Origin of the sequence: Terrabacter lapilli, from assembly GCF_039531305.1 — a bacterium.
Classification (GTDB): domain Bacteria; phylum Actinomycetota; class Actinomycetes; order Actinomycetales; family Dermatophilaceae; genus Terrabacter; species Terrabacter lapilli.
In genome coordinates this window covers 587,084-642,853 of record NZ_BAAAPU010000003.1, presented here as the reverse complement: position 1 = coordinate 642,853, position 55,770 = coordinate 587,084, and the positions used below count along the sequence as shown (strand labels likewise).

General features: G+C 72.0%; 55 protein-coding genes and 1 tRNA gene (2 of these 56 only partly in view). 23 read left to right on the top strand and 33 right to left on the bottom strand.

Annotated features, from left to right (window positions below):
- The 5 genes from ABD241_RS04360 to ABD241_RS04340 all read left to right on the top strand — a co-directional run.
- Window positions 1-1,265: the 3' portion of a M23 family metallopeptidase gene (locus ABD241_RS04360; RefSeq protein WP_344058785.1), read on the top strand. Its footprint begins 31 nt before the window's first position; 1,265 of the gene's 1,296 nt are visible here — the last part of the coding sequence; its start codon lies off the left edge, out of view; it ends in the stop codon at window positions 1,263-1,265.
- A 229-nt stretch (window positions 1,266-1,494) separates the two neighbouring features.
- The gene (locus ABD241_RS04355) at window positions 1,495-2,223 is read left to right on the top strand and encodes an amino acid ABC transporter ATP-binding protein (RefSeq protein ID WP_344059526.1); all 729 of its coding nucleotides are present in this window, start codon (window positions 1,495-1,497) and stop codon (window positions 2,221-2,223) included.
- Window positions 2,224-2,322: 99 nt separating this feature from the next.
- The gene (locus tag ABD241_RS04350) at window positions 2,323-3,156 is read left to right on the top strand and encodes a transporter substrate-binding domain-containing protein (RefSeq protein WP_142183869.1); all 834 of its coding nucleotides are present in this window, start codon (window positions 2,323-2,325) and stop codon (window positions 3,154-3,156) included.
- Window positions 3,157-3,225: 69 nt separating this feature from the next.
- Window positions 3,226-3,891 carry an amino acid ABC transporter permease gene (locus ABD241_RS04345; RefSeq protein WP_344058781.1) on the top strand — a complete coding sequence of 222 codons (666 nt, stop codon included), beginning with the start codon at window positions 3,226-3,228 and terminating at the stop codon, window positions 3,889-3,891.
- Window positions 3,888-4,790, top strand: a complete 903-nt coding sequence (locus ABD241_RS04340) for an amino acid ABC transporter permease (protein ID WP_344058779.1) — start codon at window positions 3,888-3,890, stop codon at window positions 4,788-4,790. The genes ABD241_RS04345 and ABD241_RS04340 overlap by 4 nt, the downstream gene beginning before the upstream one ends.
- Window positions 4,791-4,976: 186 nt before the next feature.
- On the opposite strand, the gene ABD241_RS04335 is transcribed toward ABD241_RS04340, so the two are convergent.
- The 4 genes from ABD241_RS04335 to ABD241_RS04320 form a co-directional block, all read right to left on the bottom strand.
- Window positions 4,977-5,049: transfer RNA gene (locus ABD241_RS04335), tRNA-Asn, on the bottom strand.
- Window positions 5,050-5,143: 94 nt separating this feature from the next.
- Complete coding sequence (locus ABD241_RS04330) at window positions 5,144-5,605, bottom strand: hypothetical protein (RefSeq protein ID WP_344058778.1); 462 nt, start codon at window positions 5,603-5,605, stop codon at window positions 5,144-5,146.
- Window positions 5,606-5,661: 56 nt separating this feature from the next.
- Window positions 5,662-7,617, bottom strand: a complete 1,956-nt coding sequence (gene dnaG / locus ABD241_RS04325) for a DNA primase (RefSeq protein ID WP_344058777.1) — start codon at window positions 7,615-7,617, stop codon at window positions 5,662-5,664.
- 51 nt (window positions 7,618-7,668) lie between these two features.
- A complete protein-coding gene (locus tag ABD241_RS04320; RefSeq protein ID WP_344058775.1) occupies window positions 7,669-8,898 on the bottom strand; it encodes a deoxyguanosinetriphosphate triphosphohydrolase in 1,230 nt (409 codons plus the stop codon).
- A gap of 115 nt (window positions 8,899-9,013) precedes the next feature.
- Here ABD241_RS04320 and ABD241_RS04315 point away from each other — a divergent pair, with 115 nt between their 5' ends.
- The gene (locus ABD241_RS04315) at window positions 9,014-9,145 is read left to right on the top strand and encodes a hypothetical protein (RefSeq protein ID WP_344058773.1); all 132 of its coding nucleotides are present in this window, start codon (window positions 9,014-9,016) and stop codon (window positions 9,143-9,145) included.
- 10 nt (window positions 9,146-9,155) lie between these two features.
- Here ABD241_RS04315 and ABD241_RS04310 read toward each other — a convergent pair whose 3' ends face one another.
- Window positions 9,156-9,794: a YdeI/OmpD-associated family protein gene (locus ABD241_RS04310; protein ID WP_344058771.1), complete on the bottom strand. Its 639-nt coding sequence runs from the start codon at window positions 9,792-9,794 to the stop codon at window positions 9,156-9,158.
- Between the two features lie 58 nt (window positions 9,795-9,852).
- Here ABD241_RS04310 and ABD241_RS04305 point away from each other — a divergent pair, with 58 nt between their 5' ends.
- Window positions 9,853-10,557: a hypothetical protein gene (locus ABD241_RS04305; RefSeq protein ID WP_344058769.1), complete on the top strand. Its 705-nt coding sequence runs from the start codon at window positions 9,853-9,855 to the stop codon at window positions 10,555-10,557.
- Between the two features lie 3 nt (window positions 10,558-10,560).
- Here the strand turns inward: ABD241_RS04305 and dusB are convergent, their stop codons facing one another.
- Window positions 10,561-11,814, bottom strand: a complete 1,254-nt coding sequence (dusB, locus tag ABD241_RS04300) for a tRNA dihydrouridine synthase DusB (protein WP_425580704.1) — start codon at window positions 11,812-11,814, stop codon at window positions 10,561-10,563.
- Window positions 11,815-11,844: 30 nt separating this feature from the next.
- A complete protein-coding gene (locus ABD241_RS04295) occupies window positions 11,845-12,573 on the bottom strand; it encodes an alpha/beta fold hydrolase (protein WP_344058765.1) in 729 nt (242 codons plus the stop codon).
- A gap of 25 nt (window positions 12,574-12,598) precedes the next feature.
- Between ABD241_RS04295 and ABD241_RS04290 the strand changes: the two genes are divergently transcribed.
- A complete protein-coding gene (locus tag ABD241_RS04290; protein WP_344058763.1) occupies window positions 12,599-13,438 on the top strand; it encodes a sulfurtransferase in 840 nt (279 codons plus the stop codon).
- Window positions 13,439-13,512: 74 nt separating this feature from the next.
- Here the strand turns inward: ABD241_RS04290 and ABD241_RS04285 are convergent, their stop codons facing one another.
- A complete protein-coding gene (locus ABD241_RS04285; protein WP_344058761.1) occupies window positions 13,513-14,907 on the bottom strand; it encodes a glycine--tRNA ligase in 1,395 nt (464 codons plus the stop codon).
- Between the two features lie 78 nt (window positions 14,908-14,985).
- On the opposite strand from ABD241_RS04285, the gene ABD241_RS04280 reads away from it, so the two are divergent.
- From ABD241_RS04280 to ABD241_RS04250, 7 genes are all read left to right on the top strand, one after another.
- Window positions 14,986-15,276 (top strand): DUF6703 family protein, encoded by a 291-nt coding sequence (locus ABD241_RS04280; RefSeq protein WP_344058759.1) that lies wholly within the window; start codon window positions 14,986-14,988, stop codon window positions 15,274-15,276.
- Between the two features lie 64 nt (window positions 15,277-15,340).
- Window positions 15,341-16,324, top strand: coding sequence for a metal ABC transporter substrate-binding protein (locus tag ABD241_RS04275; protein WP_344058757.1), 984 nt, complete (start codon window positions 15,341-15,343; stop codon window positions 16,322-16,324).
- Entirely contained in the window at window positions 16,321-17,175 is an 855-nt protein-coding gene (locus tag ABD241_RS04270; protein ID WP_344058755.1) for a metal ABC transporter ATP-binding protein, read from the top strand. Before ABD241_RS04275 ends, ABD241_RS04270 begins: the two co-directional genes overlap by 4 nt.
- On the top strand, window positions 17,172-18,230 hold the full coding sequence (locus tag ABD241_RS04265; RefSeq protein WP_344058753.1) for a metal ABC transporter permease: 1,059 nt from the start codon (window positions 17,172-17,174) through the stop codon (window positions 18,228-18,230). The genes ABD241_RS04270 and ABD241_RS04265 overlap by 4 nt, the downstream gene beginning before the upstream one ends.
- Window positions 18,227-18,646 carry a Fur family transcriptional regulator gene (locus ABD241_RS04260; RefSeq protein ID WP_344058751.1) on the top strand — a complete coding sequence of 140 codons (420 nt, stop codon included), beginning with the start codon at window positions 18,227-18,229 and terminating at the stop codon, window positions 18,644-18,646. Before ABD241_RS04265 ends, ABD241_RS04260 begins: the two co-directional genes overlap by 4 nt.
- A 137-nt stretch (window positions 18,647-18,783) precedes the next feature.
- Window positions 18,784-19,110, top strand: a complete 327-nt coding sequence (locus tag ABD241_RS04255) for a hypothetical protein (RefSeq protein ID WP_344058749.1) — start codon at window positions 18,784-18,786, stop codon at window positions 19,108-19,110.
- 267 nt (window positions 19,111-19,377) lie between these two features.
- Entirely contained in the window at window positions 19,378-19,713 is a 336-nt protein-coding gene (locus tag ABD241_RS04250) for a hypothetical protein (RefSeq protein ID WP_344058747.1), read from the top strand.
- 22 nt (window positions 19,714-19,735) lie between these two features.
- On the opposite strand, the gene ABD241_RS04245 is transcribed toward ABD241_RS04250, so the two are convergent.
- Window positions 19,736-20,512 carry an isoprenyl transferase gene (locus tag ABD241_RS04245; RefSeq protein ID WP_344058745.1) on the bottom strand — a complete coding sequence of 259 codons (777 nt, stop codon included), beginning with the start codon at window positions 20,510-20,512 and terminating at the stop codon, window positions 19,736-19,738.
- A 63-nt stretch (window positions 20,513-20,575) separates the two neighbouring features.
- The gene (gene recO / locus ABD241_RS04240) at window positions 20,576-21,304 is read right to left on the bottom strand and encodes a DNA repair protein RecO (protein WP_344058743.1); all 729 of its coding nucleotides are present in this window, start codon (window positions 21,302-21,304) and stop codon (window positions 20,576-20,578) included.
- 120 nt (window positions 21,305-21,424) lie between these two features.
- Here recO and ABD241_RS04235 point away from each other — a divergent pair, with 120 nt between their 5' ends.
- Complete coding sequence (locus tag ABD241_RS04235) at window positions 21,425-22,075, top strand: alpha-ketoglutarate-dependent dioxygenase AlkB (protein ID WP_344058741.1); 651 nt, start codon at window positions 21,425-21,427, stop codon at window positions 22,073-22,075.
- Window positions 22,076-22,088: 13 nt separating this feature from the next.
- A complete protein-coding gene (locus ABD241_RS04230) occupies window positions 22,089-22,904 on the top strand; it encodes a maleylpyruvate isomerase family mycothiol-dependent enzyme (protein WP_344058739.1) in 816 nt (271 codons plus the stop codon).
- Here ABD241_RS04230 and ABD241_RS04225 read toward each other — a convergent pair.
- From ABD241_RS04225 to ABD241_RS04185, 9 genes are all read right to left on the bottom strand, one after another.
- Complete coding sequence (locus ABD241_RS04225; protein WP_344058737.1) at window positions 22,832-24,457, bottom strand: glycosyltransferase family protein; 1,626 nt, start codon at window positions 24,455-24,457, stop codon at window positions 22,832-22,834. The two genes, ABD241_RS04230 and ABD241_RS04225, sit on opposite strands and share 73 nt — an antisense overlap.
- 36 nt (window positions 24,458-24,493) lie before the next feature.
- Complete coding sequence (gene leuA, locus ABD241_RS04220; protein ID WP_344058735.1) at window positions 24,494-26,239, bottom strand: 2-isopropylmalate synthase; 1,746 nt, start codon at window positions 26,237-26,239, stop codon at window positions 24,494-24,496.
- A 208-nt stretch (window positions 26,240-26,447) separates the two neighbouring features.
- On the bottom strand, window positions 26,448-26,813 hold the full coding sequence (locus ABD241_RS04215) for a VOC family protein (RefSeq protein ID WP_344058733.1): 366 nt from the start codon (window positions 26,811-26,813) through the stop codon (window positions 26,448-26,450).
- 136 nt (window positions 26,814-26,949) lie between these two features.
- Window positions 26,950-27,924: a GTPase Era gene (gene era, locus ABD241_RS04210; RefSeq protein ID WP_344058731.1), complete on the bottom strand. Its 975-nt coding sequence runs from the start codon at window positions 27,922-27,924 to the stop codon at window positions 26,950-26,952.
- Window positions 27,905-29,230 (bottom strand): hemolysin family protein, encoded by a 1,326-nt coding sequence (locus ABD241_RS04205; protein WP_344058729.1) that lies wholly within the window; start codon window positions 29,228-29,230, stop codon window positions 27,905-27,907. The genes era and ABD241_RS04205 overlap by 20 nt, the downstream gene beginning before the upstream one ends.
- Before the next feature lie 27 nt (window positions 29,231-29,257).
- Window positions 29,258-29,725, bottom strand: coding sequence for an rRNA maturation RNase YbeY (gene ybeY / locus ABD241_RS04200; RefSeq protein ID WP_142183918.1), 468 nt, complete (start codon window positions 29,723-29,725; stop codon window positions 29,258-29,260).
- Complete coding sequence (locus tag ABD241_RS04195; RefSeq protein WP_344059524.1) at window positions 29,722-30,759, bottom strand: PhoH family protein; 1,038 nt, start codon at window positions 30,757-30,759, stop codon at window positions 29,722-29,724. The genes ybeY and ABD241_RS04195 overlap by 4 nt, the downstream gene beginning before the upstream one ends.
- 172 nt (window positions 30,760-30,931) lie before the next feature.
- Complete coding sequence (locus ABD241_RS04190; protein WP_425580674.1) at window positions 30,932-32,464, bottom strand: S10 family peptidase; 1,533 nt, start codon at window positions 32,462-32,464, stop codon at window positions 30,932-30,934.
- Complete coding sequence (locus tag ABD241_RS04185) at window positions 32,461-32,820, bottom strand: histidine triad nucleotide-binding protein (RefSeq protein ID WP_344058727.1); 360 nt, start codon at window positions 32,818-32,820, stop codon at window positions 32,461-32,463. The genes ABD241_RS04190 and ABD241_RS04185 overlap by 4 nt, the downstream gene beginning before the upstream one ends.
- A 78-nt stretch (window positions 32,821-32,898) precedes the next feature.
- On the opposite strand from ABD241_RS04185, the gene ABD241_RS04180 reads away from it, so the two are divergent.
- Window positions 32,899-33,498: an RNA polymerase sigma factor gene (locus ABD241_RS04180; RefSeq protein ID WP_344058725.1), complete on the top strand. Its 600-nt coding sequence runs from the start codon at window positions 32,899-32,901 to the stop codon at window positions 33,496-33,498.
- The gene (locus tag ABD241_RS04175; protein WP_344058723.1) at window positions 33,495-34,691 is read left to right on the top strand and encodes a Gmad2 immunoglobulin-like domain-containing protein; all 1,197 of its coding nucleotides are present in this window, start codon (window positions 33,495-33,497) and stop codon (window positions 34,689-34,691) included. Before ABD241_RS04180 ends, ABD241_RS04175 begins: the two co-directional genes overlap by 4 nt.
- 67 nt (window positions 34,692-34,758) lie before the next feature.
- On the opposite strand, the gene ABD241_RS04170 is transcribed toward ABD241_RS04175, so the two are convergent.
- From ABD241_RS04170 to hrcA, 3 genes are all read right to left on the bottom strand, one after another.
- On the bottom strand, window positions 34,759-35,502 hold the full coding sequence (locus ABD241_RS04170) for a 16S rRNA (uracil(1498)-N(3))-methyltransferase (protein WP_344058721.1): 744 nt from the start codon (window positions 35,500-35,502) through the stop codon (window positions 34,759-34,761).
- An 18-nt stretch (window positions 35,503-35,520) separates the two neighbouring features.
- Window positions 35,521-36,654 (bottom strand): molecular chaperone DnaJ, encoded by a 1,134-nt coding sequence (dnaJ, locus tag ABD241_RS04165; protein WP_344058719.1) that lies wholly within the window; start codon window positions 36,652-36,654, stop codon window positions 35,521-35,523.
- An 81-nt stretch (window positions 36,655-36,735) separates the two neighbouring features.
- Window positions 36,736-37,797, bottom strand: a complete 1,062-nt coding sequence (hrcA, locus tag ABD241_RS04160) for a heat-inducible transcriptional repressor HrcA (protein ID WP_344058717.1) — start codon at window positions 37,795-37,797, stop codon at window positions 36,736-36,738.
- A gap of 215 nt (window positions 37,798-38,012) precedes the next feature.
- Here hrcA and ABD241_RS04155 point away from each other — a divergent pair, with 215 nt between their 5' ends.
- Window positions 38,013-38,897, top strand: coding sequence for a DUF3097 domain-containing protein (locus ABD241_RS04155; RefSeq protein ID WP_344058715.1), 885 nt, complete (start codon window positions 38,013-38,015; stop codon window positions 38,895-38,897).
- A gap of 96 nt (window positions 38,898-38,993) precedes the next feature.
- Here the strand turns inward: ABD241_RS04155 and ABD241_RS04150 are convergent, their stop codons facing one another.
- From ABD241_RS04150 to ABD241_RS04135, 4 genes are all read right to left on the bottom strand, one after another.
- Window positions 38,994-40,679 carry a CHAP domain-containing protein gene (locus ABD241_RS04150; RefSeq protein WP_344058713.1) on the bottom strand — a complete coding sequence of 562 codons (1,686 nt, stop codon included), beginning with the start codon at window positions 40,677-40,679 and terminating at the stop codon, window positions 38,994-38,996.
- Window positions 40,680-40,821: 142 nt separating this feature from the next.
- Entirely contained in the window at window positions 40,822-42,300 is a 1,479-nt protein-coding gene (locus ABD241_RS04145) for an aldehyde dehydrogenase family protein (RefSeq protein WP_344058711.1), read from the bottom strand.
- 23 nt (window positions 42,301-42,323) lie between these two features.
- Window positions 42,324-43,559: a radical SAM family heme chaperone HemW gene (hemW, locus tag ABD241_RS04140; protein WP_344058709.1), complete on the bottom strand. Its 1,236-nt coding sequence runs from the start codon at window positions 43,557-43,559 to the stop codon at window positions 42,324-42,326.
- Window positions 43,560-43,618: 59 nt separating this feature from the next.
- Window positions 43,619-44,869, bottom strand: a complete 1,251-nt coding sequence (locus tag ABD241_RS04135; protein WP_344058707.1) for an MFS transporter — start codon at window positions 44,867-44,869, stop codon at window positions 43,619-43,621.
- A 97-nt stretch (window positions 44,870-44,966) separates the two neighbouring features.
- Here ABD241_RS04135 and ABD241_RS04130 point away from each other — a divergent pair, with 97 nt between their 5' ends.
- The gene (locus ABD241_RS04130; protein ID WP_344058705.1) at window positions 44,967-45,800 is read left to right on the top strand and encodes a tyrosine-protein phosphatase; all 834 of its coding nucleotides are present in this window, start codon (window positions 44,967-44,969) and stop codon (window positions 45,798-45,800) included.
- 19 nt (window positions 45,801-45,819) lie between these two features.
- Here ABD241_RS04130 and ABD241_RS04125 read toward each other — a convergent pair whose 3' ends face one another.
- From ABD241_RS04125 to lepA, 3 genes are all read right to left on the bottom strand, one after another.
- The gene (locus ABD241_RS04125; protein WP_344058703.1) at window positions 45,820-46,290 is read right to left on the bottom strand and encodes a VOC family protein; all 471 of its coding nucleotides are present in this window, start codon (window positions 46,288-46,290) and stop codon (window positions 45,820-45,822) included.
- 89 nt (window positions 46,291-46,379) lie between these two features.
- Window positions 46,380-47,207, bottom strand: coding sequence for a helix-turn-helix domain-containing protein (locus ABD241_RS04120; RefSeq protein ID WP_344058701.1), 828 nt, complete (start codon window positions 47,205-47,207; stop codon window positions 46,380-46,382).
- Between the two features lie 34 nt (window positions 47,208-47,241).
- A complete protein-coding gene (gene lepA, locus ABD241_RS04115) occupies window positions 47,242-49,086 on the bottom strand; it encodes a translation elongation factor 4 (RefSeq protein ID WP_344058699.1) in 1,845 nt (614 codons plus the stop codon).
- Window positions 49,087-49,327: 241 nt separating this feature from the next.
- Here lepA and ABD241_RS04110 point away from each other — a divergent pair, with 241 nt between their 5' ends.
- Window positions 49,328-50,401 (top strand): M48 family metallopeptidase, encoded by a 1,074-nt coding sequence (locus tag ABD241_RS04110; protein ID WP_344058697.1) that lies wholly within the window; start codon window positions 49,328-49,330, stop codon window positions 50,399-50,401.
- 8 nt (window positions 50,402-50,409) lie between these two features.
- On the opposite strand, the gene ABD241_RS04105 is transcribed toward ABD241_RS04110, so the two are convergent.
- Window positions 50,410-51,648: an MFS transporter gene (locus ABD241_RS04105; protein WP_344058695.1), complete on the bottom strand. Its 1,239-nt coding sequence runs from the start codon at window positions 51,646-51,648 to the stop codon at window positions 50,410-50,412.
- A gap of 172 nt (window positions 51,649-51,820) precedes the next feature.
- Between ABD241_RS04105 and ABD241_RS04100 the strand changes: the two genes are divergently transcribed.
- The gene (locus tag ABD241_RS04100; RefSeq protein WP_344058693.1) at window positions 51,821-52,333 is read left to right on the top strand and encodes a type II toxin-antitoxin system PemK/MazF family toxin; all 513 of its coding nucleotides are present in this window, start codon (window positions 51,821-51,823) and stop codon (window positions 52,331-52,333) included.
- Between the two features lie 55 nt (window positions 52,334-52,388).
- On the opposite strand, the gene rpsT is transcribed toward ABD241_RS04100, so the two are convergent.
- The 3 genes from rpsT to ABD241_RS04085 all read right to left on the bottom strand — a co-directional run.
- On the bottom strand, window positions 52,389-52,649 hold the full coding sequence (rpsT, locus tag ABD241_RS04095; RefSeq protein WP_142183953.1) for a 30S ribosomal protein S20: 261 nt from the start codon (window positions 52,647-52,649) through the stop codon (window positions 52,389-52,391).
- Between the two features lie 203 nt (window positions 52,650-52,852).
- On the bottom strand, window positions 52,853-53,812 hold the full coding sequence (gene holA, locus ABD241_RS04090; RefSeq protein WP_344058689.1) for a DNA polymerase III subunit delta: 960 nt from the start codon (window positions 53,810-53,812) through the stop codon (window positions 52,853-52,855).
- A 79-nt stretch (window positions 53,813-53,891) separates the two neighbouring features.
- On the bottom strand, window positions 53,892-55,770 hold the 3' portion of the coding sequence (locus tag ABD241_RS04085) for an ATP-dependent DNA helicase (protein ID WP_344058687.1). Its footprint extends 362 nt past the window's final position; the window shows 1,879 of its 2,241 coding nt (coding positions 363-2,241); its start codon lies beyond the right edge, outside the window; its stop codon occupies window positions 53,892-53,894.

Sequence of the window (55,770 nt, the reverse complement as noted above, 5' to 3'; positions counted from 1 at the left end):
CTCTGCTGCTCTTTGCCATGCTGCCGTTCCTCGGCGGCGGCCCGACCAGGCCGCCGACCGAGTCGGTGGTCCTGGCCGCCGGGTCGCCCGCCGCCGTCCAGGACGCGGTCCAGGCGGTCGGCGAGGCCCGGGACCAGCTGGCGGGGCTCGACGGTGCGGCACCGGGTTCCACCGCACCCGCCGGGTCCGTCCTGGCATCCGCCATCGGCGGCGGGCTCTTCCTGTTCCCCGCCGTCAACCTGGCACCCGTGACTGCCGGCGCGTTGGTGTCCCCGCTGACGGGGGTGCCGCTCTTCATCCATCCCGTGCCCGGCGACGAGGTCTCACCGTTCGGCCCACGCATCCACCCGCTGCTGGGACGACCCATGTTCCACACGGGCATCGACCTCGCGGCGCCCTGTGGCACGCCCATCCACGCCGCCGCCGACGGCACCGTGGTCTACGCCCGTGTCTCTGCCTCGTGGGGCGGGCGCACGATCATCGAGCACACCCCCACGGTCAAGACGGCCTACGGCCACCAGTCGCAGTTCCTCGTCACCGAGGGCGAGAAGGTCAAGCAGGGTCAGGTCATCGGCCTCAGCGGGACCACCGGCTGGTCCACCGGCTGCCACCTGCACTTCGACGTCATCATCAACGACCGTTACGTCGACCCGGCCCCGTACCTCGGCTTCGCGGCATCCGCGGCCGCATCGGTGCCGTATGCCGCCGTCCCCTCCCTCGTGCTCGACCGCGGCGGAAGCGTGATCCAGACCGTCGAGGACGGAGACGTGCCGCTGGCCGACGCGAGCGTGGTACCGATTTCTGCGGCGCCCGCCGTGGCAGCTGCCTCGAGCGCGCCAGCCGCGCCCAAGCCGCCTGTCGCGCCGAGCCCGACGGCCTCCACGGCGGTGCCGAGCGCGCCGACCACCACGCCGGCCAGCACGGTGGCGCCCAGCCCGGCGACCACGACGACGAGCGCCCCGTCGACCACGACGAGCGCCCCGTCGACCACGAGCAGCCCGCCCGCCACGACCACCAGCGCGCCGGCTCCGACCCCCGACGCACCGACCTCGACCTCCGCGGCGCCGACATCGACGGCCACCGCCACCGCCACGGTGACGGCGACGGCCACCCAGGTGCTGACCACCGCGACGGAGGTCGCCACGACCGCCGCGGCAGCGACCTGCTCACCCTCGACAACGGGCACGAGCAGTCCGGCCAGCCCGAGCGACCCCACCTGCGTCGACCCGAAGTCGTCGACCGCCACGGCCAGCAGCGGAGGCTGAGCCGACCGGACGCCACCGACCCGCTCTTCGTTCGGCCCCCGTGCACGCCCACGGGGGCCGAACGCATACGGCGGCGGACGCATACGCGATCGGACACGGCCTCACGATTCGGGCACGGTCGCCCCCGGGGGTACTTCGTCCCGCTCGAAACCGATAGGTTGCGCGGATGGACGACGTGAAACCCGACGCCGGGACACAAACGGACCGGCAGCTGGCGCCTCGAGACCCCATGGTCGTCATCGAGGGCGTCAACAAGCACTTCGGCGACCTGCACGTGCTGCGCGACATCAACCTGACCGTGGGCAAGGGTGAGGTCGTCGTCGTCCTCGGCCCCTCCGGCTCGGGCAAGTCGACGCTGTGCCGGGCCATCAACCGTCTCGAGACGATCGAGTCGGGCACCATCTCCATCGACGGGAAGCGGCTGCCCGAGGAGGGCAAGCCCCTGGCGGAGCTGCGCGCGGACGTCGGGATGGTGTTCCAGTCCTTCAACCTCTTCGCGCACAAGACGATCCGCGAGAACGTGACCCTGGGGCCGGTCAAGGTCCGCAAGAAGTCCAAGGCGGACGCCGACCGCCAGGCCAACGACCTGCTCAAGCGCGTCGGCGTGGAGGCGCAGGCCGACAAGTACCCCGCCCAGCTCTCCGGCGGCCAGCAGCAGCGTGTGGCGATCGCCCGCTCGCTGGCGATGGGCCCGAAGGTGATGCTCTTCGACGAGCCCACCTCGGCCCTCGACCCGGAGATGGTCAACGAGGTCCTCGACGTCATGGTCGAGCTGGCCCGGGAGGGTATGACCATGATCGTCGTCACCCACGAGATGGGCTTCGCCCGCAAGGCTGCCGACCGCGTCGTGTTCATGGCCGACGGCCAGATCGTCGAGGTCGGCCCCCCGCAGGAGTTCTTCACCAGCCCCCGCAGTGAGCGCGCCAAGGACTTCCTCGGCAAGATCCTCACCCACTGAGCACTCCAGCCACCAGATCCAGACGAGCCACCCTTTCCAACCGGCAGGGAGCGGCGCGCACACCGCGCGCACGCCGGACACCACCCAGGAGGAACCCACATGAAGGCACGACGACTCGGAGCCGTCGCAGCCGCTGCCACGCTCGCACTGACGCTGGCCGCCTGCGGCTCCGGCGACAAGGCGGGTAGCAGCTCGAGCGGAGGCAAGGGCCTCAAGATCGGCATCAAGTACGACCAGCCGGGTCTCGGCCTCAAGAAGGGCAGCGACTTCACCGGCATGGACGTCGACGTCGCGAAGTACGTCGCCAAGTCCCTCGGCACCAGCGAGGGCGACATCACCTGGGTGCAGGCGCCGAGCGCCCAGCGCGAGACGCTGATCTCCACCGGCCAGGTCGACATGGTCGTGGCGACGTACTCGATCACCGACAAGCGCAAGGAGAAGGTGAGCTTCGCCGGGCCCTACTTCATCGCCGGCCAGGACCTGCTCGTGCGCAGCGACGACAACTCCATCACCGGACCCGACACGCTAGCCGGCAAGAAGCTCTGCTCGGTCACCGGCTCGACCTCGGCTCAGAAGGTGAAGGAGAAGGTCCCCGGCGTCAACCTGCAGGAGTTCGGCACCTACTCCGAGTGCGTCGCGGCCCTCGCCTCGGGCGCCATCGACGCCCTCACCACCGACGACACGATCCTCGCCGGCTACGCCGCGCAGGACCAGTACAAGGGCAAGCTCAAGGTCGTCGGCAAGCCCTTCTCCACGGAGAAGTACGGCATCGGCATCAAGAAGGGCGACACGGCCCTGTGCCAGAAGATCACCGACGCCATCAAGAAGATGGTCTCGGACGGCTCGTGGCAGAAGGCGGTCGACAACAACCTCGGCCCGGCCGGCTACAAGCCGGGCACCGGCAACCCGCCCACGCCGGACGCCTGTTCCTGACCGACCGTCCCGGGGGGCGAGGGCCGCACGACGGCCCTCGCACCCCGGGTTCAGCATGAGAGGTGATGGATGGGCGACATCCTCAGCAACTACGACATCCTCGGCGCCTTCTGGGTGACGATCCAGCTGTCGGTCCTGTCGGCGATCGGCGCGCTCCTGATCGGGACGGTGGTCGCGATCCTCCGAGTGTCGCCCGTTCGCACGCTGCGTCTGCTGGGCACGAGCTACGTCAACATCTTCCGCAACACCCCGTTGACCCTGCTGATGGTCTTCAGCATCCTCGGCCTGTCGTTCATCCTCGGGATAACGCTCTCGTCGAACCTCTCGCGCAACGCCTACCTGTGGGCCGTCGTGGTGCTGGCCGTCTACCACGCGGCATTCGTCTGCGAGGCGCTGCGCAGCGGCGTCAACACCGTCCCCGCCGGCCAGGCCGAGGCGGCCCGGTCCATCGGGCTGACCTTCTCCCAGTCGATGCGCGAGGTGCTCCTGCCCCAGGCGTTCCGCGGGGCCATCGCCCCGCTCGGGTCGACGCTCATCGCCCTCGTCAAGAACACGACGGTCGCGGCCGTCATCCTCGGCACGGAGGAGTCCGCCGGCCTGCTCGCCAAGATCACCGAGAACGAGGGAGCGAGCCTGCCCACCTTCTTCCTCTTCGCCCTCGGCTTCGTCATCCTCACGCTGCCGATCGGCGTGCTGTTCACCCACCTCTCCCAGCGTCTGGCGGTGAAGCGATGAGCTCGCAGATCGTCCTGTTCGACGCGCCGGGGCCCAAGGCCCGGCGCCGCCACGCCATCCTCACCGTCGTGGGGATCGTGCTCGCCCTCGGGCTCCTGTGGCTGGTCATCCGCAAGATGGGCGAGGCGAACCAGCTCGAGGGCTACATGTGGTCGCCCTTCGTGACCGACCCCGACGTCTGGACGCAGTACCTCCTGCCGGGCCTCTGGGGCACGCTGAAGGCCGCCGCGCTGTCGGTGGTCTTCGCCGGCATCTTCGGCCTCGTCTTCGGCATGGCGCGGCTCTCGGCGAGCCGCTGGATCAACCTCCCGGCGGGCGTCATCGTGGAGTTCTTCCGCTCGGTGCCCGTGCTGATCATGATGGTCTTCTTCTACTTCGGCTACTTCGCCACGAGCGACCTCGTCTCCGCGCAGAACGCGCCGCTCGCCGCCGTCGTCCTGGCACTGACGCTCTACAACGGCTCGGTCATCGCCGAGCTCGTGCGCTCGGGCGTCTTCAGCCTGCCGAAGGGCCAGAGCGAGGCCGGGCTCTCGATCGGCCTCACGCCCGGGCAGGTGCTGCGCTCGATCCAGCTGCCCCAGGCCCTCACCGCCATGCTGCCGGCCCTCGTCGGCCAGCTCGTCGTGGTGCTCAAGGACAGCGCGCTCGGCTACGTCATCACCTACCCCGAGCTGCTCAACGCCGCCAAGACGCTGGGGTCGGCGTACGCCAACACCGTCCCGGCGTACCTCGTCGCGGCCGCCATCTTCATCGTCATCAACTACCTTTTGACCCGGCTGGCGGCCCTCGTGGAGCGCCGGCTGAAGCGTCGCGGCGGGTCGCGCCCGGTCGGCCTCGAGGACGCCGTGACGGAGGTCGGTCCCGGCGTCCCTGGCGGCGTCACCAGTCGCGACGCCTGACGCCCACCGGAACACCCGACGACACCCGCTGGCACTGCGCCCGCGGGTGTCGTCGTCCCCCGCCGAACCCCGCCGAAACGTGCGGTGAGCCAGCGCCTCCACCCGGCTGGCCCAGCGCCGACCGACCGCCGACGACACGAGGAAGGGCCCCGACACCAGTGGTGTCGGGGCCCTTCCTCGTCGGTGCTCCCCCGATTGGACTCGAACCAATAACCTGCCGGTTAACAGCCGGCTGCTCTGCCAATTGAGCTACAGGGGAATGCTGCTCGGAAACCATAGCAAAGGGACTGGCCCCACACTAAATCGGGGGTCGGCACCCACCGTGGCGCCCGGAGCCCCGCGTCACGCCCGGCTCACAGCCCCACCTCGGAGCGGAGGCGAGCCAGCCGCTGGGCCGCCTCGCGGGCGACGTCGGGGTCGGCGAGGTCGGCCCCCCTGCCCGGGATGGTCTGCTCCAGCAGGGCTCCCGTGGCGAGGTCCTGGCGGATGACGACGCGTACCTTCCGGCGGCCGGCGGTGCGGAACTCGTCGGCCAGCACGACGCTGGCCTGCAGACGCTCACGCAGCGCCTGCTGCAGCAGCGACGGCTCGGTGATGCGCCACCGAGAAGGCGTCGCGTGGTCCACCCAGGTGACGGTCAGCAGGGACGACTCGCCCTGCCACGTGGCGGCCTCGGCCTCGTGCCACGGTCGGCGCCAGCCCACGGAGCCGTCCGCCCCGACGAGGACCAGGTGGTGCGTCGTCGCGACGACGTGGGCGCGGCTGCTCTCGTCGAGGGCCCACGCCAGCACCTGCTCCCCCGTATGGAGGGGCACGGCGGATCGCACCTCTGCAGGGAGGGCCGGTCGGCGCCGGCGGTCGAAGAGTCCCATCAGCCCATTCCTGCCTTGATCGCGGCCAGCTCGCGCTGCAGCGTCTGCAGCTGCATGCCGAGCTCGCGCGTGCGCTCCGGGGACGGTGTCTCCCCGTGGTCGAGGCGGCGCATCTCGCTCATCGAGTCCGCGATGCGGCGGGTCAGGGCGATGGTGCGCACGCGGTCGAAGAGCTCACCGACGTAGCGCGACGTGGGCAGCCCGGTGTTGGGGTCCATCCGAGTGGGCAGCGTGTCGACGGCCAGCTCGCTGACGAGGCCGGCGACGGGTGAGGGCGCGTTCTCGGTCACGGCCGCGATCCAGGCGCCCGTGCTGCCCCTGTCGGCTCCGTGGTGGGCGATCCGGATGCCGTCGAAGACCGCCCGGTGCGCCGGCGCGGAGAAGGACTCGGGCGTGAGCAGGTCGATCGCGCCCGGCTTGAACACGGTGGGGAACTGCAGCAGCACCTGGAGGAGCTGGCGCTCGGCGAGGACCACGGGGTCACGGCGGTCGGGGACCGGGAAGACGCCGGCCTCCGGGGCGCCACCGTGCTCCTCGTAGGGGTCCCGGCCGGGACCGGCGCGGTGACCGTCCCGCCCGTCCGCCGCGCTGCGGGCGGCACGGCTGTCGTCGTCGACCTTGAGCTTCCCGGCGCGCGAGACCTCGCCGGCCACCTGCTCCACGTCGAGCCCCAGCATGCCGGCGACCTCCCGGGTGTACTCCGGCTGCAGGGACCGGTCGCGGATCGAGGCGACGATCGGGGCCACCGCGCGGACCGCCTGGATGCGGCCCTCGGCGGTCGCGAGGTCGAAGCGCTTGATCGTCGTGCGGGCGGCGAACTCGAACATCGGCACGGCGTCCTCGATGAGCGCCTGCACCGCCGGGTCTCCCCCGGCCTGCCGCAGCTCGCACGGGTCCTTGCCGGACTTCTCCACCGCCACGAAGGACTGCGAGGTCCACTTCTCGTCGTCGGCGAAGGCGCGCATGGCGGCCTTCTGCCCGGCGGCGTCGCCGTCGAAGGTGAAGATGACCTTGGCGGGGGCCAGGCCCGCCTCGTCGCGCATGAGGCGGCGCAGCGTCTTGATGTGGTCGGCGCCGAAGGCCGTGCCGCACGTGGCCACCGCGGTGTCCACACCGGCCAGGTGACACGCCATGACGTCGGTGTAGCCCTCGACGACGACGGCCTGGCGACCCTGGGAGATCTTCTTCTTCGCCAGGTCGAGGCCGTAGAGCACGGTCGACTTCTTGTAGATCGGCGTCTCGGAGGTGTTGAGGTACTTCGCCTCGATGCGGTCGTCGTCGAAGAGACGGCGGGCCCCGAAGCCGACCGTGTCACCGGTGATGTCGCGGATCGGCCAGACGAGCCGGCCCCGGAACCGGTCGTAGAGCCCGCGCGCACCACGGCCGGCCAGACCTGCGGTGACGAGCTCGTCGTCGGTGAACCCCTTGGCGCGCAGGTGGCGCACGAGGTCCTCACCGCCGCGCGGCGCGAAGCCGACGCCGAACTGCCGGACGTGCTCGCTGTTGAAGTCGCGCGCCCGGAGGAAGTCACGGCCCTGCCGAGCGGCCTGGCTGCCGAGCAGCAGCTCGGTGTAGTACTCCTCGGCCACGCGGTGCGCCTCGATGAGCCGGCTGCGCCGTCCGAGGCCCTCCTCGCGCGGCCGGTCGCCGTTCTCGTAGCGCAGCTCCATGCCGAGCTTCTGCGCGAGCCGCTCGACCGCCTCGGAGAAGCTCAGGTGGTCGACCTTCTGCACGAAGGAGATGACGTCGCCGCCCTCGCCGCAGCCGAAGCAGTGCCAGGCACCGACGGCGGGACGGATGTTGAACGACGGGGTCTTCTCGTCGTGGAAGGGGCACAGGCCCTTGAGCGATCCCGGGCCCGCGGAGCGGAGCGTCACGTGCTCGCGCACGACGTCCTCGATGGACGACCGCGCCTTGACCGCCGCGATGTCCTCGCTGTTGATCAGCCCCGCCATCTGCCTCCTGTCGCTGCCCGTGATCCTAGTTCGTCGGCGCGAGGGTGCTCGTCACCGGCACCACCGGCTGTGGAGGGCCAGGGCGCGCACGTCGGTCAGCGAGGCCACCTGGTCGACCACCACGCGCAGCCTCTCGCCGTCGTCGGCGGCCACGGCGTGGTCGGCGCGGAAGGCCACGTCCAGACGCTCCTCGGGGGCGGCGGCATACGCCTCCACGAGGTCGCGCACGACGTCACGCTGGGTCGACATGACGGCGAGCCGCTCCTCGGCGGTCATCACGAAGTGGTTGGCGACCGCCTTGAGCACCGAGCACTCGGCGCGCGTGGCGTCCGGCACGACGAGGTCGGCCTCGAACCGACAGAGCGGTCCGGGGCCGTGGCGCTCGCGGGTCGCCACCTCGACCGAGAGGACGAAGCGCCCGATGAGCCGGCTGGTCATGTCCTTGAGGCGCGCGAGGTCGCTGCGCGAGCCGTCGTACGCCGTGGGCACGGCCCCGGACTGCAGCAGCCGTTCCAGCGCCGCTGCGAGGACGTCGCTCGCCAGGTCGGGCGCATACGTGCGGCCGGCGATCTCCACCACGTCGGCGAGGTCGTCCGAGTGGAGCACGCGCGGGTCGATCCAGCCGGACGCGATGGCGTCCTCCACGTCGTGCACGGAGTAGGCGACGTCATCGGACCAGTCCATCACCTGCGCCTCGAAGCACGGCGCGCCGGGGACCGAGCCCTCCCGGATCCACTCGAACACCGGCAGGTCCGAGGCGTAGACGCCGAACTTGCCTGTGCCCGAGGGTCCCTCGCCTCGCTGCCACGGGTACTTGGTCGCGGCGTCGAGGCACGCACGGGTGAGGTTGAGCCCCGCCGAGGTCCCGTCGGCGTGGAAACGCTTGGCCTCCAGGCGGGTCAGCAGTCGCAGCGTCTGCGCGTTCCCCTCGAAGCCCCCTATCCCCGCGGCGATCTCGTCGAGCACCGTCTCGCCGTTGTGGCCGAAGGGCGGGTGACCGAGGTCGTGGGCGAGGCAGGCCGTGTCCACGACGTCGGCGTCGCAGCCCAGCGCCGCACCGAACTCCCGACCGATCTGCGCGACCTCGAGCGAATGGGTGAGCCGGTTGCGGACGAAGTCGTCGTGGCCGGGCGCGAGGACCTGGGTCTTGGCGGCCAGCCGGCGCAGCGAGGAGGAGTGCACGACCCGGGCCCGGTCCCGGGCGAAGTCGTCGCGGTCGGCCCGCTTCTGCGCGGGATCCTCCGCGACCCAGCGCTCACGGTCCCGACCCTCGTATCCCACACCGGAACTCTAGGCGGCCGGACCGGTGCCACCGGCTCGCCGCACCCGGGAGCCGCCGGGAAGGCGCATACTGCAGGGATGGAGCCGCTCAGGCTTCCAACCGGAGGAGCGCGCCATGGGCGACAAGTCACCGAGATCCCACATGTCCACCAAGGCCAAGTCGCTGAAGGAGAAGCGGGCCGACAAGCACGCCAAGGCGGCGGCCAAGGACCACATCGAGATCATCCCGCCGAAGGGCAAGCGCTAACCGGCGCCCTTCACCCGAGCTCGGACCGTAGGCGGCGCACCCACGCCGGCTCGGTGCCGTAGCGCTGGATCCTGATGAGCCGCAGCTCCGTGCAGTCGCGCACGAGCTCGGCCATCCGTCGGTCGCGGGTCGCCTCCTGCTTGGCCGTCAGGACCCAACTCGTGGCGACCTTGCGGTACGACGGCGTGGCGGCGTCCCAGAACGCCGAGGCCCGGGCGTCGGCCCGCAGCTGGGCCTCGTAGCTCTCGGGCAGGGCCAGGTCGCCGTTCTCGTACGAGTAGACGCCGGAACGGTCCTCGCGCCGCCTGTCGAACGCCGCGAGGCCGGCCGGTCGCATCCGCCCGGCCGCGGTCAGCTCCTCCACGGCCCGGATGTTGACGGTGCTCCAGGTGCTTCCCGGCTTGCGTGGCGTCCACCGCTGGCGCACGGTGTCCTCGTCGACGCGCTGGACCATCGAGTCGATCCAGCCGAAGCAGAGCGCCTCGCGCACGGCCTCGGCCCACTCGAGGCCGCGCTGCTCGACGTGCTTCTTCCGCAGTCCCATCCACAGCTCGGTGGCGCTCTCGTGGTGCACCTCGAGCCACGCGCGGAAGTCCTCGGCGTCGTCGAAGAAGACCGCCGGCCGTTCCTCGGTGCCGCCCTCGTGCATGGGGCGATCCTGCCACCGGGCGGCGACACGCGGCAGCGTCGCTGCGAGGATGGCCGGCGTGACCGACCGCATCGTCCTCGCCGCCCGCAACAACGCCCTCTGGTGCGACGCCGTCGCCCGGTCCCACGGGGTGACGACGACGCTCGACGACCTCGCCTGGTCCGCCGCGACACGCACCCCGCCCTACTACCCGGACGCCGTCACGCTCTCCGCCGACGTGGGCGAGTACGACCTCCTGGCCCGCATCGACGACTCGGACGGCTGCTCCGTCAAGGACTCGTGGTCCCGGCTCGACCTGACCCTCGAGGACTTCGCCCGGCTCGTCGTCGGCGAGTGGGTCTGGCTCGACCCGTCGGTCCCGACATCCGCCGGGCGCGCACGCTCGTGGCGCCGCCTCGGGACACCGGACGAGATGGCTGCGTGGGTCCGCGCCTGGGCGAGCGACCCGGACGCCGAGGCCATCCTGCGGCCGTCGCTGCTCGAGGTCCCGGGCGTGCACGTCCTCGCCGCCCACGCGTCCGAGGACCCGTCCTCACCCGTGGTCGCCGGAGCCGTCGTGCACGTCACGGGCGAGGTGGCCGGCATCGGCAACGTCTTCGCCCTCGACGGCGACGTCCCGGGGACGTGGCGCGAGGCCGCCGCGGCCGCGCGCGGGGTCGTCGGCGACATGCCCCTGGTCGGCTGGGAGGCGGGTGACTCCGTCGACGCAGCGGTCGCGGCCGGGTGCGAGCGGCTGGGGCCGCTCACCGTGTGGCTGAAGTGAGGCTCAGCCGCCGCTGACCGACAGCTCGGCCTCGGCGATCGTGCGACGGTGCTCCTCCGAGAGCTCGCGCGACTCGAGCCAACGGTCGGGCAGAGCCACGGTGCGCGGCGAGCCCGCACGGCCGCGCTGGCCCTCTGCCGCCTCGCCGGGCCAGGGCGCGTCGGGGTCGAGCGTCCCGAGCAGCGTCTCGAGCGAGGCCATCGAGTCGACGAGCGCCAGGGAGCTGCGGATCGTCGAACCGGCCGGGAAGCCCTTGAGGTACCAGGCGATGTGCTTGCGGATGTCGCGGCAGGCGCGCTCCTCGTCGCCGTAGAACTCACACAGGTATGCCGTGTGCTTCCGCAGCGTGGCGGCGACCTCCCCGAGGGTGGGCGTCACCCGCGCCGACGTGCCGGCGAAGGCCGCGGCGAGGTCGGTGAAGAGCCACGGGCGCCCGAGGCAGCCTCGGCCGACGACGACCCCGTCGCAACCGGTCTCGCGCACCATCCGGAGGGCGTCGTCGGCCGACCAGATGTCGCCGTTGCCGAGGACCGGGATGCTCGTGACGGCCTGCTTGAGCATCCGGATGGCGCTCCAGTCGGCGGTGCCGGAGTAGGACTGGGCAGCGGTGCGGCCGTGCAGCGCGACCGCCGCGACGCCCTCCGCCTCGGCGGCCAGGCCGGCGTCGAGGAAGGTGAGGTGCTCGTCGTCGATGCCCTTGCGCATCTTGACGGTCACGGGGATGTCGCGCCGGGCGCCCTCCTCGACGACCGCTCCGACGATGGCCTTGAACAGGTCCTTCTTCCACGGCAGCGCAGAGCCCCCGCCCTTGCGCGTGACCTTGGGGACCGGACAACCGAAGTTGAGGTCGATGTGGTCGGCGCGGTCCTCCTGCACGAGGATGCGGGCCGCAGCCCTGGCCGTGGCCGGGTCGACGCTGTAGAGCTGGATCGAGCGCGGGTTCTCGTCGGGGTCGTGCTCGATGAGGCGCATCGTCTCGGGGCTGCGCTCGACGAGCGCGCGCGTCGTGATCATCTCGCTGACGTAGAGGCTCGTGGCGCCGCTCGCGCCGTTGCTCGAGGCGAGCGCGGTGCCCTCGTTGCCGTACTCGCGGCACAGCCGCCGGAAGGCGCGGTTCGTGATGCCGGCCATCGGGGCCAGTACCACAGGGGACTCGATGACGTGGCGGCCGATCCGCAGGGGTGGCAGCACGGCGCCCGCCGCCGCTGCGGTGGGGTCGTCGGTGGCGGTCTCACCGGCCTGCGTCGGGGCTGTCATCACGTCGGTCACGGGCTCGATTGTCCCCGATCACGCGCGTGGCGCCGAATCGAGGACGTCTCGGGTGAAGCGCAGGAGGGCGTCGGCGAACGCCTCCGGCTGGTCGAGGTTCGACAGGTGGCCCGCCCGCCGGATCACCTCCTCGCGAGCGCTGGGACACGCGCGGAGGCAGGCCCGCACCCCGATCCGCAGCTGGTCGAACTGGCCGTTGAGCAGCAGGACGGGGCAGTGCACGTGCTCGAGCATCGTGGGCCGGCAGCGCGTCATGACCTCTCGCCAGGCGGTGGCGGTGGGCGCGAAGAAGTAGCCGCCCGCGATGACCGGCTCGATGCGCTCGGCCGGGTAGAGCCGGCGCAGGATCCGGTCGTTGAGCCGCGTCATGCGGTCGGGACCGAGCCGGTCGGTCAGCGCCGCGACCCCACGGTAGACGGCAGCACCCGGGCCGGTCGGAGTCGCGCTCGCCCCGGCCAGGACGAGCCCGTCGAGCGCGTCGGAGTGGTCTGCGGCATACGCCATCGCGGCGTAGCCGCCGAGCGAGTGTCCGACGAGGACGACCGGCGCATCGGGCGGGACGGCGCGGACCGCCTCGTCGATGACCTCGACGCACCGCTCCAGCGTGAAGGCCTCGGCGACGCGGGTGCCGTGTCCCGGCAGGTCCACGAGGGTGAGGTCGACGTGGTCCCGCAGCAGCGCGACCTGCGGCGCCCACTGGCTGCTCGCCAGGCGGGAGCCGTGGACGAGGACCAAGTGAGCACGCACAGCGCGAGGATGCCACGATGAGCCGGTGAGCCACCTGCTGAGCGCCGCCGACCTCGCCCACGAGATCGAGGGCGTCGTCGTCCTCGACGTCCGCTGGGCCCTCACGACCGCCACCACCAGCGCCGGCCGGGCCGACTACGACGCCGGCCACGTGCCGGGCGCGTTCTTCGTCGACCTCGACGGCGAGCTCGCCGGCCCGGCGGGTGAGGGCGGCCGTCACCCGCTCCCGGACCCCGCGGTGGTCGAGGCGCTGGCCCGCCGCGCCGGCATCACCGAGCGCAGCCGCGTCGTCGTCTACGACGCCAAGGAGTCGTATGCCGCCGCGCGGGCCTGGTGGGTGCTGCGCTGGGCCGGCGTCCCCGACGTCCGCGTGCTCGACGGTGGGTATGCCGCCTGGTTGGCCGCCGGGCTCCCGGTCTCGACGCAGGAGCCCGCCGACAGGAACGGCGACTTCGTGGTCCGTCCCGGACAGCTGCCGACCCTCGACGCGGCGGAGGCCGCACAGGTGGCCCGGAACGGGCTGCTGCTCGATGCGCGGGCGCCCGAGCGCTACGCCGGCGAGATCGAGCCCATCGACCCCGTCGCCGGCCACGTCCCGGGGGCGGTCAACAGCCCCACCTCGGCCTGGCTCGCCGAGGACGGCACCTTCCGCAAGGACCTCGCCGAGCACTGGCAGCGGGTGGCGGACGGTCGAGGAGACGGCACCGGGACCGTCGGCGTCTACTGCGGGTCGGGGGTGACTGCGGCCCACGAGATGCTCGCGCTCGCCGAGCTGGGCATCGACGCGGTGCTCTACCCGGGATCGTGGAGCGAGTGGATCCGCGACACCTCCCGCCCGGTCGCCACGGGCCCGCAGCCCGGCTGACCCGGCGCCCGCATGCGTATGCCGCCTGCCCGGGCGGGCAGACGGCCATACGTCAGCGTGGTGGAGCCGCGGCCTCAGCAGCCGACGAGGCGCTGGGCGAGGTAGCCCTCGACCTGGTCGAGCGCGATGCGCTCCTGCGCCATCGTGTCGCGCTCGCGGATCGTCACCGCGTGGTCCTCGAGGGTGTCGAAGTCGACCGTGATGCAGTACGGCGTGCCGATCTCGTCGTGGCGGCGGTAGCGCTTGCCGATGGCGCCGGCGTCGTCGAAGTCGACGTTCCAGTGGCGACGCAGCTGCGCGGCGAGGTCGCGTGCCTTCGGGGACAGGTCGGCGTTGCGCGACAGCGGCAGCACCGCGGCCTTGACCGGCGCCAGGCGCGGGTCGAGGCGCAGCACGACGCGCTTGTCGACACCGCCCTTGGTGTTGGGCGCCTCGTCCTCGGAGTACGCGTCGACGAGGAAGGTCATCAGCGAGCGCGACAGGCCGGCTGCCGGCTCGATGACGTACGGGGTGTACTTCTCACCGCTCTGCTGGTCGAAGTAGACGAGCTCGGTGCCCGAGTGCTCGCTGTGCGTCGACAGGTCGAAGTCGGTGCGGTTGGCGATGCCCTCGAGCTCGCCCCACTCGGAGCCGGCGAAGTTGAAGCGGTACTCGATGTCGACGGTGCGCGAGGAGTAGTGCGAGAGCTTCTCCTTGGCGTGCTCGTAGTGGCGCAGGTTGTCGGGGTTGATGCCGAGGTCGGTGTACCAGCGGGTGCGCTCGTCGATCCAGTACTGGTGCCACTCCTCGTCCTCGCCGGGCTTGACGAAGAACTCCATCTCCATCTGCTCGAACTCGCGGGTGCGGAAGATGAAGTTGCCGGGCGTGATCTCGTTGCGGAAGCTCTTGCCGGTCTGGGCGATGCCGAACGGCGGCTTCTTGCGCGAGGCCTGCATGACGTTGTTGAAGTTGACGAAGATGCCCTGAGCCGTCTCGGGGCGCAGGTAGTGCAGCCCTGACTCGTCCTCGATGACGCCGAGGTAGGTCTTGAGCATCATGTTGAACTCGCGCGGCTCGGTCCACCGGCCCTTGGTGCCGCAGTCGGGGCAGGTGATCTCGGTCATCGGGATCGAGTCGGGGTCCTCGATGCCCTTCTTCTCCGCGAGCGCCTCCTGCAGGTGGTCCTGGCGGCGGCGGCGGTGGCAGTTCAGGCACTCGACGAGCGGGTCGGTGAAGGTGCCGACGTGGCCGGAGGCGACCCACGTCTCACGGGGCAGGATGATCGAGGAGTCGAGGCCGACGACGTCGTCGCGGCTCGTGACCATGGCCTTCCACCACTGGCGGCGGATGTTCTCCTTCAGCTCCACGCCGAGCGGACCGTAGTCCCAGGCGGACCGCGTGCCTCCGTAGATGTCGCCGCTCGGAAAGACGAAGCCCCTGCGCTTGCAGAGGCTGACGACGGTGTCCACGGTGGATGTCTGCTTGGCCATGCCGCACAGGTTATCGGGCGGGCGCCACTGCTTTGCCACGCGTCCGGGGTATGCCGCCGCGTCCCCTAGGCTCGTTGCGTGGCCCTGAGCTTCCGTTCCCGTCTCGAGCACGCCTCCGCCCCCTGGGTCGAGCGGCTCAACACCGTCCCGCGCCCCGTCGGGCTGGCCGTGCTCGTCGTCCTGCTCGTCGTGGGGGTCCTCGCACCACGCCCCTGGAGCGGCATCGCCTTCCTCGTCGTCTCCGCCTTCGTCGGCTGGCTGCTCTTCCTCACCTGGCAACGGCTGACGCTCCCCGAACGGCTGATGCGCCTGGCCGTGCTGGTCCTGGCCCTCGCCGTGGCCGTCGTCGGGATCGTCCCCGCCGGCTGAGCGCCAACCCCGTTCGCGAGAACGGTTTTGACAATCATTCTCACTTCAGCGGAGGATGGCTGCCATGCCCCCTCCCCGTGTGCGCTCCCGGCGCAGTAGAGGCGCCGTACTGCTGACCGCCGCTGCCCTGGCGCTCGGGACCGCCGCCTGCGGCACCGCCTCCAGCTCCGGCGCGGGCACGGGCTCGCCGGCCGTCAGCGACGAGGCGGTCGTCACCTCGTTCTACCCGCTGCAGTTCGCGGTGGAGCAGATCACCGCAGGCGCCGTCCCGGTCACCGTCCTCACCAAGCCGGGCACCGAGCCGCACGACCTCGAGCTGGCACCCCAGGACATCGCGCGGATGAGCAAGGCGCGGCTCGTCGTCTACGCCGACGGGTTCCAACCCGCCGTCGACGAGGCCATCGCCGAGGTCCAGCCCACCTCGGTCCTCGACGTCGCCGACGCCGCTGACCTGTCCCTGACCCTGGCCGAGGAGTCGGGCCACGCCGACGAGTCCGTGCAGGAGCACAGCGCCCACGACCACTCCGGGACCGACCCGCACTTCTGGCTCGACCCCCAGCGCTACGCGGCGGTGGCGAAGGCCATCGGCGCACGACTGGCGAGGGACGACCCGGCCCACGCGGCGGCATACGACCGAAACACCGCCTCCTTCGTCGCGAGGCTCACGGCTCTCGACGGGCAGCTGCGGTCCGGCCTCACGTCCTGCCGGTCGAAGGTGCTGGTCACGAGCCACGCGGCCTTCGGCTACCTCGCCCAGCGCTACGGCCTGCAGCAGCACGGCATCACCGGCGTCTCCCCCGACGCCGAGCCGAGCGGCGCCGGCCTCAAGCAGATCGCCGACCTCGTTCGGAGCCAGGGCGTGACGACGATCTACCAGGAGACCCTCGTCGAGCCCCACTTCGCCGAGACGGTCGCCGGGTCGACGGGCGCCTCGGTCGCGACCCTCGACCCGCTCGAGGGCATCACGTCCGCGTCCGCGGGGAAGGACTACTTCGAGGTGATGCGCAGCAACCTCACCGCGCTGCAGAAGGGGCTGGGGTGCTCATGACCGCCGACGCCGTGAAGACCATCGACTCCCCCGGCGAGGAGGTCGTCATCGAGCTGAGCCACGCGGCCTTCGGCTACGGCGAGCGCGCCGTCCTGCGCGACGCGTCCTTGACCGTCCACCGCGGCGAGATCGTGGCGATCGTGGGCCCCAACGGCTCCGGCAAGTCGACGCTGATGAAGGGCATCCTCGGGCTCAACGAACGGGTCTCGGGCAGCGTGCAGCTCTTCGGCGTGCCGGGCGAGGACCTGCACGAGCGCGCCCGCCTCGGCTACGTCCCCCAGCGCCACACCCTCTCGGCCTCGGTCCGCGCCACGGCCGAGGAGATCGTCGCCACGGGCAGGCTCCCGCGCATCGGCTGGCTCGGACGCCTGCGCGCCACGGACCGTCAGCTCGTGGCCCGGGCGCTGGACCTGGTCGGCCTCGCCGACCGGGCCGCCACCGAGGTCAGCACCCTCTCGGGGGGCCAGCAGCGCCGGGTCCTCATCGCACGCGCCCTGGCCGGCCAGCCGGACGTGCTCATCATGGACGAGCCCACCGCGGGTGTGGACGCTGCGAACCAGCACGTGCTCGCCGACGTCCTCGTCCGCCTGATCCAGCGCGGCGTCACCATGCTCATCGTCACCCACGAGCTCGGCGCGCTCGAGCGCCTGCTGACGCGGATCGTCGTCGTCGACACGGGCCGCATCACCTTCGACGGCACGCCGCAGGAGTACGCGCTCGCCCGTGACCGGGTGCACCACGACCACGACAGCCACCACCACGACCTCGAGCTCGACGCGCACCACGCCGTGGCGCACGGGCCGCTCGACACCGACCACACCGACATCCACTCGAGGGGGGCCAGGCCGTGATCGAAATGCTCTCCGTCGACTTCATGCAGCGCGCGCTGATCGCCGCCCTGCTCGTGGGGACCGTGGCCCCCATGGTCGGCATCTTCCTCGTGCAGCGCCGACTGTCTCTCATCGGCGACGGGATGGGCCATGTGGCCCTCGCCGGAGTGGCCGTCGGCCTCGTCACGGGGGCGGCGCCCGTCCTCACCGCGCTGGTCGCGGCCGTGCTCGCGGCCGTCGTCATCGAGCTGTTGCGCGCCAAGGGCCGCACCAACGGCGACGTCGCGCTGGCCGTGATCTTCTACGGAGGCATCGCGGCCGGTGTCGTCATCATCAGCAAGTCGCCCGACGGCACGCCGGCCAACCTCATGAAGTACCTCTTCGGCTCGATCCTCACGACGCAGCGCGGCGACCTCTACGTCTTCGCCGGCCTCGCGCTCGTCATCGCCGTGACGACCTGGGCCCTGCGCCCTCGCCTCTTCGCCGTCGCCAACGACGAGGAGTACGCCCGCGCCGTGGGACTTCCGGTGCTGCCCCTCAACATCGTGCTGGCCGTCCTCACCGCGACCACGGTGGTCGTGGCGATGCGGGTCGTCGGGCTGCTGCTCATCAGCGCCCTCATGATCGTGCCGAACGCCGCCAGCCAGCTGATCGCACGCTCGTTCAGCGGCGGCCTGCGGTGGGCCATCGCCCTCGGTCTCGTCTCCTCCGTCGGGGGCGTCGCGCTCTCCTACCCGCTCAACACCCCCTCGGGAGGCACCATCGTGCTCCTCGCAGTGGCCCTGTTCGTCGTGACGGCCGTCGTCACCGGCATCGCCGCGAGGGCGGGCAGCAGGCGACACGCGGTCGCCGAGACGCATGCGCACGAGCACGGCGTCGAGTGCGGGCACCAGGCGGTGACCCACGGCGACCACGTCGACTACCTCCACGACGGGCACCTGCACGCCGCGCACGAGGGCCACTACGACGAGCACGGCGTCCACCACGACCACGAGGCACCCGACACCGCCTCGTCACCAGACGGGAGCGAGCCGGCGAGCGCCGCCTCGCGGAGCACGACAGGACCGACACCATGACCAGCAGCAACAGCGCCAAGACTGCGGCCCTCTCACGCAAGCCGACCCGTCAGCAGGCTGCGGTCGCCGAGCTGCTCGAGCGGTCCGACGACTTCACCTCGGCCCAGACGGTGCACGCGCGGCTGCGCGAGGCCGGCGCCGGCGTCGGACTGGCCACCGTCTACCGGACGCTGCAGTCGATGGTCGAGGCCGGCACCGTCGACGTGCTGCGCACCGACGACGGCGAGGCCGTCTACCGCGCGTGCTCGACGCACCACCACCACCACCTCGTGTGCCGCAGCTGCGGCCGCACCGTCGAGGTGGAGGGGCCGGCCGTCGAGCGGTGGGCCGACAAGGTCGCGAGCGAGCACGGCTTCACGGCAGTCACGCACACCCTCGAGATCTTCGGCACGTGTGCCGGCTGCGCCGCCTCCTGAGAGTCACAGCCCGAAGGAACGGGTCCCTTAGGTCCCGCTCTGTGGTCTTGCGGCGGCGCACGACACAGGTCGACCCTGATCGGAAGGCCGCGTGAGCGGTGACGGACCGCGTGCGGCACGACCCGAGGGGTGGTCCCATGACCGTTGTCGCCAGACGTGCCCGACTCGCAGCTCTGCTCGCCGGTGCCCTCACCGTCGTGCTCGGGATGGCTCCCGCACAGGCGGAGCACGGGCCGGCTCAGCAGATCGTGCTCCCCGGAGCCCACTCCGCCGAAGGGATCGCGGCCGGGACGGGGACCACGTTCTACGCCGGCGAGCTGTTCACCGGCAACATCTACCGCGGCGACGTGCGCACCGGCACGGCCTCGAAGTTCATCACGGCACCTCCGGGCAGGATGGCCCTGGGCCTGCGGGTCGACCGGGCGCATCACCTGCTCTTCGTCGCCGGCGGCTTCACCGGCTAGGCCTACGTCTACGACCTCGTCACGGGGGCGCCCGTCAAGGCCTACCAGCTCACCACCGCGACCTCTGTCATCAACGACGTCGCGCTCACCAGCAGAGGCGCCTGGTTCACCGACTCGTCACAGGCCAAGCTCTACTTCGTCCCCGTCAGCCGGAACGGGAGCCTGGGGGCCGCCCGGACCCTACGGCTGCACGGACCTGCGGCCGTCATCAAGTCCGGCTTCAACAACAACGGCATCCAGGCGAGCGCCGACGGGCGCACGCTCGTCGTGGCGCACACCAACTCCGCCGTGCTCAACACCGTGGACCCGGTGACCGGTGACAGCCGGACCATCACCGGCGTCAGCGTGCCGAACGTCGATGGCATCCTGCTCCAGGGACGCACGGTCTACGCGGTGCAGAACTTCTCCAACAAGGTGTCGGAGTGGCGGCTCTCGGAAGGTCTGTCCTCCGGTCGTCTCCTCGAGACGATCACGAGCCGGAAGTTCGAGGTGCCCACCACGGTCGCGCGCTTCGGTGACCGCCTCGCCGTCGTCAACGCGAAGTTCGAAACCGGGTTCCCGCCCACGGCAAGCCGGTACGAGGTGACCGTCGTCGACGACTGACGCGGCACCGATCGGTTTCGCGTCAGGCCTTGGTCGGAGCGTCGACCGCGCCGCCGTAGCGACGGTCGCGCGCGACGTACTCCTCGATGGCCGCCCACAGGTCGCGGCGGTCGTAGTCGGGCCACAGCCGGTTCTGGAACACCATCTCGGCGTACGCCGACTGCCACAGCAGGAAGTTGCTCGTGCGCTGCTCCCCCGAGCTGCGCACGAACAGGTCGACGTCGGGCATCGTCGGCTCGTCGAGGTAGCGCTTGATCGTCCTCTCGTCGACCGAACCCGGTCTCAGTCGGCCGTCCTTCACGTCGTGGGCGATCCGCTGCACCGCGTCGGCGATCTCGGCGCGGCCGCCGTAGTTGACGCAGAAGTAGAGCGTGAGCCCGGTGTTGTGCTGGGTCAGCTCCTGCGCGACCTCCAGCTCCTTGATGACCGAACGCCAGAGGCGGGGCGCACGACCGACCCATCGCATCCGAACGCCCCACTCGTGCAGCTGGTCCCGACGGCGACGGATGACGTCACGGTTGAAGCCCATGAGGAAGCGCACCTCGTCGGGAGATCGGCGCCAGTTCTCCGTCGAGAAGGCGTAGGCCGACAGGTGCGTCACGCCCACCTCGATGGCGCCCGCCACGACGTCGAGGAGCGAGGCCTCGCCCGCCTCGTGCCCCTTCGTCCGCGGCAGGCCGCGCGCGTTGGCCCAGCGGCCGTTGCCGTCCATGACGATCGCGACGTGCCTGGGCAGCAGGTCAGCCGCGAACTCGGGCGCCGTCGCGCCGGACGGGTGCGGGAAGGGCTTGGCGTACACGGCTCTCCGGTCGGTCGGGGTCGGGTTCGGTTGCCACTGAGGGCGACTCACGGCTCGCGGCGGTCAGGCGCGCTCGACGAGACGCAGCGAGCGTAGCCCTCGTTCGATGTGCCACTGCAGGAACGCGGAGACGAGACCGTTGCCCTGCCTGCGGGAGCGGTCGTCACTCGCGTCGGCGACGTCCCAGTCGCCGGTCAGCAGCGACGCGAGCAGGATGAAGGTCTCGGGAGCGGGGGCACTCGAGCCGGGCGGACGGCATACGGAACAGACGGCGCCGCCGGCCTGCACGTTGAACGCGCGGTGGGGGCCGGGCGCACCGCACCTCGCGCAGTCGACGAAGCTCGGCGCCCACCCGGCCACCGCGAGGGATCGCAGCAGGTACGCGTCGAGGACGAGTCCGGGGTCGTGGGCCCGCTCCGCGAGCGACCGCAGCGCACCGGCCAGGAGGAGGTACTGCTGGGTCTGCGGCTCGTGCTCCTCGGTGAGCTGCAGCGCGGTCTCGAGCATGGAGGTCGCACACGTGTAGGCGGTGTAGTCCCGGGCGATCGCGTCCCCGTAGGGGGCGAGCGTCTCGACCTGGGTCACGGTGTCGAGGTTGCGCCCCTCGTAGCACTGGACGTCGATGACCATGCCCGGCTCCAGCCGCGAGCCGAAGCGCGACTTCGTGCGCCGCACCCCCTTGGCGACCGCGCGGACCCGGCCCCGGGTCCGTGTCAGCATCGTGATGATGCGGTCGGCCTCGCCCAGCTTGTGGGTGCGCAGGACGATCGCCTCGTCACGGTAGAGGGGCATGGGTCCATTCTCCACCGTGGCGCGAGCAGCGTGGCACCGCACGCGCCGTGCCGGCGGCAGACGACGACATTCGGACGCGCCAGTCGAACAGGCGTTCGACCGTTGGGGTATGGTGGCGGCATGGACCTCTCTCTCCAGGGTTCGCTGCTCGACCTGACCGACGCCATGACCCTGCGTGACGTCGGCACCGGCCTGACCCGGCACCGCCTGACCCGGGGCGCGTGGGTCGACGTGCGACCCGGCTGGCTGGCTTCCGGCGACGAGCTGTTCACTGCGCTGCTGCACGAGGTGCCCTGGCACGCCGAGCGCCGCCAGATGTACGACTCGGTCGTCGACGTCCCCCGCCTCACGAAGTTCTACGCCGCCGGGGAGACGCTCCCCCACCCGATCCTCGTCGAGGCGCGCGAGGCCCTGAGCCGTCACTACGCTCCCGAGCTCGGCGAGCCGTTCGTGACGGCGGGGCTGTGCCTCTACCGCGACGGACGCGACAGCGTGGCCTGGCACGGCGACCGCATCGGGCGTTCCCGCGACACCGACACGATGGTGGCGATCCTCTCGCTCGGTTCGGCGCGCACCCTCACCCTCCGCCCGCGCGACGGCGGCGCCATCCCCGGCACCACCCACAAGAGCTTGCGCTACCCGCTCGGACATGGTGACCTCGTCGTGATGGGCGGCTCGTGCCAACGCACGTGGGACCACGCGGTTCCCAAGACCTCCGAGCCGATGGGTCCGCGCATCTCCGTCCAGTTCCGTGTCGCCGGTGTCCGCTGAAGGAGCCCTCCGTATGCCGTCAAGCCGCCCAGGTGGCCCCCTGCCCTTCCTCGACCACCTGGCGGCGGACTCCGCCCGCTTCCGCGAGGTGCTCGCCGCGGCCCCGAGCGGCCGGCGCGTGCCCACCTGCCCCGACTGGGACGCCGACGACCTGCTGTGGCACCTCGGCGAGGTGCAGTGGTTCTGGGGCGAGATCGCCGAGCGCGGGCTCACCGACCCTGCCGAGCTGGACGCCCTGAACGCGTCCCGCACCCAACGACCCGACGACCGCGTCGGCCTCCTCGACTTCTTCGACCGCGCGAGCGAGCGGCTGCACCGGACGTTGGACGGGCTGGCACCCGAGACCCCGCTGTGGATGTGGGCCGACGACAAGACGGCCGGCTACATCCGCCGCCGGCAGGCCCACGAGGCCCTGGTCCACCGGCTCGACGCCGAGCTCACCGTCGGGGACCGCACGCCGATCGACTGCCGACTGGCGGCAGACGGTGTCGACGAGGTGCTCCGCATCATGCGCGGCTACGAGGCCGAACCGGGCCTCACCCACGCCGCGACCACGGCGCCGGTCACCGTCGTCACCGTCGATGCGATGCACTCGTGGACGGTCACGCCGGTCCGCGTCACCGGGACCTGGGACGGCAGGGCCGTGGACGTGCAGCGCTTCCTCGTGAGCGACGGACCGGACGGCGCGGCCGTGGCCGAGATCTGCGGCTCGGCGGCCGACCTCGACTGCTGGCTGTGGAACCGCCCGGCCGAGGGTCAGATCACCCGCGACGGCGACCCTGCGGCGCTCGCCGCCGTCGACGCGGTGCTCACCGACTCGATCGACTGAGCCGCGTCCGTCCGGTCGACCCCGCGCGCACGCGATCGGGTCGACGGACGCAGCCGTGGCAGCCACCCGTGCGCCACGGCGGCCAGTGCCACGACGACTGGCACGAACGCGAACAGGTAGCGCGACCGGCCTTGAAGCAGCACGGTGAACGACGCGATGCCGAGCACCGAGACGGCGAGCAGGACGGTGCCGCGGCGGTAGGGAGCACGGAGCAACCCGCCCCCGGCGACCAGCAGCACCGCCAGCCACAGGGCCTGGGTCAGGTCGGCCCGCACCGGGTAGGCCCAGCCGTGGAAGCCGTTGAGCTCGTGCACCGCCCCGGTCGGACCGGTGGCCGGCGCCAGCGCACCCGGCGCCGCGTCGAGACCCTCCCACCACGCACCGAACATGCCGTCGCCCCAGTTCCACGCGGCCTTGTCGCCGTAGAACGCGAGCGTTCCGCCGAGCCCACGCTCGCTCCGGCGCTGCGCCAGGAAGTCAGCCGAGTACTGCGACACCTCGGATGGCGTGCGGCCTTCGAGGGCGTCCACCATCGGCTGCGAGTAGGCCCCGTAGGTCGGCTCCCCCTGGGCGGTGCGTCCCTCGGCCGCGCCCAACGCGATCCACCAGATCAGCGGCGGTGACGCCGACGCGTCCATGCGAGCGGCGTCGACGCCGCTCGCAGCGGTCGCCCCGGTCGACAGTCCCAGACCCAGAGCGACGAACGCGACGCTGGAGGCCGCGCAGGCGGCGATCACACCGGCTCGCCGGCGGGGGGCGAGGTCATGGTCGAAGATGGCGACGACGGCCGTCAGCACGGCCGCGATGGCGATGACCACGGGCGTCGTCTTGATCGCGTAGCCGACCGACATCGCGACGACCGCCAGCACCCACAGCCCCACCCGCCGCGGCAACGGTCCCGGCGACAGGGCCCTGGCCGCGAGGGCCACCGCCCCCACGACGAACGGCATCGAGTAGAAGTCGGTGTAGGGCACCGCGAGCCAGGGGCTCGCGCCGACCAGGAGCAGCGTGACGAGCTGCGCCACGAGGGACGGCCCGCGGCCCGCGACGCGCACGACCAGGTCGTGGACCGCATACAGCGTCACGGCGACGCAGGACCCGTTGAGGGGGATGAGGACGGCATCCGGCGCCAGCGAGAGACCGTGCGCCACAGCGACCCCGGCGCGGTCGATGGCCAGGAGCGGCAGGTTGTTGGGATACAGCGACAGGTAGTCGTAGTCGGCGGCGCTCAGTGGTCGACCCGCCTGCAGGGTTCGGGCCATGTCGAGGACGACGCGTGCGTCCCAGCCGTAGTGGTAGCGCATCATCAGCCCGACGAACGTCGCCACGGCGCCCCCTGCGACGGACACGACCAGGGGCAGCCGGCGGTTCTTCGTCCAGGCCGGCAGGCGCGCGACCACGGCGAGCACCAGGAGGGTCACGGTGACCGGCACGACCACCTGCCAGCGGTGCCCGACGTTGACCGGGCGCGGCGCCACCAGGGCCACCAGCGGGACCGCGACGAGCGAGACCCCGGTCAGTCGGAGCAGTGCTCGACCGACCGGGGACTCCATGTCGCCAGACGCTACCCCACCGGGGCGGGCGTCCCGTCAGGCGGCGGGGCGGGCGTCGCGCTCGGCGCGGTTGACCGCCGACACGATCGCCTTGATCGACGCCGTGACGATCGAGGAGTCGACCCCGACGCCCCAGAGGACGCGGTCGCCCACCGCGCACTCCACGTATGCGGCGGCGCGGGCGTCGCCACCGGCCGACAGCGCGTGCTCCGCGTAGTCGAGGACGCGTACGTCGGGGGTGCCCTCGATCGTGGAGAGCGCGTCGATGAACGCCGCGATCGGGCCGTTGCCGGTGCCGGTGACCGTGACGGGCTCGCCACCGTCGGTGATGGTCGCCTCCATCGTGCTCGCACCGTCGACGGTGGAGTCGGTGACGACGTTGACCAGCTCGAAGCGGCCCCACGGGCTCGCCGGGTCGGGGAGGTACTCGTCCTGGAACGTGGCCCACAGCGCGGCGGGTGCCACCTCGCCGCCGTCCTGGTCCACGCCCCGCTGGACGACGCCCGAGAACTCGATCTGCAGCCGGCGCGGCAGGTCCATCTGGTGCTCGGTCTTCATGATGTAGGCGACGCCGCCCTTGCCGGACTGGCTGTTGACGCGAACGACGGCCTCGTAGGACCGGCCCAGGTCGTGGGGGTCGATCGGGAGGTACGGCACGCCCCAGACGAGGTCGTCGATGCTGGTGCCCTTCTCCTTGGCTTCGGCTGCCATGGCCTCGAAGCCCTTCTTGATGGCGTCCTGGTGCGAGCCGGAGAAGGCGGTGAACACGAGGTCGCCGCCGTAGGGGTGGCGCTCGCCGACCGGGAGCTGGTTGCAGTACTCGACCGTGCGGCGCACCTCGTCGATGTCGCTGAAGTCGATCTGCGGGTCGACGCCCTGGCTGAAGAGGTTCATCCCGAGCGTGACGAGACAGACGTTGCCCGTCCGCTCGCCGTTGCCGAAGAGGCAGCCCTCGATGCGGTCGGCGCCCGCGAGGTAGCCGAGCTCGGCGGCCGCGACGCCGGTGCCGCGGTCGTTGTGCGGGTGCAGGCTGACCACGATCGACTCCCGGCGGTCGAGGTGGCGGATCATCCACTCGATGGAGTCGGCGTAGACGTTCGGCGTCGCCATCTCCACGGTCGCCGGCAGGTTGACGATCATCTTGTGGTCAGGCGTCGGGTCGATGACGTCGATCACCGCGTTGCAGATCCGCATCGCGAAGTCGAGCTCGGTGCCGGTGTAGGACTCCGGCGAGTACTCGTAGTAGACCTGCGTGTCGGGGATCGTCTCCTCGAGCTTGCGGCAGAGGCGGGCGCCCTGGACGGCGATGTCGATGATGCCGTCCTGGTCGAGGCCGAAGACGACCTTGCGCTGCAGCGCCGACGTCGAGTTGTAGAAGTGGACGATCGCCTGCTTGCTGCCGCGGATCGCGTCGTAGGTCCGCTCGATGAGGTGGTCGCGGCACTGCGTCAGGACCTGGATCGTCACGTCGTCCGGGATGTGGCCGCCCTCGATGAGCTCGCGGCAGAAGTCGTAGTCGGTCTGGCTCGCGGACGGGAAGCCGACCTCGATCTCCTTGTAGCCCATCTTCACGAGCAGCTGGAACATGCGCAGCTTGCGCTCGGAGTTCATCGGGTCGATGAGCGCCTGGTTGCCGTCACGCAGGTCGACCGCGCACCAGCGCGGGGCCTTCTCGATCCGCTTGGTGGGCCACGTGCGGTCGGGCAGCTCAAACGGGATCTGCTCGTGGAAGGGGACGTACTTCTGGAACGGCATGCCCGACGTCTGCTGGGGGTGGATCATCTCTGCACTCTCTTCGTCTGCGTCTCGCTCGGTGTCCGGCCGGACACGGGAAACTCCGCGACGAGGAGGGCCGGGATCAGGCCTCATCGCGGCGACGAAGAAGGAGGCTCACCGCAAGCACCCAGCCACCGTATGCCGCCCGTTCCCTCCTCGTCCACCGCTCGGGACCGTCGGCCCGGATGATGAGACCTTTTCGTGGCCGACGTGGTCAGGCCCGCTGGCAGGCCATGAGGGCGTTGCCGTCCGGGTCCTCGAACTGCACGAAGAAGACGCTGCCGATGTCCTCGACGGCCGAGGTGATCGTGACGCCCAGCGCACGCAGGTGCTCCAGGGTCGCCCCCATGTCGTCGGTCCAGAAGAAGAACCGCGGCGGTCCCGACGGGTCGAAGTCGGGCCGGTTGGCGTCGAGCGCCAGGCGGGTGTCCCCGTCGGTGGGGATGTCGTAGATGGTGTCGTCGTGCGAGGCCGTGCCGGGCTCGAAACCGAGCAGGGCGGCATACCACTGGACGGACGAGCCCATGTCGCGGACGGGGATGAAGACCTGGCCGACACGGCTCTGGATCGGGCTGCTCATCCCGGCACGGTAGACGATGCCGGCCTCAGCCCCGAGGGTGGGTCGAGCGGCCGGAACGAGTGCCGGATCTGCGCCTGGGACCGCGTCTTGGCTCGTCGTTCCGGCTGGTCGGACCGGTGACGAGCAGCGACTCACGTCAGAAGCCGAGCCGCTGGAGCTGCTTCGGGTCCCGCTGCCAGTCCTTGGCCACCTTCACGTGGAGGTCGAGGTAGACCTTCTGGCCGAGGAGCGCCTCGATGCCCTTGCGGGCGTTGGTGCCGACCTCGCGCAGCCGGGAGCCTCCGCGCCCGATGACGATCGCCTTCTGGCTCGGCCGCTCGACGAAGACGTTGACGCGCACGTCGAGCAGGGGGCTGTCCTCGGGACGGCCTTCCCGCGGGACCATCTCCTCGACGACGACGGCCAGCGAGTGGGGCAGCTCGTCGCGCACGCCCTCGAGAGCGGCCTCCCGGACCAGCTCGGCGATCATGACGATCTCGGGCTCGTCGGTGAGCACACCGTCGGGGTAGAGCTGCGGCGACCGTGGCAGGAACGAGGCGAGCACGTCGCGGACCTCCTCGACCTGGCTGCCGGAGACGGCCGAGCACGGGATGATCGCGTCCCACTCCCCCAGCTGGTCGATGGCGATGAGGTGCTCGGCGAGACGCTGGCGGTCGACGGCGTCGGCCTTCGTCGCGATGGCGACGACCGGGCGACGACGCACCGAGCGCAGCTCCTTCAGCTCGTTGGCGATGAACGTGTCACCGGGGCCGATGCGCTGGTCGGCGGGCAGGCAGAACCCGATGACGTCGACCTCCAGGAGCGTCTCGCGGACGAGGTCGTTGAGCCGCTCACCGAGGAGGGTGCGCGGCTTGTGCAGGCCCGGGGTGTCGACGAGGATCAGCTGCGCCGTCGGCGTCGTCGCGATCCCGCGGATCGTGTGGCGCGTCGTCTGGGGCTTCGACGAGGTGATCGCGACCTTCTGGCCCACGAGGGCGTTGGTCAGGGTCGACTTTCCGGCGTTGGGCCGTCCGACCAGGCAGGCGAAGCCGGCCCGGTAGTCCTCCGAGCGGCCGCCCGGCAGCGAGCCGGCGCCCTCGGCCTGCGTCGGGTCAGCGTCCTGAGTGCCCATGGGCGTCCTCCGTCTTCACGTGCGCCTCGGTGAGCGCGTCGTCGTCCTCGGGCACCGGCACCCGGTGCACGATCACCGATGCGACGCGGTGGCGGCGTCCGGCCATCCGCTCGGCCGTCAGCTCCAGTCCGGCGACGGTACCGGAAGACCCGACGATCGGCACGCGTCCGATGACCTTGGTGAGGAGGCCGCCGACGGTGTCGACGTCCTCCTCGTCGATCGAGACGTCGAAGAGCTCGGCCAGGTCGTCGATGTCCATCGAGGCGGGGACCCGCAGGGTGCCGTCCTCGAGCTGCTCGACACCGGGCGCCTCCCGGTCGTGCTCGTCGGCGATCTCGCCGACGATCTCCTCGATGATGTCCTCGATGGTGATGAGCCCGGCGGTCCCGCCGTACTCGTCGACGACGATCGCGAAGTGGCTCTGATCGAGCTGCATCTCGCGCAGGAGGTCGTCGACGGGCTTGCTCTCCGGCACGAAGTGCATCGGTCGCATCACCTCGGTGGCCGGGTGGCGCCCGTCCTCGGGGGCGGCGTTGAGCCGGCGGGCGACGTCCTTGAAGTAGAGCAGGCCACGCACGTCGTCGCTGTCCTCGCCGATGACCGGGATGCGGGAGAAGCCAGAGCGCAGGAAGAGCGACATGGCGCTGCGCAGGCTCTTGTCGGCGTCGATGGTCACCATGTCGGTGCGCGGCACCATGACCGCCCGGGCCACCGTGTCGCCGAGCTCGAAGACCGAGTGGATCATCTCGCGCTCGTCGGCCTCGATGACGTCCGAGTCGCCGGCCATGTCCACGAGGTCACGCAGCTCGGACTCGGTCTGGAAGGGTCCGTCGGTGTAGCCCTTCCCGGGTGTCACGGCGTTGCCGAGGATGACCAGGAGCTTGGCCAGCGGCCCGAGGACACGCCGCAGCCCGACGGCGAAGGGGGCGCTCCACAGCGCGACCGTGTCGTAGTTCTGACGTCCCAGCGTGCGGGGGGAGACCCCGACGACGACGAAGGAGACGACCGCCATGATGGCGATGCTCGTCAGCGCCCGGCTCCACGTCGACTCCAGCCTGGCCGAGACGGCCAGCGTGACGAGCACGGCGGCGGTGGCCTCGGCGACGACGCGCAGGAAGGCGATCACCGACAGGTACGCCGGCGAGTCGCCGACCACCGTGACCAGGGACTTGGCCCCCGAGCGGCCCTCGTCGAAGAGCTCCTGGGCTCGCACGCGGGACATGCGGAAGATGGCGGCCTCGGCGGCCGACAGCAGGAACGCCATGACGATGCTGATCAGGGCCGGGAGGGCGAACTGCGGGAGCATCTCGTTCTCTCGAGTCGGGGCCGGCGCTCAGGCGCTGGGGCGGTTGCGCGTGGCGAGGAAGGTCAGCAGGAGCTGGCGCTGCAGCTCGAACATCTCGCGTTCCTCGTCGGGCTCGGCGTGGTCGTAGCCGAGCAGGTGCAGGATGCCGTGCGTCGTCAGCAGCAGCATCTCCTCGATGGGCGCGTGGCCCGCCTCGGCGGCCTGCTTCGAGGCGACCGAGGGACACAGGACGATGTCGCCGAGCGTCCCCTCCTCCGGCTCCTGGCCTTCGCGACCGGGCCGCAGCTCGTCCATGGGGAAGCTCATGACGTCGGTCGGCCCGGGCAGGTCCATCCACTGCACGTGGAGGACCTCCATGGCGTCCTCGTCGACGAGCTTGATGCACAGGTCGGCCTGCGGGTGCACCCGCATCTGCTCCATGACGTAGGCGGCGCAGGCCAGCAGCTCGAGCTCGTCGACGACGTGGTCGGTCTCGTTGAGGACGTCGATGCTCACGCCGGGTCCTCCTGCGCCACGTCGGCGTCGCTGCTCGGCGCGGCCCGCTTCACCGGGCGCTTGGCCGAGCCGGGGCCCGCCGGGCCGGAGTCTGCAGCGCGACGCGCGGCGCGCTTGCGGTCCCGGGCGTCGGTGCGGTCGTACGCGTCGACGATGGCGCTGACGAGCCGGTGGCGTACGACGTCGTGCGAGGTGAGCTCGGCGAAGTGGATGTCGTCCACGTCGCCGAGGATGTCGCGCACGATGCGCAGACCGGACCGGGTGCCGCCGGGGAGGTCGACCTGGGTGATGTCGCCGGTGACGACCATCTTGGAGCCGAAGCCGAGGCGGGTCAGGAACATCTTCATCTGCTCGCTCGAGGTGTTCTGGGCCTCGTCGAGGATGATGAAGGCGTCGTTGAGCGACCGGCCGCGCATGTAGGCCAGCGGCGCCACCTCGATGGTGCCGGAGGCCATCAGCTTCGGGATGGTCTCGGGCGAGACCATGTCGTGCAGCGCGTCGTAGAGGGGGCGCAGGTAGGGGTCGATCTTGTCGTTGAGCGTGCCGGGCAGGAAGCCGAGCCGTTCGCCCGCCTCGACGGCCGGACGGGTCAGGATGATGCGGTTGACCTGCTTGGCCTGCAGGGCCGCGACGGCCTTGGCCATGGCGAGGTACGTCTTGCCGGTGCCGGCCGGGCCGATGCCGAAGACGATGGTGTGCTGGTCGATGGCGTCGACGTAGCGCTTCTGGTTGAGCGTCTTGGGACGGATGGTGCGGCCCCGGTTGCTGACGATGTTCATCGTCAGCACGTCGGCCGGACGCTCCACGGTCTGGTTGCGCAGCATCGAGATCGAGCGCTCGACGGCGTCGCGGTTGAGCGGCTGGCCGGTCTCGACGATGACGAGCAGCTCGTCGACGAGGCTGTCGATGATCCCGAGCTCACCGGCCGGGCCGGTGAAGGTCATCTCGTTGCCCCGCACGTGGGTGTCGACGAGGGGGAACTGGCGCTCCATCGTGCGCAGCAGCTCGTCGCGCGGACCGAGCAGGGTCACCATCTCGATCGGCGGCGGGATCTCCCGCGTCAGCACCGGCGAGCCCTCGCCGCGGTCACGGCGCTCACGGCTGTCGGGGCTGTCTGCGCTGACGGGGCCCGAGACGTGCGGGCTGCCGTCGGGGAGGTCTGACTCGGATGGTCGTGGCTGCGCGTCATTCATCGTGGTCACGAGTCTACGTGTCGCGGCTCGCACTCCTCACCACGAAATCGGCCAGATCGCGGCTCTGCCGCACCCGCGACGGCTCGTGGACGTACATCATGTGCCCGGCCTCGTAGTACGCGTGCTCGACGTTCGCGAGGCGGTCCGCGGGCAGCTGGAGGTGGGCGACGACGTCCTCGGCGGCGAAGTGGGGGGTGGCGCCGTCGTAGTAGCCGTAGGCGATGTGCACCTTCAGGTGCGGGTTCTGCCGCATGGCGCGCTCGAGCTTCGGGGACACGTCGACCGGCCGGCCCTCGAAGTCCTTGTACGACCAGGGGTGCACCAGGCGCGAGATCTGCTCGTAGTGCAGGTCGCTGCGGTAGCCGAGCTCGTCTCGGACGTAGTGGTTCCAGGCGGCAGCATACGCCCCCGTCACGGCGTCGTGCGAGGGGTCGGCGTCCATGTTCTCGGCGATGGCGGCCGCGGCCGGCCCGGTGAACCGGGCGTCGAGGCGGCCGACCGACAGTCGCCGGTCGCGCAGCAGCTCGGTGAAGAAGCGCCAGTGCTCGATGCGCAGGTCGGCCCGGTCGACGTAGTCCTCGGTCAGGCCCGAGAGGCGCGCGATCGTGGACACCGCCTCGGCCCGCTCGGAGGCAGAGAGCCGGTTGCCGCGCGACAGGACCCACGGGTAGTCGCGGGCTGCGTACGCCTCCGCCTCCTCGAGGACGTCCTGCAGCGAGCGGCGGCCGTGCCTGCCGTGGTAGTGGGCGACGGCGGCATACGTCGGCAGGTAGAGGGCGTGGGCGCGGTCGTTGCGCTGGTTCTCGAAGTCGACGGAGCTGAGGTCGAGGACGCTGCTGATGAGGATGAGGCCGTTGAGGTACATCCCGTAGCGCGACTGCAGGTGCTCGGCGAGCGCCGCACCGCGCAGGGTGCCGTAGGACTCGCCGGCGAGGAACTTCGGCGACATCCAGCGCCCGTTGCGGGAGGTCCAGAGGCGAATGAGCTCGGCGACGGACTCGACGTCCTTCTGGTAGCCGTGGTACTCCCCCGGCTTGCCGCCCTCGACAGCCCGCGAGTAGCCGGTGGACATCGGGTCGATGAAGACCAGGTCGCTCACGGCGAGCAGGGACTCCGGGTTGTCGACGAGGTCGTAGGGCGGTGGCTCGAGCGTCCCGACGTCGCCGCTCACGACCCGCCGGGGGCCGAGCAGGCCCAGGTGCAGCCAGACGCTCGAGCTGCCGGGCCCGCCGTTGAAGGCGAAGGTGACCGGTCGGCTGCGGGCGTCGGCGCCGTCGAGCACGTAGCTCGTCAGCGACAGCTCCGCCCGGGCCTTGTGGCCCCCGAAGGTCCCGTCCTTGTGCTCCTCCTCGCGCAGCACGATGCGACCCGTCGTCGCGGCGTAGCGCAGGCTGCGGCGGCCGACCTTCAGGGTGTGGTGCGTCGTGACCAGGTCGTCGACCGGCTCGGCCGCCTTCGTGTCGGCCTCGGCGCCCTTCGGCTCGCCGGCGGCGGGCTCGGTCACGGCCCCGGCGTCCTCGTCAGCGGCGGGGTCCGGCCCGCTCACACCATCCTCCCCTCGGTGAAGGTGGTGCCCCCGAGGACGTGCACGTGGGCGTGGAAGATCGTCTGCCCGGCGCCGGCGCCGGTGTTGACGATCATCCGGTGCGCGTCGGCGACGCCCTCCTGCTCGGCCACCCGGGCCGCGAGCCTGAAGACGTCGGCGAGGTCGTCGCCCGCGGCCGCCGCGAGCGCCCCCACGGTCGGCTCGTGGCGCCGCGGCACGACGAGCACGTGGACCGGGGCTGCGGGGCTGATGTCGCGGAAGGCGATGGACCGCTCGCTCTCGGCGACCCGGTCCGACGGGATCTCACCGGCCACGATCTTGCAGAAGAGGCAGTCGCTGGAGGTCTGCGAGGTCATGTCTGCACCCTAGGACGTGCACGCGCGTGTCAACCGCCGGCTCCCGTTGCGCGTCTCCTTTGCGTGAGAACGTTGGGTATGCCGCCCGGTCAGCTCGGTGACCCCCTGCCCGCCGGGTCACGGGGTGGCGACTCCGTGTCGCGCACCGACCTGCCCGGCAACCCCGACGTCGCGATCACCGAGCTCTACCACGCGCACTGGCACCGGCTGGTGCGGCTGGCCTGGCTGCTGCTGCGTGACCAGCTCGCGGCCGAGGACGTCGTCCAGGACGCCTTCGTGGCCACGCACCGAAGCTGGGGCTCCGTCCGCGAGGGTGGGCGCGTCGTCGGCTACCTCCGTGCGGCCGTCGTCAACGGGTGCCGCTCCGCCCAGCGTCACCAGGTGGTCGTGGACCGGCACACCGCGCGTGACGCCGCGGCCGCCGACGCGTGGGGGCGGGCGTCCCACGCCAGCGCGGAGGCCGAGGCCCTCGGGTCCTTGCAGGGCGCCGCCGTCATCGAGGCGCTGCAGGGCCTGCCGCAGCGCCAGCGAGAGGTGCTCGTGCTGCGCTACTACGCGGGCCTCTCGGAGGCCGAGATCGCGGCCGCCCTGGAGATCTCCACCGGTGCCGTCAAGACGCACGCCCACCGCGCGCTGGCCACGCTTCGCCGCACCATCGACCCTGAGGAGCTGTCATGAACCACGACGGTCTGGGACCCCGCGACCTGCCCGGGGGCGAGCCAGAGGGGACCGACGGCGACGTGCGGCCGACGGAGGAGCGCCTGCGCCGAGCCCTCGACGAGGACGCCCGGTCCATCACCCCCACCGAGCGGCTGGAGGCGATTCTCGGCGAGGCGCGCGCGGAGTCGTCGAGCGCCTCCCGGCCTGCCGCCTCCGGATTCTCCGACGTGTCGCAGCCCCGGCACCGACGCTGGCTGCTGCCCGCTGCGGCCGCCGCTGCCGCGCTGCTCGTGGCCGGGACCCTGTGGGCCGTCAACCGTCCTGCGACCCAGGCCCCGACGGTCGCCGGGACGTCCGCGAGCCCGGCGACACAGCCTCCTTCCTCGAGCCGCTCGTCCGGGGCTCCGTCGAGCATCCCGACGCAGAGCGCCGAGAGGCCGTCGGCGACCGGACCCGGCAGCAGCGCGCCGCCGGCCGCGTCGGTCACCGTGGGGGTTCCGGTCTACTACGTCGGCCCGCTCGCGGCGGGAACGGGCCCGGTCCGCCTCTTCCGCGAGTTCGTCCCCACGCCGGTGGCAGCGCCGGCGACGGACACCGCCCGGGCGCTCGCAGCGCTGCGGCTGGCGATGGGAGCGCCGCCGGCCGGCTCGCCCTACCGTTCCGCCTGGACCGGTGTGGATGCGCAGTCCGTGGGACTGGCACCGGACGCCATCGCGGTCCGCCTCTCCTCCGGCACCAAGGACCCCCAGCCGCTCGCGACCGAGCAGCTGGTGTGGACGGTGCAGGCGGCCCTGGGCAGCGTGCTGCCGGTCCGGTTCGAGCTGGCCGACGGCGGGACCCAGGTCTCCCCGGGCCACCCTGCCGGTTCCTCGTACACCCGGCCGAGCGACCCGATGCTCGTGCTCGACGTGCTCGCCCCGATCTGGGTCGACGAGCCGGCCCGCGGTTCCGTCGTCAAGGCCGGGGCGCCGCTGACCGTCAAGGGTGTCGCCAGCGTCTTCGAGGGGACCGTCCAGTGGGAGCTGCTCCGTGGCGGCACCCGCGTCGACGGCGGCTTCACGACCGCGGCGCAGTCGGCCCCGGCACGCGCCGCGTACACCTTCGCCACCAAGCCGCTCACGGCAGGCGACTACGTCCTGCGCGTCTACGCGACGAGCCCCAAGGACGGCAGCACCATGGCCGAGCAGCGCGTGCTGTTCACCGCCCGCTGACCGCATCACCGACCGGACCGGCCCGCGCGGGGGCCCGGAACCAGCCCCCGGACCGGGCCGTATGCCGTCAGCGCCAGCGGGCGCGGGCGCTGAGGACGGCCAGGGCCGCGGGGCCGGCGGAGGAGGCGCGCAGGATGGTCGCTCCCAGCCGCACGGGGCGGGCCCCGGCGGCGGTGAGCGCGTCGATCTCCCGAGGCGCGATGCCGCCCTCGGGACCGACGACGACGAGCACGTCCCCGTCTGCAGGCAGGTCGACGGTCGCGAGCGGCTCCGTGGCGTCCTCGTGCAGCACGAGCGTGAGCGACGCCTCTGGGACCCGGGCCACGAGCGCGTCGAGCCCGACGACGGGGGTGGTCGCCGGCATCCGGGCCCGGCGGGACTGCTTGGTCGCCCGGGTCACGACGGCCGCCCACTTGGCCAGCGACTTCGCGGCCCGGTCGCCGCGCCACACGACGACGGACCGCTCGGCCTGCCAGGGCACGACCTCGTCGACCCCCAGCTCGGTCGCCGCCTCGATCGCCTGCTCGTCCCGGTCGCCCTTGGCGAGCGCCTGGACGAGGACGAACCGGGGCGCGGGCGCCGGCTCGTCGAGCACCTCGAGCACCTGCCCGCGAACCCACGAGCGGTCGACCTCGGTGGCCTCGAGCAGCACCCGGCGTCCGGCGCCGTCGGCGACGAAGCAGCGCTCACCGGGGCGCAGGCGCACGACGGTCGCCGCATGGCGGCCCTCGTCGCCGTCGAGCCGCAGCGATCCACCGACCACGGCCCCGGCGACCGACGCGGGGTCGCCGAGGAACAGCTGGTGCGTCACCGTGCGCTCACCGGCCGGTCACTTCTCCTTGAAGGCGTCGCGCAGCTTGCCGAAGAGCCCCTTGTTGGCCGGCGTCAGCCGTCCCTGCGGGCTGTCCTCGCCGCGCAGGGCCGCGAACTGGCGCAGCAGCTCCTCCTGCTCCTCGGTCAGGCGCGTCGGCGTCTGCACCGTGGTGTGCACGAGCAGGTCGCCGCGGCCGCCGTGGCGCAGGTGGGTGACGCCCAGACCGCGCAGGGTCAGCACGTCGCCGCTCTGCGTGCCGGGCCTGATCTCGAGGTCCTGCATGCCGTCGAAGGTCGAGAGCTTGAAGCTCGTGCCCAGGGCGGCCGCCGCCATGGGGAGCTCGACGCTGCAGTGCAGGTCGTCGCCGCGGCGGGTGTAGGTCTCGTGGTTGAGCACGCGGATCTCGACGTAGAGGTCGGCCTTGGGCCCGTTGCCCGGACCGACCTCGCCCTCGCCGGTCAGCTGGATGCGGGTGCCGGTGTCGACGCCCGCCGGCACCTTGAGCTTGAGGGTGCGGCGCGTGCGCACCCGCCCGTCGCCGGAGCAGTCGTGGCAGGGGTCGGTGAGCGTCGAGCCGAAGCCCTGGCAGTTGACGCAGGGTCGCGAGGTCATGACCTGGCCGAGGAAGCTGCGCTGGATCTGCTGGACCTCACCGGTGCCGTGGCAGATCGCGCAGGTCTGCCGCCCGGTGCCCGGCTCGGCGCCGTCGCCGTCGCAGCGCGTGCACCCGACGGCGGTCTCGAGCGTCAGCTCCTCCTCCGAGCCGAAGACGGCCTTGGCGAGGTCGATGTCGAGGCGCACCAGGGCGTCCTGCCCGCGCTGCACCCGCGACCGGGGCCCGCGCGAGCCGGCCGTCGCACCGGCGCCGAAGAAGGCGTCCATGACGTCGCTGAAGGAGAAGCCCTGGCCTGCACCGAAACCCGCGCCGCCGGCGGTCGCGAACGGGTCGGCGCCCATGTCGAACGACTGGCGCTTCTGGGGGTCGGAGAGCACGTCGTAGGCCTGCGACACCCGCTTGAACTCCTCCTCGGCCTCCGGGCCGGGGTTGACGTCGGGGTGCAGCTTGCGGGCCAGTCGACGGTAGGCCTTCTTGATCTCCTCCTGGCTCGCGTCGCGCGAGACCCCGAGGACGGCGTAGTAGTCGTTCAAGCTGGTTCCTTCGGTACGTGGTGCTTTCGGTTCCGGCGCTGCGGAGCACCGGCGGACTGGCCGAGGTGGTGCGGGTGCTGCTCAGGTGGCCTGGTTGGCGTCGAGGATCTCGGAGACGTAGCGGGCGACGGCGCGGACCGAGGCCATCGTCGTGGGGTAGTCCATCCGCGTGGGCCCCAGCACCCCCAGGCTCGCGACGCGCTCGCTGCCCGAGCCGTACCCCATCGAGACGAGCGAGGTCGTCTGCAGGCCGGAGACGGGGTTCTCGGAGCCGATGCGCACCGAGACGAGGTCGGGGTCGTCGCCCAGCTGCCCGAGCAGGCGCAGCAGGGTCACGTGCTCCTCGAGTGCCTCGAGGATGGGACCGATGGTGCGCGGGAAGTCGGCGCCCGACCGGGCGAGGTTGGCCTGGCCGGCCAGCACGACCCGCTCCTCGCGCTCCTCGACGAGGGCGTCGGCGAGCGCCGAGACGACCGTCTGGAGGGCGGCGCGGTCGCCGCCGTCGGAGCCGCTGTCACCGTCGGCCTCCTCGACGAGGCGTCGCAACCGCGTGGCCGCGACGGTGAACGGCACGCCTGCGGCCACCTCGTTGACCTGCGTGCGCATCGCGGCGACGAAGGCCTCACCGTCGGTGCCCACGAGGGGACGGCCCGTGTCGACGACGCGCTGCTCGACGCGGCCGGTGTTGACGATGAGCACGACCATCAGGTGGGTCGCGCCCAGCGGGACGAGCTCGATGTGCCGGACGGTGGAACGGCTGAGCGAGGGGTACTGCACCACCGCGACCTGGCGGGTGAGGCTCGCGAGGAGCCGGACGGTGCGGTCGACGACGTCGTCGAGGTCGACGGCGCCCTGGAGGAACTGGCTGATCGCCCGCCGCTCCCCCGGGCCCAGCGGTTTGACGGCGCTCAGCCGGTCGACGAACACGCGGTAGCCCGCGTCGGTGGGCACGCGCCCGGCGGAGGTGTGCGGGGCGTGGATGAGGCCCTCCTCCTCGAGCAGGGCCATGTCGTTGCGCACCGTGGCGGCGCTGACGCCGAGGTGGTGGCGCTCGACGAGCGCCTTGCTCCCGACGGGCTCGGAGGTCTGGACGTAGTCCTGGACGATGGCGCGCAGCACCATCAGCCGGCGGTCCTCGCTCATCGCGTCCCTCCTTCACGGTTCTCGCACGTGCCGGACGGTGCGCTGGCAGCGGTCTGGCACTCTCGATTGACGAGTGCCAAGTCTACGTCGTCGCCGCCGGATCTCCGATTCCGTGGAGCCCTCCCGCCAACGGTATGCCGTCGCCCCCGCTCCCTCACCCCCCGACCGCGTGGCGGCTGCCCGGTGACGGACCCGGCGGCATACCCTCCCTTCTCGTGTCCCCCATCGACCGTTACGGATCAGACGTGCTCAGCGGCGACTGGCGTGCCCCACGGCGCGGTCGCTCCACCCCCGTACCGGCCGAGCCGGACCTCGTCGTCGAGGAGGTCGAGACCGGCTGGGTGGGGGCCGTCGTGCGCGTCGAGAAGGCGGGCGGCATGCACGTCGTCCACCTCGAGGACCGTCACGGACGCAGCCGGGCGTTCCCCCTCGGGCCCGGGTTCCTCGTCGACGGGGCCCCCGTCACGCTGACCCCGCCGACCGCCGCGTCCGGCGCGGCGCTGGCCGCCGCCCGGAAGGCGGCCTCACGGACGGCCAGCGGCTCCGTGGCGGTGGAGGGGGTGCGTGCCCGCGTGGCCAGCGGCTCGCGGATCTACGTCGAGGGCCGGCACGACGCCGAGCTCGTCGAGAAGGTGTGGGGCGACGACCTGCGCGTCGAGGGCGTCGTCGTCGAGCTGATGGACGGCGTCGACGACCTCGCCGGGATCATCGCCGAGTTCCAGCCCGGGCCCGGGCGCCGGATGGGCGTGCTCGTCGACCACCTGGTCCCCGGCACCAAGGAGGCGCGCATCGTCGAGCAGGCGCGTGCCCTCCCCGGCCTCAGCCAGCACGTCAGGATCCTCGGCCACCCCTATGTCGACGTCTGGCAGTCCGTGCGCCCCGAGCGGCTCGGCTGGCAGCAGTGGCCCGTCATCCCCCGGGGCACGTCGTGGAAGCACGGCATCTGCGCCGAGCTCGGCTGGGCCCACTCCACGCAGGCCGACATCGCGAACGCGTGGAAGCGGATCCTCGGCACCGTCCGCACGTACGCCGACCTCGAGCCGACGCTCCTGGCCAGCGTCGAGGAGCTCATCGACTTCGTCACCGAGCCCGGCGCCTGAGCGCGCGAGCAGCAGGCGACGTCCGGCGACGCCACCTGCTGCCCCTGCCGCACCCCCACCGGTCCGGCGCTCCCCTTCCGCAGAGAGCCGCGGACGTCACCAGCGGACGTAGCCCTGGACGTCCACCTTCAGGTATGCCGCCGCGGACGTCTTGACGCGAACGGCTCCGTCGAGACCGACGGGCACCACGACGGTGTTCGTGACCGGGCGACCGGACGCGTACTTGACCGTGGCGTAGGCGGGTTCGCTCGACCCGCTCGGGTAGGCGGTGACGTAGCCGCCGGCCGTGGGCGACACCACCGTCACCGTGAGCACCGCTGCCCGGACACCGCTGGCCGGCACCCCCGCCCTGCCCACGACCGGGACGACCGGCGCCTGGCCGGCGGCGACCCGTCCGACGGGCAGGCCGAGCCCGGTCTGGCTGTCGAGGACGCGGGTCGGTCCCACGGGCACCTGGTCCGCGCCGGTGGGCAGCCAGCCCACCACGTCGACCAGCACGTCCGTCTGGGCGCTGGAGTGGATGGTCACGGAGGCGTTCGTGCCGACGCGCGCCTCGACGAGCCCGGTGGCCGCGTTCACCGCGTCGTAGTGGACCTGCGGCGCCCCGGGCCGGGCCACGCCTGCCGGGTACGTCGTGAGCCAGCCCTCCGCGGAAGGTGCGGCAGCGGAGACGTCCAGCAGCACGCCCGCCACGCCGGTGGTCGGTATGCCGGCCTTGCCGGCCAGCGACAGCGTCAGCGTCCCTCCCGCGGCCAGCCGCGCCTTGGGAGCCCCGACGCCGGTACGCGTGTCGAGGACCCGGGCGGGAGCGCCTCCGGAGACGTAGCCGCCCGCCGGCGACCAGCCGACGACGTCCGCGGACAGGTCGGTCGTGGCCGACGTGTAGAGGCGCACCTTGCCGTCGGTCCCCACGCGGCTGAGCACGAGGCTGGTCGTGACACCGCCGGCGGCGTAGGACACCGCCCGCGAGCCCGGCTGCGTCGTGCCGCTCGCGTGGGCCGTGAGGTAGCCGGCGGCGGCGGGCGAGGTGGCGTTGACGTTGAGCAGGGCGACGCCCACCCCGCTCGAGGGGACGCCGGCCCGGCCGGCGACCTGCACGGTGACCGCCTGGCCGCCCAGGACCCGCGCCAGCGGCGCACCGAGCCCGGTCCGGGTGTCGAGCAGACGCGTCGGAGGAGTCACCTGCCATGCCCGCGTGTCGGACGCGACGGTGGCGCCCTGGTCCTTGAGGTGGATGAAGCCGTTCGGCCACCGGCCACCGGTGAGGGTCACCCGGCGCCAGCGGAAGTCGCCGCCCCAGTTGTCCTCCGAGATGATGATGTCCGAGGCCGAGAGCACCTGCTCGACATAGGCCACGTGCCCGGTCGAGGAGAAGGACGAGTCCCACCACGCGACCGCGCCCACCGCCGGGCTCGTGTTCGTCTGGGCCGGGAACGCCGGCCCCCAGTTCAACGCGTTGCCGCTCAGGCTGGCCGGCCTCGTGTTGGGCAGGCCGTTCTTGACGAGGCGGTAGGCGACGTAGTTCGTGCAGTTGTGGCCCGTCGACTGGAGCCAGTAGCTCGTCGAGCTGTTCGCCGGATACCCGGCGTTGGAGTACCCAGCGCTCTGGCAGGGGTCGTAGCCGGTGCAGAGCACGATCCACTCGCTGGAGCGGGCCGGGGCGGCCAGCCCCACCGTGGAGGCCAGGGCGGCCAGGACGGTGAGCAGCAGCGCGACGGGCCGACGGAGCTGCGTCCGACGCGCAACCGGGACGCCGGCCCGGCGAGCGGGGACGAGGGACATGTCGGTCTCCAGGGTTCGAGTGGGGTGGCACCCGAAATGTAGGACTTATCTGTCACCCAGTCCCCTGATTCCCAGAAATCACACGCGACACGCCAGTCGACTTACGACCCTCCGGCTCCTCGATGTGCTAATGACACGGCTGTCATTCGCCGCCCCTGACCGGCGTTCGTCGTCGTCCGGGGAACGCCACCGTGCGCACCACGAGCTCCTTGACCGCAGTGAACGGCGGCCGCACCAGGACGGTGCCGTCCGGCCGCGTCGGCAGGGAGAGCACGGCCTTGGAGTGCGAGAAGAGGTCCATGGAGTGCTCGCCGTGGTAGGCCCCGGTCCCACTCGCCCCCACCCCGCCGAAGGGCAGTCCCGGCACGGCCAGGTGGGCCAGCGGCACGTTGAAGGCCAGCGCGCCCGACGACGTGTCGCGGACGAAGCGCCGGCGCACCTTCTCGGAGGAGGTGAAGACGTAGAGCGCCAGCGGCTTCTCGCGCCGGTTGACGAAGTCGACCGCGGCGTCGAGCCCGTCGACCTCCACCAGCGGCAGGACGGGTCCGAAGATCTCCTCGCTCATGATCACCTGCCGGGGGTCGTCGGGGTCGTCCACCTCCACGACCGTCGGCTCCAGGTAGCGCGAGGACGCGTCGGAGCGACCCCCGGTGACGACCCGGTCGTGGTCCACCATGGCGGTGAGGCGCTCGAAGTGCCGCGCGCTGACGATCCGGCCGTACTCCCCGGACTGCGCCGGGTCGTCGCCGAAGGCAGCCTGGATCCCTTGCGCGAGAAGGGGCTTCAGCGCCTCGAGCGTCCTGCGGGACGCGAGGACGTAGTCGGGAGCCACGCACGTCTGGCCGGCGTTGGTGAACTTGCCCCACACGAGGCGTTGCGCCGTCACCTCCAGGTCCGCGTCGTCGGAGACGTACGCGGGTGACTTGCCGCCCAGCTCGAGCGTCACGGGTGTGAGGTGTCGCGCCGCGGCCTCGAGGACGATCCGCCCGACGGTGCCGTTTCCCGTGTAGAAGATGTGGTCGAAACGCTCGGCCAGCAGGGCGGTCGTCTCGGGAACGCCACCCTCGAGGACCTGCACCGCCGACCGGTCGAGGTACTGCGGCACGAGGCGCGCCAGCAGCCCTGACGTGGCAGGGGCGACCTCGCTCGGCTTGACCACGACGGCGTTGCCGGCGGCGAGCGCGCCCACCATCGGGGCGAGGCACAGCTGCACGGGGTAGTTCCAGGGCGCGATCACGAGGACGACGCCGAGCGGCTCGCGGACGACCCTGGCCCGGCCGGGGGTGAGGGACAGCGGCACCGGGACCCGGCGCGGCGTCGTCCAGGCCTTGAGGTGGCGCAGGGTGTGGTCGATCTCGCGGACGACGAAGCCGGTCTCGGTGATCCACGCCTCCGTGGCGCTCTTGCCGAGGTCGGCGTGCAGCGCCTCGGCGACCTCGGCCTCGTGGTCGACCAGGAGCGTGCGCAGGGCCCGCAGCTGCGCCTCCCGCCAGGCCCGCGGCTTGGTGACGCCGCTGTCGAACGCCCGCCGCGCCCGGGCGACAGCCGTGCTCGCCGTCCCGCCCGCCGGCTCTCTCGTCCCACTCGTCACGCCAGCGGTCGTGCTCGCCGTCTCGGTCATGGCTCTCCTTCGTCGGCGGCTCCTCAGGCGGCGAGGAGCCGGTGCACCACGGTGTCCGCGAGCAGCCGGCCGCGCCGGGTCAGCACCAGCCGGCCGGACCGCACGACGGTGGTCCCGTCGACGAGCCCGTCGGCGATGAGCCCGGCCACCGCGCTGCGTCCCGATCCTCGCAGATCCGAGACCGGCAGGCCCTCGACGAGGCGTGTGCCGAGGAGCACACGCTCGTCGTAGCGCTGCTCGTCGGTGAGGGACTCACGCGCCTGCGCGGGCGACTGCCCGGAGGCCAGCCGGGCGGCATACGCGCTCGGGTGCTTGACGTTCCACCACCGCACCCCGCCCACGTGGCTGTGGGCTCCCGGGCCCACGCCCCACCAGTTCGTGCCCGCCCAGTAGGCGATGTTGTGGCGGCAGCGGGCCGCCTCCGAGCGCGCCCAGTTGCTGACCTCGTACCAGCCGTAGCCGGCGCCCGTGAGCACCTCGTCGGCGAGCTCGTACTTGTCCGCCTCGTCGTCGTCCTCGGGCGGGACGACGAGCCCGCGCCGCACCTGCGCCGCGAGCTTGGTGCCCTCCTCGACCACGAGCGCGTACGCGGAGACGTGGTCGGGCTCGAGCGCGACCGCTGCCTCGAGGCTGCGGCGCCAGTCCTCGAGCGACTCCCCCGGCGTGCCGTAGATGAGGTCCACGCTCACCTGCAGGCCCTCGGCCTTCGCGGCCGAGACGGCGCGCTCGACGTTGTCGGGATCGTGCGTCCGCTCCAGGGTGCGCAGCACATGGGGCACCGCCGACTGCATGCCGACCGAGACGCGCGTGAAGCCGCCCTCGGCCAGCTCGCGCAGCGACTCGCGTGTCACCGAGTCGGGGTTGGCCTCGGTCGTGACCTCCGCCCCGGGAGCCAGCCCGAACCGCTCGCGTATGCCGTCCAGCACCTTCACGAGGTCGCCGGCCCTCAGCATGGTGGGGGTGCCTCCGCCGACGAACACCGTCGACACGGTGGGCGCTTCGGGGCCGAGCACGTCTCGGGCCAGGTCCAGCTCACGCAGGGCGGCGTCGGCATAGCTGTCGATGCCGATGCTCGCGCCGGGACCCCCGAGCTCGGTCAGGGTGTAGGTGTTGAAGTCGCAGTAGCCGCAGCGCACCGTGCAGAACGGGACGTGGACGTAGATGCCGAGGTCGGTGCTTCGCAGGTCACCGAGCGCTGCTGCGGGCAGCTCTCCCGTCGCGGGCGCGGGGTCGCCGTCGGGAAGGGCGGAGGGCGGCATACCTCCATTGTCCCAGCCACGCGGGGGTGCCCCGTCCACGGCCGGGGCGGGGGTGGTGGTCAGCCTGAGTGCGTGGTGACCCCGTAGCGGGCGCGCGAGCGCAGGGCCCAGCGGGCCACGGGGACCGAGACGAGCGCGATGACGACCATGAACCCCGCGAGCATGAGCCAGCCGGCCTCTCCCCGGTCGACGCAGAAGTACGTGACGACCGGCGGTGCGACGACCGCGAGCACGCTGAACCCGAGGCCGGCGAAGCCTTGGTACTGCCCCTGCCGCTCGTGCGGCGCCAACCCCATCTGCAGACCCCACTGGCCGCCCGAGCCGATCATCTCGCCCACGACGTGCACGAGCGAGCCGGTGACGAGCGCCGCGACGGCGACCCACCGGGTGCCCCGCTCGGCGAGCCCCACGACGGCGAAGCCCCCGGCGATCCACCACGCCCCGCGCACCAGCGCCCGGGCGCCGGCCTCCACCGAGTCGGCCCGGCGCGACAGGCGCACCTGGAAGAGCGCCACCGCGGCGGTGTTGAGGATGAGCAGGACGGCCACCATCACCGTGGGGGCGGCGGTGCGTGCGGAGACGTAGAGGGCCAGGCCCAGCTCCATGACGAAGAAGTGCAGCGAGAAGAGCCCGGTGATGATCGTGATGACGACGTAGGGCCAGTCGCGCAGGACGGCGAGGCGCGGCTCGCCCTCGGCGCGCGTGTGCGGAGCCAGGTGCGGGAGGCGGGTCGAGTTCCAGGCGGCGAAGCCGGTGAAGACGGCGTTGAGCAGGAACACGCCGACGTAGGCCCACCGCTGGTCGATGACGAGCGCGGCGCCGCCGAAGACCGAGCCGAGACCGAGCGCCGTGTTGGTGACGGCACGCAGGTAGGCCTTGAAGAGCACCCCGCGACCACCCGTCGCCAGCTGGGCGATGACGCCCTGGTTGACGGCGCCGGCCCCGCGCTCGAAGAAGGCGAGCACGCCGAGCAGGAGGGCCAGCATCCACGGCGTCGTCGCGAGGACCGGCGGCGCGCTGAAGACGGCGGCCCCGACCATGAAGGCGGTGAGGACCTCACGCGGGCCGCGGGTGTCGCCGAGGTGTCCGGCCGGGACCTGGACGACGATGCCGACGATCGCCGAGACCGACATGGCGAGCGCCACCTCGGTCGCGCTGAAGCCGACCTGCCGGGTGAAGTAGAGCGCGCTCGTCGTGAGCACCGCGCCGGCACCGAAACGGTTGGCGAACGAGCCGAGCGCGAGGATGCGCAGGTCACGGTCGACCGGGATGCCCCGGTGGGTGAGCGGTGGGTGCGTCGTCGCCGTCACGGCAGGCTCCTCGGTCTCGCAGATATCTCGACGTCAAGATATCTGGCTGTGACGGCGTCGCTGCAAGCGGTTTTCGCCGGTCGCATATGGTGCAAGGGTGTACCGCCCCAACTGGATCGAGCTCGACGGCGTCGTCAACATGCGCGACCTCGGAGGGATGGTGACGGCCGACGGCGACACCGTCCGTCCCCGTCGGCTGCTGCGCTCGGACAACCTCCAGGACCTGACGCCGGAGGCCGTCGAGGTGCTCGTCTCGCGCCTCGGCGTCCGTGACGTCGTCGACCTGCGCACGCACGTCGAGGTCGCCAAGGAGGGCGACGGGCCGCTGCGCGCCGTCGCCGGCGTGCGTCACCACCACCACACGCTCTACCGCGAGGACAGCGTCGAGTCCGGCATCCCGGCCGCCGAGCGCGCTCTGCCGTGGGAGACCGACGAGCGCCGCCACGCCGCCGCGGGCGAGACCCGGTCGCCCGGCGAGCCCGAGCAGCGTCGCAGCCACGACGAGTTCTGGTCCGAGCACTACCTCAGCTACCTCGCGAGCCGACCCGACTCGGTGGTGGCCGCGCTGCACGCCATCGCCTCGAGCGACGGCGCGGTCGTCGTGCACTGCGCCGCGGGCAAGGACCGCACGGGCACGGTCGTGGGCCTGGCCCTCAAGGCCGTCGGTGTCCGCGACGAGCTCGTCATCGCCGACTACGCCGCCAGCGCCGAACGCGTCGCGGCCATCATGGACCGGCTGCGGGTCAAGCCGGCGTATGCCGCCAACCTCCGCGACAAGACCGTGGCGCAGCAGTCGCCGACCACCGACACGATGCGCCTGCTGCTGACCACCCTCGACGAGCGCTACGGCGGTGCGCTCGGCTGGCTCGGCACCCAGGGCTGGACCCGGGCCGACACCGACCGGCTGCGCCGCAAGCTCCTCGGCGACTGAGGCAGGCCCACACGGGCGGTCAGCCGGCGTACGTCCCGAAGCTCCAGCTCGTGCCCTCGGGATCCGCGACGGAGAAGCCGCGCGACCCGTAGTCGGTCTCCTCGAGGGGGCGCAGCACCGTGGCCCCGAGCCGATCGGCGCGAGCCCAGACGGCGTCCGGGTCGTCGGTCACCACGTAGACCGTGGCAGCCCCCGCCTCGGAGACGAAGGTCCGGTCGGCCTTCTGCCGGCTGCTCACCATGACCCGGCCGCCTTCGGGCCAGAGCATCTCGCTGTGCCGGATCTCGCCGGGCGACTCCCCGTCGACGACCACACCGTCGACGAAGCCGAGGCCGCGCAGCCACGAGCGAGCCGCGAACGGGTCGTCATAGCTGAGGCCGACCCACACGTTATGGTCGCTGCGACCGGATGCCCCGGTGGTGGCAGCCGTGGCGTCGTCCCGGGTCGTGCCGGTTCCCTCCGGGGCCCGGGTGTTCGTGTTCGTGTCCATGTTCGTGTCCATGGCGACATCGTCGCCCGGGGGCGCCGGCCTCGTCTTGGACGAATGCGCGTCGCCCTTCCGCTCGCTCGGCACCCGGCTCAATGGGCGAGCACGTCCTCAGTGCGCCAGCGGGACGGGGAGGTACCGGCGAGGGAACGCCAGTCGCGGTCCATGTGCGCGTGGTCCGACCACCCGCAGCGCACCGCGACGTCCGCCAGCGACGTCGGACCAGCCGCCACGAGCGGCACCGACCGTTCGAAGCGAGCGACGACGGCCGCGGTCTTGGGACTCACCCCGAACTCGCTGCCGAACCGCGCCTGCAGCCGTCGCATCGACCAGCCGACGCGGGCGGCCACCTCCCGGATCGGCAGCGCTCCCGCGCTGCGCGTGATGAGCCGCCACGCCTCGCACACCTCCGGTTCGGGACCGGCGGCCCGCGGCGCCGCCTCGAGGAGCGCGGTCAGCCACTGCTCCACCAGCATGAACCGCCCGGGCCAGTCATCGGTCTCGTGCAGGCGTTCCCGGAGCCGACCGGCCGCCGGACCGGCCACATCCACGAGATCGTGCGACCGGGCCGCGATCTCGCCGGTCGGCATCCCGAACAGTGCTCGCGTGGCCTCCGGGCGAAGCGCGAGCTGCACGCCGTGCTGGGTGCCGTCGTGGTGGATGAGGGTGGGAACCGCGGCCAGGCCCGCGACGACCGAGCCGTATGCCGTGGGCGGGCGGCCGGCGTCCGCGACGGTCAGCGGCTCGTCGAGGGGCACGACCAGCGTGACGGTGGCGGACGGCATACCGCCGTGGACCCCGGCGGGGAAGCCGGACAGCCGGTAGCCGACCGCCCGCTGCACCCAGCGGGACAGCGCGGGGCCGGGCACGTGCTCGTGGTGCTCGGCACGCGGCCCCGCTGCCTCGGTGGTCCACTCCACGCCACCACGGTAGGCGTGGAGCTCGCCGGGAGGGCTACTTCTTGGTCTTGGCGGCGTCCCCGTCACTCGAGAGGGCTGCCACGAAGGCCTCCTGCGGCACCTCGACCCGACCGACCATCTTCATGCGCTTCTTGCCCTCCTTCTGCTTCTCGAGGAGCTTGCGCTTGCGGCTGATGTCACCGCCGTAGCACTTGGCGAGCACGTCCTTGCGGATGGCGCGGATGTTCTCGCGGGCGATGATGCGCGAGCCGATGGCCGCCTGGATCGGCACCTCGAACTGCTGGCGCGGGATGAGGTCCTTGAGCTTGCCCGCCATCATCACGCCGTACGCGTACGCCTTGTCCTTGTGCACGATCGCGCTGAACGCGTCGACCGACTCGCCCTGCAGCAGGATCTGCACCTTGACGAGGTCGGCCACCTGCTCGCCGTCGGGCTCGTAGTCGAGCGAGGCGTAACCGCGGGTGCGGGACTTCAGCTGGTCGAAGAAGTCGAAGACGATCTCGGCGAGCGGCAGGGTGTAGCGCATCTCGACGCGGTCCTCGGACAGGTAGTCCATGCCGCGCAGGTTGCCGCGCTTCTGCTGGCACAGCTCCATGATGGCGCCGACGAACTCGCTGGGAGCGAGGATCGTCGCGCGGACGATCGGCTCGCTCACCTCGGAGATCTTGCCCTCGGGGAACTCGCTCGGGTTGGTGACGTGGATCTGCTTGCCGTCGTCCATGGTGACCTCGTAGACGACGTTGGGCTGCGTGGAGATCAGGTCGAGGCCGAACTCGCGCTCGAGCCGCTCCCGGACGATCTCGAGGTGCAGCAGGCCGAGGAAGCCGCAGCGGAAGCCGAAGCCCAACGCCGCCGAGGTCTCCGGCTCGTAGACGAGGGCCGCGTCGTTGAGCTTGAGCTTGTCGAGGGCCTCGCGCAGGTCCGGGTAGTCCGAGCCGTCGATGGGGTAGAGGCCGGAGAAGACCATCGGCTTGGGGTCGCGGTAGCCGCCGAGGTCCTTCGTCGCCGGCTTGCTCGCGTTGGTCACCGTGTCGCCGACACGGGACTGGCGCACGTCCTTGACGCCGGTGATGAGGTAGCCGACCTCGCCGACGCCGAGGCCCTTGCCGGGCACCGGCTCGGGGCTGATCACGCCGATCTCGAGCAGCTCGTGGGTCGCCCGGGTCGACATCATGACGATGCGCTCGCGCGGGTTGAGGTTGCCGTCGACGACGCGGACGTAGGTCACGACGCCCCGGTAGGTGTCGTAGACCGAGTCGAAGATCATGGCTCGCGCCGGAGCGTCGGCATCACCGGTCGGGGCCGGCAGCTGACGGACGATCTGGTCGAGCAGCGGCTCGACACCCTCGCCGGTCTTGCCGGACACGCGCAGGCAGTCCTCCGGATCGCCGCCGATGAGCTTGGCGAGCTCCTCCGCGTACTTCTCGGGCTGCGCGGCCGGCAGGTCGATCTTGTTGAGCACCGGGATGATGGTGAGGTCGTTCTCCATCGCGAGGTAGAGGTTCGCGAGGGTCTGCGCCTCGATGCCCTGCGCGGCGTCGACGAGGAGGACCGCTCCCTCGCAGGCGGCGAGGCTGCGGGACACCTCGTAGGTGAAGTCGACGTGGCCCGGGGTGTCGATCATGTTGAGCGCATACGTCGTCCCGTCGAGCTCCCACGGCATGCGCACCGCCTGGCTCTTGATCGTGATGCCGCGCTCGCGCTCGATGTCCATCCGATCGAGGTACTGGGCGCGCATGGCGCGCGCCTCGACGACACCCGTCAGCTGCAGCATCCGGTCGGCGAGCGTCGACTTGCCGTGGTCGATGTGCGCGATGATGCAGAAGTTGCGGATCAGGTCCGGCGGCGTTGCGTTGGGCGCCAACGCGGAGCGGGCCATGGGCGACACGTGGGACGAACCTCGCAGAGTCGGGAACGGGAACGGTGCTGGAGCTGGACTGGGCCGGCGCCCGGGACCCGGGCGGCCCGGCGCTCTCGCGCTCGTGGCAGCGGCAGCCAGCACAGTCTCCCACGGTTTGACGCCGCGCTGCTCACCCCTCGCCCCGGACCGACCCTCGACGCCGCACGGGCACGCGCGCGTCACGTCGGGCCGCAGCCGGTGATGCCCCAGAATGGCGCGCATGCGCGCCGAACCCATGCAGGTCCTGCCGGTCGCTCCCGGGTCACAGGTCCCGATGCGCCGCTACGTGCGGCACCCGCGCGAGATCCTGGTGCTCGTGGTGGCCGTCCTCGCCTCGCTGCTCCTGCTCGTGGCCGCCGTCGCGGAGCTGTCCGCCGCCGCCGAGGAGCAGCGCGCACCCGACGCGTACGCCGTGGTCCTGGTCCTGGGGCCGCTGGTCGTCTGGTTCGGGCGCGGGCAGCTGTGGGCGCAGCAGCGGCTGACGGGCATCAAGCTGACCCACGGCCAGTTCCCCGAGGCCTACGGGATGCTCGTCGACGCCGCGGCCCGCTCGGGCCTGGCCTACATCCCGGACGCCTACGTCGTGCTCGGCAACGGGGTCATCAACGCCGCCGCCTCCGGGCACGGGTTCCGTCGCTTCGTGGTCGTCAACAGCGACCTGCTGGAGGTGGGCGGGGCGGCGCGGGAGCCGGAGGCCCTGCGGTTCGTGATCGCCCACGAGGTGGGCCACATCGCGGCCGGCCACGTCAGCTACTGGCGCATCCTCGGCACCTTCGCCTCGCAGTGGGTGCCCTTCGTCGGCACCACCCTGAGCCGCGCCCAGGAGTACACCGCGGACAACTACGGGCACGCGCTGGCACCCGAGGGGGCCCGCTCGGCGATGGCGACCCTCGCGGGCGGCAAGTACCTCGGCCGCTCGGTGGACGTCGACGCCATGGCAGACCGTGCCGTCACCGAGCCGGGCTTCTTCGTGTGGCTCGTCAACGCCCTCGCGAGCCACCCGGCGCTGCTCTGGCGCATCCACGCCCTGCGCGACCGGCGGCGCCCCGGACGGCTGCTCTGGAGGCCCCGGGAGCCCTGGCTCTGGGAGACGCCGGCCGCGCCCGACGCGTACGCCCTTCCGGCGATGGTCGGCTTCCAGCCCACCCCGCTCCCCCAGCCGACCGCTTCGGCGCTCCCCCAGTCAACGGCCCCGTCGCTGGCCGAGGGCGCGCCGGCGCCTGTGGCCAGGACCGCCGCACCCGTCGTGCCCCTGCCGACCACCTCCGGTGAGCCCTCACTCCGCCACGAGTGAGGGCCCCGTCACAAGCTGCTCGTGGCGGAGGTCGCGTCGGTGAGCTCAGGGACGCCTTCGGGCCGGGCGACAGCCCGGTGCGAGCGACGCTCGAGCACCGCCGACAGCACGGCGACACCGACGCCGAGCACGGCCAGCCCCGCACCGACGAGGCTCGGCGCCCCGTAGCCCCAGCCGGCCGCGAGGACGACGGAGCCGAGCCAGGCGCCGAGCGCGTTCGCGGTGTTGAGCGTCGAGTGGTTCAGCGCGGCCGCGAGCGACTGGCCCTCGTGCGCGACGTCCATCAGCCGGGTCTGCAGCAGCGGCACGACGATCGAGGGCAGCAGCCCGAGCACGAACACCATGACCACGCCGAGCCACAGGAGGTGGACGGCCCAGCCGAAGACGGCGAGCAGGGCCGCGATGGAGGCCAGGGCGCCGATGATCCCCGTCAGGACGCCGACGCGGTTGGCCACCCGGCCGCTCAGCACCATGCCGGTGACCATCCCGATGCCGTATGCCGCGAGCACCCACGGGATGTAGCGCTCGTCCAGCCCGGCGAGCTCGGTCATCGTCGGCGTGATGAAGGAGTACATCGCGAACATGCCGCCGAAGCCGACCACGCCGATGAGCAGCGCCAGCCACACCTGGCCGCGTCGCAGCGCCCGCATCTCGGCGCGCATCGACTCCTCGCCGCTCGGTGGCTGGTGCGGCAGGAACACCGCGATGGCCACGACCGTCAGGGCCGCGACGACGCCGACGAGCACGTAGGGCAGGTGCCAGGAGAAGCGTTGGCCGAGCAGCGTCGCGAGGGGAACGCCCACGACGTTGGCGACCCCGAGACCGCCGAGGATGGCGGCGACGGCGGCGGTCCGCCGCTGGTGCGACACGAGGGAGGCCGCGACCACCGAGCCGATGCCGAAGAAGGCGCCGTGGGGCAGCCCGGCCAGGAACCGGGCGGCCATGACGGAGGGATAGCTGTTCGCCGCCAGGATCGCCAGGTGCGCCACGGCGAAGAAGGCCATGAGGCCCATGAGCAGGCCCTTGCGCGGCGCCCTGGCCGCCGCCACGGCGATGACGGGGGCACCGACGACCACGCCGAGGGCGTACGCCGAGACGTAGTGGCCGGAGGTCGCGATGTCGACCCCGCTCCCCCGGGCGATCTGCGGCAGCAGGCCCATGGTCACGAACTCGGTCGTGCCGATGGCGAAGCCGCCGACCGCGAGCGCGAGGATGGCGAGGGTGGTGCGGCGTGCGGCGGGGCTCACAGGAGGTTCTCCGGGTTCGGTCGTCGGTCGGCGTGGCCCCGCGGCCGACGCCCGGAGGCGGCGTGGGCGGCGGGGGGCGGCCGGGGGGGCGGCTGGGCGGCTGGGGCTCGGATCGCCGTCGACCCGTTCTCGGACCCCAACCGTAACGGCGGTGAGCACTACGGTGATTCCCGTGTCCACCACCCTCGGGAACCTCCTCGGCCGCCTGCGCGGCGTCGTCCGCCGCTCCACGCCTCCGCGCACCCGTCCGGCGCCTGACCGCGTGGGGTCCGCGACGCCCTACCCCGGTGACGCGACACGGCTGCCCGACACGACGTACGCCCCGCGTCCGGACGGGCGGCCCGACCCCGGCGAGATCGTGTGGACCTGGGTGCCGTACGAGGAGGACCACAGCCAGGGCAAGGACCGGCCCGTGCTCGTCATCGGCCACGAGGGCCGGTGGCTCGTGGGGCTCCCCCTCACGAGCAAGGACCACGACCTCGACGAGCAGCAGGAGCGGCGCTCGGGTCGTGAGTGGGTCGACATCGGGACCGGGGCCTGGGACTCCCGGGGCCGCCCCAGCGAGGTGCGCGTCAACCGCCTCGTCCGGGTGGACCCGGAGCAGGTCCGTCGGGAGGGGGCCGTGCTGCCGCGCGACCGCTACGAGCAGGTCGTCGCCGCGGCCCGCGCCCTCCGGCGCGGCTGACGCAGATCGGGCCCGTCACCACGAGGTGACGGGCCCGATCAGGCAGTCGTGTGCGTCAGAGCGACGCGACCTTCTTGGCCAGGGCCGACTTCTTGTTGGCGGCCTGGTTCTGGTGGATGACACCCTTGGAGACAGCCTTGTCGAGCTTCTTCGAGGCGGTCTTGAGGGCGTCGACGGCGGCGTCCTTGTCACCGGAGGCCGTGGCCTCGCGGACCTTGCGGACCCAGGTGCGAAGCTCGCTCTTGACGGCCTTGTTGCGCTCGGTGCGCGTGCGGTTCGTCTTGATGCGCTTGAGCTGCGACTTGATGTTTGCCACGTTGATGGTTTCTTTCGTTCGGTCGGATGGTTGCCGTTAGAGGGCGGCAAAGCTGCTCGGGACCGGGCGTGGGGACACCCTGCGTGAGCAGCTCTGGGTGGAGCATGCATGCGCGCACGACCTGAGCGCGCACGCAAGGGCCAAAGTTACCAGCGGCCTCACCGCTCGACCAAACCGGCGTGCGCCGTCCCGGGCCGCTCCCGTCAGTGCGCGGCGCGGGCCCGGGCGATGGTGAGGATCGCCCGCTCGACGGCATACACGGGGTCGCGACCGCCGCCCTTGACCTCGTAGTCGGCGGCGGCGACCGCCTGCACGGCGATGGCCAGCCCGTCGGCGCTCCAGTGTGTGACGGCGCGGCGGGCCTTGTCGATCTGCCACGGTGCCATGCCGAGGCTCTTGGCCAGCTGCGCGGAGCTGCCGCGACCGGCCGCGCCGACCTTGATGAGCTGGCGCAGCTGCGAGGCGATGACAGCGACGATCGGCACGGGGTCGACGCCGGTCGCGATGGCGTGGCGCAGCAGGCGCAGGGCCTCCCCCGACTGCCCGGCCACCGTGGCGTCGGCCACCCGGAAGCCCGTCGCCTCCACCTTGCCGCCGTGGTAGGTGTCGACGACGGCGTCGTCGACAGTGCCCTCGGTGTCCGAGATGAGCTGGGAGCACGCCGCCGCGAGCTCGCGCACGTCCTTGCCGACGGCCTCGACGAGGGCGCGCACGCCCTCGCTCGTGATCTTGCGTCGGGCGCCCGCGAACTCCTTGAGGACGAAGTCGGTCTTGTCGCGGTCGGTCTTGATGGCGGGGCACTCGATGACGCGGGCCCCTGCCTTGCGCATCGTGTCGAGGACCTTCTTGCCCTTCATGCCGCCCCCGTGGGCCACCACGAGACCGAGGTCCGGGTCAGGGGTGGCGAGGAGCGCGAGCAGGTCGAGCTGCAGCTCGTCGGGTGACTCGTGCAGGTCGCGCACGACGATGGTCTTGGCTCCGCCGAAGAGCGACGGGCTGGCGTGCATCTGCAGGGCCCCGGACTCGTACGTCGCGGGGTCGATGCGGATGACCTCCACGTCCTGCTCCTGTGCGCCGCGCAGGACATCGGCCACGGCCCGCTCGACGAGGATGCCCTCCGGTCCGGTCACGAGGACGAAGGGGGGCGCGGCCGGGTCGCTCATGGGCCCAACTGTGCCACGCCGGTCCGACAGGCCGATGCGCCAGTCCGGTGCGTCAGGCCGAGTACGTCAGGCCGGTGCGTCAGTCGAACAGCGCGCCGGAGGCGATGCGCAGGCCGAGCTGCTCCACGCGCGCCGCGATGACCTGCTCGGGCAGCTCGAAGTGGTCGACGAGATCCTCCATCTCCATGCCGGACTCCGACGCGTCGCGCAGCTCCTCGTCCTGCTCGTCGGTCCACGCGTGCCCGGACGTCACCGCGCTGCGCGAGGACACCGGGGCCGGTGGGGCGACGGCCACCGGCCGCGGGTGCTCCGTGCCGTCGGCCTCCGTGCGGGCGCCGGTGAGCGACCGCAGGGCCGGCTCCTCCACCTCCACCGGCGGCGGTGCCATCGCGTCGAGCCGGGCCAGCGCGGCCAGGACCATCTTCTTGTCGGTGGTCGGGTAGAAGGGCGGCAGCGAGCGCTGCAGGAAGCCGGCATACCTCGCCGTCATCATCCGGGAGTCGAGGAAGGCCACGACGCCGCGGTCGTCGGCGCGGCGCACGAGCCGCCCGGCTCCCTGCGCGAGGCGCAGGGCCGCGTGGGTGGCCGAGACCGCCATGAAGCCGTTGCCGCCCATCCGCGCGATGGCCTGGGAGCGCGCGGAGGCGAGCGGGTCGTCGGGGCGCGGGAACGGGATGCGGTCGATGATGACGAGCTGGCACGACGACCCCGGCACGTCGACGCCCTGCCACAGCGTGAGGGTGCCGAAGAGGCAGGTCCGCGGGTCGCGGGCGAACTGGCGCACGAGCGTCGTGATCTGGTCCTCGCCCTGGCACAGGACCGGGATGTCGTCGCCGAACCGGGCACGCATGATCTCCGCCGCCGTCTGGGCGGCGCGCATCGAGGAGAAGAGCCCCAGCGTGCGACCGCCGGCCGCGCGGATGAGCTGCTCGATCTCGTCGAGGGTGTCGTCACCCGCGCCGTCGCGCCCGGGCGGCGGGAGGTGGGCCGCGACGTAGGCGATGGCCTGCTTCGGGTAGTCGAAGGGGCTGCCGACGTCGAGGCCCTGCCACGTCGGGGCGCCCTCGCCGCGGAGGCCGATGGTCCCGGCGACCGAGTCGAACGTGCCGCCGAGCTCGAGGGTGGCGGAGGTGAGCACGACGGTGCGCTCGTCGAAGACCTTGTCGCGCACCAGCATCGCCACGCTCATCGGTGCCACCCGCAGGACTGGTCCGCGGCGCTGGTCGCGGCTCAGCCACACGACGTCGAGCTCGCGCTCCTCGAGGATGCGCTCGGCGTTCTCGTGGATCTCGTCGACGGCGGCGCGTGCGACCTGGCGGGCGCCGTCTGCCTCTTGCCCGGGCGGCGGCTTGAGGTCGCTCTGGACGGCGCGGGCCGTGTCGCGGATGCGGGCCAGGGCGAGCCCCACCGAGTCGGGGATGCCGAGCATCCGGCCCTCCTCGAGCGGCTCGAGCGCCTGGGCGAGCAGCTCGCCCGCCTCGTCGAGGGGTGCGGTGTTCTCGGACATGCGCCCGGCCTTCTTCGCCGCGCTCATCACCATGGTGCCGGTGAGCTCGTCGGTGATGGTGGCGGTGACGCGGTCGACCAGCTCGTGCGCCTCGTCGACGACGAGCACGTCGTGCTCGGGCAGCATCTGGCGGCCCTCGAACGAGTCGATGGCCATGAAGGAGTGGTTGGTGACGATGACGTCGACGTCCTTGGCCGCCTCGCGCGCCCGCTCGACGAAGCACTCGGTGACGAGGGGGCACTTGCTGCCCAGGCACTCGTGCGCCGAGACGGAGACCTGTCGCCACGCGCGTTCGGAGACGCCCGGGACGAGCTCGTCGCGGTCGCCCGAGTCGGTGGTGGAGGCCCACTCGCGCAGCCGCAGGACCTCCTGGCCGAGCCGGCCCACGGACGCGTCGACCTGCCCGACGGACAGCAGCCCGTCGTCGTCGTCCGGGATCCCGCCCTCGAGC

Excerpts from the sequence above, each read along its gene's own strand:
- ABD241_RS04355 (WP_344059526.1), top strand. The coding sequence starts at position 1,495 with ATGGTCGTCATCGAGGGCGTCAACAAGCACTTCGGCGACCTGCACGTG.
- ABD241_RS04350 (WP_142183869.1), top strand. The coding sequence starts at position 2,323 with ATGAAGGCACGACGACTCGGAGCCGTCGCAGCCGCTGCCACGCTCGCA.
- ABD241_RS04345 (WP_344058781.1), top strand. The coding sequence starts at position 3,226 with ATGGGCGACATCCTCAGCAACTACGACATCCTCGGCGCCTTCTGGGTG.
- ABD241_RS04340 (WP_344058779.1), top strand. The coding sequence starts at position 3,888 with ATGAGCTCGCAGATCGTCCTGTTCGACGCGCCGGGGCCCAAGGCCCGG.
- dnaG (WP_344058777.1), bottom strand. The coding sequence starts at position 7,617 with ATGGCGGGGCTGATCAACAGCGAGGACATCGCGGCGGTCAAGGCGCGG.
- ABD241_RS04315 (WP_344058773.1), top strand. The coding sequence starts at position 9,014 with ATGGGCGACAAGTCACCGAGATCCCACATGTCCACCAAGGCCAAGTCG.
- ABD241_RS04310 (WP_344058771.1), bottom strand. The coding sequence starts at position 9,794 with ATGCACGAGGGCGGCACCGAGGAACGGCCGGCGGTCTTCTTCGACGAC.
- dusB (WP_425580704.1), bottom strand. The coding sequence starts at position 11,814 with ATGACAGCCCCGACGCAGGCCGGTGAGACCGCCACCGACGACCCCACC.
- ABD241_RS04285 (WP_344058761.1), bottom strand. The coding sequence starts at position 14,907 with ATGGCCAAGCAGACATCCACCGTGGACACCGTCGTCAGCCTCTGCAAG.
- ABD241_RS04275 (WP_344058757.1), top strand. The coding sequence starts at position 15,341 with ATGCCCCCTCCCCGTGTGCGCTCCCGGCGCAGTAGAGGCGCCGTACTG.
- ABD241_RS04270 (WP_344058755.1), top strand. The coding sequence starts at position 16,321 with ATGACCGCCGACGCCGTGAAGACCATCGACTCCCCCGGCGAGGAGGTC.
- ABD241_RS04260 (WP_344058751.1), top strand. The coding sequence starts at position 18,227 with ATGACCAGCAGCAACAGCGCCAAGACTGCGGCCCTCTCACGCAAGCCG.
- ABD241_RS04255 (WP_344058749.1), top strand. The coding sequence starts at position 18,784 with ATGACCGTTGTCGCCAGACGTGCCCGACTCGCAGCTCTGCTCGCCGGT.
- recO (WP_344058743.1), bottom strand. The coding sequence starts at position 21,304 with ATGCCCCTCTACCGTGACGAGGCGATCGTCCTGCGCACCCACAAGCTG.
- ABD241_RS04235 (WP_344058741.1), top strand. The coding sequence starts at position 21,425 with ATGGACCTCTCTCTCCAGGGTTCGCTGCTCGACCTGACCGACGCCATG.
- ABD241_RS04230 (WP_344058739.1), top strand. The coding sequence starts at position 22,089 with ATGCCGTCAAGCCGCCCAGGTGGCCCCCTGCCCTTCCTCGACCACCTG.
- ABD241_RS04225 (WP_344058737.1), bottom strand. The coding sequence starts at position 24,457 with ATGGAGTCCCCGGTCGGTCGAGCACTGCTCCGACTGACCGGGGTCTCG.
- leuA (WP_344058735.1), bottom strand. The coding sequence starts at position 26,239 with ATGATCCACCCCCAGCAGACGTCGGGCATGCCGTTCCAGAAGTACGTC.
- ABD241_RS04215 (WP_344058733.1), bottom strand. The coding sequence starts at position 26,813 with ATGAGCAGCCCGATCCAGAGCCGTGTCGGCCAGGTCTTCATCCCCGTC.
- era (WP_344058731.1), bottom strand. The coding sequence starts at position 27,924 with ATGGGCACTCAGGACGCTGACCCGACGCAGGCCGAGGGCGCCGGCTCG.
- ABD241_RS04205 (WP_344058729.1), bottom strand. The coding sequence starts at position 29,230 with ATGCTCCCGCAGTTCGCCCTCCCGGCCCTGATCAGCATCGTCATGGCG.
- ABD241_RS04195 (WP_344059524.1), bottom strand. The coding sequence starts at position 30,759 with ATGGTGACCCTGCTCGGTCCGCGCGACGAGCTGCTGCGCACGATGGAG.
- ABD241_RS04185 (WP_344058727.1), bottom strand. The coding sequence starts at position 32,820 with ATGACCTCGCAGACCTCCAGCGACTGCCTCTTCTGCAAGATCGTGGCC.
- ABD241_RS04180 (WP_344058725.1), top strand. The coding sequence starts at position 32,899 with ATGCCGCCCGGTCAGCTCGGTGACCCCCTGCCCGCCGGGTCACGGGGT.
- ABD241_RS04175 (WP_344058723.1), top strand. The coding sequence starts at position 33,495 with ATGAACCACGACGGTCTGGGACCCCGCGACCTGCCCGGGGGCGAGCCA.
- hrcA (WP_344058717.1), bottom strand. The coding sequence starts at position 37,797 with ATGAGCGAGGACCGCCGGCTGATGGTGCTGCGCGCCATCGTCCAGGAC.
- ABD241_RS04150 (WP_344058713.1), bottom strand. The coding sequence starts at position 40,679 with ATGTCCCTCGTCCCCGCTCGCCGGGCCGGCGTCCCGGTTGCGCGTCGG.
- ABD241_RS04145 (WP_344058711.1), bottom strand. The coding sequence starts at position 42,300 with ATGACCGAGACGGCGAGCACGACCGCTGGCGTGACGAGTGGGACGAGA.
- hemW (WP_344058709.1), bottom strand. The coding sequence starts at position 43,559 with ATGCCGCCCTCCGCCCTTCCCGACGGCGACCCCGCGCCCGCGACGGGA.
- ABD241_RS04125 (WP_344058703.1), bottom strand. The coding sequence starts at position 46,290 with ATGGACACGAACACGAACACCCGGGCCCCGGAGGGAACCGGCACGACC.
- lepA (WP_344058699.1), bottom strand. The coding sequence starts at position 49,086 with ATGGCCCGCTCCGCGTTGGCGCCCAACGCAACGCCGCCGGACCTGATC.
- ABD241_RS04110 (WP_344058697.1), top strand. The coding sequence starts at position 49,328 with ATGCGCGCCGAACCCATGCAGGTCCTGCCGGTCGCTCCCGGGTCACAG.
- holA (WP_344058689.1), bottom strand. The coding sequence starts at position 53,812 with ATGAGCGACCCGGCCGCGCCCCCCTTCGTCCTCGTGACCGGACCGGAG.